Below are 46,902 nucleotides of genomic sequence, written 5' to 3' on the forward strand. Positions count from 1 at the left end.
CCTGAATTGTATAATTAAATCAGACAAATATATAAACAAAAAAAGACACTTATGATATACTTAGTTAACCTACTAAAATCAACAAAAGGAGTACCAAAAATGTCTTTTAATCATATTAACATAAATCAGCTAACAAATCTAGAAGCAAATTACTATTTAGGCGTGAAAGCAAGAGCTTGCGCTCAAAGAATGAAAATTGGAAAAGATAAAGTTTACAGATATTACAAGCTATTTATGCAAGGACTTACTGTTCAAGAAATATATAATCAATACCTAATAAATAAATCTAGATGTGGAAGAAAGCCCATTGTATTAAGCAAAGAAAAATTAGATGATATCAATAATAAGCTAGAAAATGATTGGTCTTTAGATGCTATCGCAGGAAGAGATAAAATAGATGGAAAAGATGAAAAAATATCAACAAAAACATTATACAAATTAGCAAAACAAGGTGTAATAGATATAAATAAGTTGAGACGTAAGGGTAAAAATAACCCGAAGGGTCATAACGAAACAAGAGGTAAAATTAATACATGTAAAACAATTCATGAAAGAGATGAAAAGTATCCTAATGCTAAAACTAGTATAGAATATGGCCATTTTGAGGGAGATACTATTGTAGGAAAAGCTAGAAAATCAGCTATAGTTACTTTAGTAGAAAAGTATTCAAAATATATTGTATTACTTAAAGCAAGTAGAAAGAGTGAGGATGTTAAAGAAGCAATTTGCAAATGGCTATCATCTTTACATAAGTCGTGTATATCTACTATTACATTTGATAGAGGTAAAGAGTTTTCAAAATGGTCAGACATAGAAAAAGATAGTTCAGTTAATATTGAAATCTACTTTGGAGACCCTGGATCACCAGGTCAAAGAGGGCTAAATGAGAATTCAAATGGAATAGTTAGAAAAGATTTACCTAAGTCTACAGATTTATCTGCATATTCTCAAGAAGAATTAAATATGATTGCGTATAAATGGAATTCTATACCTAGAAAATCACTAGACTATAAAACACCAAATGAGGTTATAAAAGAAGCAACTGGATTTGAAAGCTTACTTACATTTGCTTAGTGATTCATAAGTAATTTGTCTGATTTAAATTGACAATTCAGGAGGATAATGTTTTGAAGTTGTATAATATTGAAGATAATAAAAGATTATATAAGGTGTGTGTAGGGTGTTATAAGGAAAGGTCTAATGCTATAAATATTTTGAATGTTGCTAAAAGTAAAGGATTTAGTGATGCTTATATAATATAAAATAGCTTTGTTTTTATTTTTTAATACTTAATGTATATAAAAAATCCAAATTAAATAAATAATGCCAATTTTTAAGCAATGGATGTAACTAAAATAATATATTTTATTAACCATAGGTGATTATTTAGATAGAATATGTTAATATATATAAGACAATATATAATAGTAATTTAAAGGAGATAAAATATGAAGCATTTTAAGAGAGTGGCATTTATATTAATTGGGTTAATAGTAACGATTTGCTTAAGTGGATTTGGATATGTTTATTTTAAATTAAATAAGATGTACGTAAAAGATGAAGCTGTAAAAAATACAGAAGAACAAGGTACTATGGTTGAAGGTATAACAAATATACTGTTAGTTGGAACAGATGGAGAATATATTGAAAAATGGAATAGATCAGATTCCATGATGGTTGTAACTATAGACAGTAAAAATAAAGATATTAGAATAAGCTCAATAGCAAGGGATACTTATGTTGATATACCCGGATATTCAACTGAAAAACTTACTCATGCATATGCATATGAGGGGATAGATCTTTTAAAGGAAGTATTTAAGGTAAACTTTAACCTTAATATAGACAAGTATATAGCTGTTAACTTTGTTTCATTTATGGATATTATGGATGAATTAGGTGGAGTTGAAGTTAATGTTGAAGAAAAGGATATAAAAGAAATTAATAAATATATAGATGCTTGTTATGGGTACTATAAGAATAAAGATGAAAAAGATAAAGAGTATATAACAAAAAGTGGAGTTCAGAGATTAAATGGATACCAAGCTCTTGCTTTTAGTAGAATAAGATATACTGATAGTGCTTTTGCTAGAGATAATAGACATAGAGAAGTTGCAGAAAGTGTATACAAGGAATTTGCACAAAAAGGCGTAGAAACTTATAAAAAATGTGCAGAAATTATTTTAAATAATACCAAAACTAATATAAGCCCTATAGAAATGATGAACTTAGCTTATACAGTTCTTAAGATTAATGATAAGGATATAGAGCAGTTTCAATTTCCTCTAGAAGAATATAGAAATGGTCATATTATAAGTAAACAAAAAGGATGGGTATTAGAATGGGACAAAGAGCCTAACTTAGAGGCTTGGCACAAGTTTATATTTGGAGAAGAGAAATAATCATTTTGAGTGATTAATAATAGCTAGAATATAATTTATATTCTAGCTATTATTTTATATATAGACATATATCTATATATAAAATATGTAAAATTATAAGATAAAGTATCTTACTTATAATAAAAAAGTAAAACTAAACTTTAACTTATATTAATTTTGTTGAATTTGCGGTGGGTGAATTTAAAGGTTTTAACCTTAAAAGATAGAAATTATTTGAAGAAAATTTCTATTTTAAGGAGTATATTATGAATTCACAAGAGAAAAAGATAGTAGTCGGTGGGGTAGTTATAGCAGCTTTATCTTCAGCAGGATTTTCTATGGCACAAGGAGATTTTAATCATATAGATGATGATTACCAAAGTCCGACTATTATTTCTGAAAAAACTTTAGCAAGTAATGAGAGCACTTCTATAAATACACCAAAAACAGATGTGGCTATAGTTGATGAAAACAATGAAGAAGAAGAGATTGAGATTAAGGATGAATCTAATGAAAAAGTTAAGTCAAAAGTTAATACTTTAAAACAAACTTCAAAGCCACAAACAAATACATCAACATTACAAAATAAGCCACAACAAAAGCCAACAGAGCCTGAAGTAGTACCAGAAGTACCAGAGGAAAAGCCAACAGAGCCTGAAGTAGTACCAGAAGTACCAGAGGAAAAGCCAACAGAGCCTGAAGTAGTACCAGAAGTACCAGAGGAAAAGCCAACAGAGCCGGAAGTAGTACCAGAAGTACCAGAGGAAAAGCCGACAGAGCCTGAAGTAGTACCAGAAGTACCAGAGGAAAAGCCAACAGAGCCAGAAGTAGCTCCAGAAATACCAGAGGAAAATCCGACAGAGCCAAAAGTACCGGAACAAAAACCAACAGAACAAGAAGTATTACAAGAAGTACCATCAACAGGTTTAGTAGAACAATCACTATCGAACATAGAAACACCATCTGTAGAATAATAATTTGACATAAATTAATTAAACTATAAAGAAGTATAAAATTAAAACAATGACTAGAAGCTAGTCATTGTTTTTTTGTATTTTTATAAATTCACTGTAGTTTGATTTTAAATCATTAATATTTATACTAGATGCAAGAGATAGAAGTTCACTATAAGACATATTTGTATCTATATGTGGTGAAATTTTATTGTATAAGCTAATATACTGAGGGATTGATAGATTTTTGTAATCTTCAATATCACTTATAACGGGAAGTATTTCTTTGTAGTCAATTTTTATGTATTTATTAGAGTCAGATATATTTTCATTAATTACAAGTTCTTTAGAAGCAGAATCAACTGCTACAAGATATTCATTATCACCAACATCTACTAGTATATTTTCATTACATTCATCATTATTTATATCTACAAAGTTATCAGTAGGTGTAGATTCGTTTTTATTTTCTTTTGATGATGAAGGTTGTGGATTAGTTTTGTCAATTGATGATTCTTGATTTTTATTATGGTTATTAGGTATAGTATTTAATAAAATTTTTCCTATTGGGAAAATGCATACTAATATTACAATAAATGTGATAAATTTTTTCATAGTTATTATCCTTTCATATTTTGATAAATTGATATATCAGTAGTGCGAATCAGGAGATATCGTTGGCGACATGAAGTGTTTCGCCGACACGTCGCTCAAGCGCAGCGAATTTTTTATAATTATTAACAAAAAAAGGATATATAATTCGATATAAATAAATTTTAAATAGTTATAATATGGAATAAGACTATAAAATATGGTAATATAATCATAAATAATTATTAAATTTATATTATTTTAAGGGGAGAGAATATGAAAAAAGAAAATAATATTATATTATGTGGGATAGCTATAGCGGTACTTGCATCTGCAGGATTTGCTATGAGCCAAGGAACTATATCTTCAGCAGATGATAATTATGTAACTCCTAAACATGTAATTGAAGAACCTAAAGAAGATTTAGAGTTAGAAGAGGATGCAATTGAGGATGTTGAAGAAGAAAAGGATGATGATATGGATAATGATGACTCAGATGTAGAAGAAGTTAAAAAAGAAGAAAGTAGTGTAACACAAAAGCCGTCTGCATCGAAAGCGAATAATACAGTTACACAAAAGCCATCTACATCACAAACAAACAATACAGTTACACAAAAGCCATCTACATCACAAACAAATAATACGGTTACACAAAAACCATCTACATCACAAACAAATAATATGGTTACACAAAAGCCATCTACATCACAAACAAATAATACAGTTACACAAAAGCCAGAGACTAACAACCAAGGTAGTACAACAAAGCCAGAAAATATAAAACCTGAAGAATCAACACCGGATGTTAATAAACCTGAGGTAGAAAAAACAGAAACTGAGAAGCCTGAGGATGATAATATAAGTGAATAATTAAAAATTATATGGCCATAAATAGGAATTAACTTTAGATTATGATTTCTACTTATGGCATTTTTTTGAGTAAAGCAAATTTTTATAGAGATATCATTAAGAAACCTTAGTAAAAAATGGAGAATATACAAAAAATATGTTAAAATATAGATAAATTAAAAGTTATTACTAATAGGCAATTTAAATGCAAAGGGGAGTATTTTATGATAAACAAACTTAAAAAGGCTCTTGATAACCAAGAAAGCATAAAATCTACAATTATAATGTACGGAGAAAATGATTTTTTTGAAGAAGAAGTATTTATATTAGGGGATAATCCATTAATATGCATACCTAAAGATGAATTAAAATATTTAAAGCCAATAGACTATATTGGGAAAATAGTAGAGTATATCCCAGTAGAAATAAACGAAGAAAAAAATATGGTAATAGGTAGGATAGATAAAATATTAAATGACTACACATATCCTTTAGAAAATGAAGAGGATGTAATACTAGGTACTAAACTTCAAGGTGCTATAAAGGATTTATTTCCTACAGGATGTTTTATACCTGTATCTCCTGGTAAAGATGTTCTTTGCTATTTTTCACCATCTATAAATAAGAACATAGATGTAGAAGTTGGTTCAAAAGTATTATTTACTATAAATAAAAATTGTGATGGAAAATTTAGAGGTAAAGTTGTAGAAGTTTTAAGATAGTTTTGAATCAACGGATGTATCCGAAGCGTTAGCAAGGATATATCGTTGGCGAAATGAAGTGTTTCCCCGACACGTCGCTTAAGCGAAGGGAATTTTTATAACTTGGGAGGAGAGATATATGTATTTTAATATATCGGACATAAAAACTTATAATATAGATGAAAGCTATAAACAATGTTTTTCAAATATAAAAAACAGTGTAGAATATAGTCTTGCTATTGATTATATGCTAGAAAGGTTTGATAAAAATATAGTTAAGGAAATTTGCTTATTTTTATATAAATTCAAATTTGCTACAAAAAAACAAATAATAAATATAATAGGCAAAAAGTACAATATAAGCATTGATTTTAATTTTCAAGAATTAGTAGATTTTGATTTTTTCAAAGATTTCATTTTAGTAAAAGGGTTTGTAGATGAAGAATATGAAAGAAATGAAGAAAATACTATATACGCTATAGGTCCAAATGGAGTTAATTTACTTATAGAATATTTTAATATAGAAGTTCCTAGATGGGAATTTAGAAATATATCAAGAAGTGCAGAAAAAGTTATAAAAAGCCTTCAAGTAGTTGATATATATATAAATATGATGGAAAGTTTTAAAGATTTTAATATTATAAATGAAAGTGTAGGGCCTAATCAAAGACGAGCATTAGGAGATAAACTTGATATAGATTTTGAGTGGAGTATAGCTGGTAATATAAATAAAAATTTTTTAGTTTTAATTATAAGAGATAAAGATTTAAAAGAAGGATTTAATAGAAAAATATTAAAACTAGAACATTTTCTTTCGGAAAAAGGAAAGTGGAGATATGATTATATAGATATCCCAAAAAGACCTAAAGTTATTTTTGTATGTGAAAATGAAGAAAGTATAAAAATCATATCACGAAAACTTAGAGGTTCATCATTAAATAAACATACTTTATTACTATATACACATGATATATTATTAAAAGAAAATTTACTAACAGATTCTAAAACTTTAAAAAAATATATAAAAGAAACTAAAAATTTAAAAGAAGAACTAATTTTAAGTAACTAAGATATATAAATATGGAGAGTATATATTACTTTAAGATATAAAAAATTTAATTAATATAGATAGGTTTATTTAAACTTTATAAAGGGAGTTATTTTAATGGACATAGCTTTAAATAAAGATTTTGATATTATAAAAAAAGCATCATCTACAGTATTATGTAATGAGTTAAGTAGATGTGTTTACGAGGGATATAAAAAAAGTAGTAAAAGAAATTATAAAGTAACTGATAAGATGATTAGTATATTTAAATTTTTATACAAAGTAAGAATTGCAACTAAAGATCAGATAAATAGATATTTAACTTTAAATGGATATACAAATGTAAGTGAAGAGTTTTTAAATATTCTTAATATGAAATATGGGACATTATCATATATAGATTGTAAAAATGATAAAACAACAAGAGTATATGCTCCAGCAGTTGGTATGCTTTATATATTAGACAAATATACTTCATTAGAAATAAATGAAAATACAGATGAATATGTATTTCAACAAAATATAAATAATAGTTTTATAAATAAAGAACAAAGTGAAATTTTAAAGGGAATTATATTAACAGAGCTATATTTAGATATAATGCAAAATTCAGTTAATGAAGTTTTATATTTAGAAAATAGAGTAACTATTAAGCAATTTATAAAAGATGATATTGATGATGAAGAAGTAAAATTTAAATGTGACTTATTAGTATCATTTAAAATAGAAGATAAAATTCAATCTTACTTTATAAAATACATAGATAAAGATTATGATATAAGAAAATATATGGAACTTATTAAAAAGTTTGATACCTTTGTAAAGGATGAAGAGCTAGTTGACAGATATTGTATTATATCAGATAAAAAGCCTAAGCTTGTATTTATTGCTGATACACAAGAGCTTATGCAAGATTTATTTAATACAATTATAAATTATAATATAGATTTTAATAATATTTGCTTAAGTTGTTTAGATGTTGTATTTAAAGATAAGGAATCTAAAAGATTCAAAGAAGAGGATGCATTTTTAGATATAGCAGCCTATGTTTAAAGAGGGAGACTAATATGGATAAATATATTATGAAAAAGGCATTAATACAGGATATAGTTTTTGATGAATTTAATAAAGTTGACTATATTAATATATTTAATGCAAATGAAAATAAATACCTTAGAGTTTATAGTGAAGAAATGGGATCTATAAATATAAACACTTGCAGAAAACATAGTTTAGTTGATTATGTTGAAATAGATGATATAAAAGCATCTTTTAAAAGAGCAATTCCTATAAAGAGAAAAATGGTTTTACAGGGACTAAAAAATGAAAAAATTAAATCATGTATGGTTACAGATACAAAAGAATGGGGAGCATTTGTAAGTATAATGGGCATTTCTTGTATACTTAGAAATTGTGATTTTTCAAATGATGCAACTGCTGTTAGAGATATTTATAAAAAGGGAGATACAATAGAAGGCATTAGGTTTAGAAAGGTATCTGCTAAGGAAAGAATATCATTAGAAATGAAAGAAAAATACACAAATCCTCATTCATTAAGTGAAAGAAACTTAAAAAAAGGAAATATTATTTTAGGAATGATAAGAAATGTAAAGGAAGATAAAAATAGATGTTTTGTAGGAATTTCTAAAGGATTTGATTTATTAGCTAGTATACCAAATGGAGAAAAAATTTCTGAGGGTCAAAAGGTTGTTTGTATGATAACTGGAGTCAACCTTGAAGGTTATGGTGTTAGAGGTAGGATATTAAACATTTTATAAAGTATTAAAAATAACTCATATCAAATGATATGAGTTATTTTATTGTAGATATATAGACTATATTATCAAAAAATGATAATATATAAAAGCATTAAATTGTGGGTGGGAGAGGGATATAACAACAAAGGAAAGAGGTATGCAAAACACATTAGAGAATCAAAATCAAATCATTAAGACAGAGGTATTAGCAGGATGTACTACATTTGTAGCAAGTGTATACATTATATTGACTAATGCACTGATACTATCAGATGCAGGGATAAGCCAAGATGCTGCAATGATGGCGACAATATTTACCTGTGCATTATCAACTATACTTATGGGTGTATTGTCTAACACTCCATTTATTGTAGTTCCAGGAATGGGAATAAATTCATTATTTACTTATACAATAGTAAATTCTATGGGGCTTAGCTGGCAAGAAGCTTTAGGAGCAGTGTTTGTAAGTGGTATAATATTTACTATAATAGCAAGCACCAATATTACTAAAATACTTTTAAAATCAATCCCAAATACTTTAAAACATTCTATAACAGTAGGAGTAGGATTCTTTATATTATTTATAGGACTTCAAAAGAGTGGATTAGTAGTACCAAGTGATGCTACTATGGTATCTTTAGGTAATATAACTAGTAAAGACGCTTTATTAAGTATAATAACACTTATATTTATACTAGTGCTTCATATTAAAAATGTTAATGGAGGACTTTTAATAAGTATTATAGGTGGTACTATACTATCATTATTTATGGGAGTAACAGACATTTCTAGCATAAGCTTTAGTTCATTTAATATAGGTGCAATTAAGGATGTATTTTTAGCAATGTCACTAAAAAATGTATTGACTATACCATTTATTGTTGCAGTATTTTCAATAACTATAGTTATAGTATTTGAGAATATGGGAATATTATATGGTCAAATGGAGGCTATAGGTAAAGCAGAAGAGTTTGAAGGCCCATTTAAAGTTGCAGGTATATCAAATATAATAGCAGGTGTATTTGGAACAAGTCCTACAATAGTTGCAGCAGAAAACTTCTCGGGAATAAGCCAAGGAGCTAAAAGTAAGGTGGCGGCATTTACATCGGCAATATTATTTTTATTATCAATATTTTTAATACCAGTACTTAAACTTATTCCAAATGGTGTTATAAGTAGTGTGCTTATATTTGTAGGTATACTTATGATACAGACTTTCTTTGATATAGAAAGAGAGGATTCAATAGATTCAATAGCTATGATAATTATAATAGTTATGATACCTTTTACTTACAATATCGTAAATGGTATATCATTAGGATTCATAGCTTACACTGTTTTAAAAGTTTTAACTGGAAAGTACAAAGACGTATCACCTAGTATGTATGTGTTAACAGCACTATTTATACTAAGTTTTATTATGAATATATCAATGGGAATAATACATTAAAATAAAATTTGTTTTATTTTGCTTATACCCATTACTGAAAAAGAGATTATCATAAATAATTTATTGTTTTATGATAATCTCTTTTTACGCTTAAGGATATTATAATACTTTAAAAAATGTGGATAACTTCTGAATGTAAGTAATATCAATCGACTGGTTTTGAGCGTAAAAAAGATTTTGAAATACTTCGCCCACGCAGTGGCTCAAGCAACGGACGAAGTCGTTGGCGACATGAAGTGTTTCGCCGACACGTCGCTCAAGCGAAGCGAATTTTTTATTAAGCGGATGTATCTATAGCGACAGTAAGGATACATCATTGGCGAAATGAAATGTTTAGTCGATACGTCGCTTGAGCGAAGTGAATTTTTTATGTTTAAAAATATTAGAATTTATTAAATAAAATAGATAATCTATTAATACAAGTAATATCAACAATTTTAGAAAATTAAAAAATATATTACCATTTAAAATTAGTAAATATTTTAAGGGGGTAGTGGTTACAACTAGTTACTAAATTGTAATTAATATCCAATAGCTTTTTTCGACAAAAAACACTATAATATAAATATAATAAATCGATAAAAATATTAGGTAGGGAAATAATATGAGAAAGAAAAAAATTAATTTTAGTTCTAAGAGAAAAAGAAACAATTTTAATGTAAAAAGATGTGCTTTAATAGCTATTGCTGCAGTACTTGTAATAGTCGTGGGGTTTAAAGGTGTAACTGCAACTACAGCATTTATTGAAGAAAAAAGACAAGAAAGAATAGAAATGCAAAAAAAGGCTGAAGCTGAAAGATTAGAGGAAGAAAGAAAAAGAAAAGAAGAAGAAGAAGCTAAAAAGAAAATGGTTGGTGTAACTCACGAAGGTAAAAAATACACATATGATGCAAAAAAGATAGAAGAAAAGTTAGCAAAGTATGACTATTCTAACGACGGAAAGAAAATGGTATTTTTAACTTTTGATGATGGATCATCAACAACAGTTACTCCAGAAATTTTAAAAATATTAAAAGAAAATGATGTAAGAGCTACTTTCTTTGTTACAGGAGAAAACATAGAAAGAGGAGGAAAAAAGGCTGAGGATTTAATAAAAGAGTCTTTTGAATATGGAAATGCTATAGCTAATCACTCTTACACACATGATTACAAATATCTATACCCAGGTAGAACTTTAAATTTAGATAACTTCTTAGCAGACTTTAATAAAACAGATGAATTATTAAAGAAAATCTTAGGTCCATACTTCTCAACAAGAGTTATAAGATGTCCAGGTGGACACATGTCTTGGAAGGGAATGGATGAACTTGATAACTATTTGGATGAAAATAATATGGCATCAATAGACTGGAATGCATTAAATGCAGATGCTGAAGGTAGAAAGAAAAATGCTCAAGAATTAGCAGATTACGCTATAAAAACATCTCAAGGAAAAGATATAGTTGTTTTATTAATGCATGATACTTACGGAAAAGAAGAAACAGCTAAAGCTCTTCCAACAATAATAAAATACTTCAAAGACAATGGATATGAATTTAAAACATTATCATAGTATAAAAAAAGCTGTCTAATTTTAGACAGCTTTTTTACGCTTAAGAATATTATTTTATTTTAAAAATGTAGATAATTTCTTAATGTAAGTAATATCAATAAACTGGTTTTGAGCGTAAAAAAGATTTTGAGCAACGGACGAAGTCGTTGGCGACATGAGCGAAGCGAATTTTTTACGTTTAAGGAAACTATATAATAAAATTTCTATTTGAGGACTTTATTATAAATATAAAAAATAAACAATCAAGTTGACAAAATAATTGAAATTGATTATCATATATTTAGTGATAGTAATTATCAAAATCGATAAATTGGGAAGGGAAGAGGTGTAAAAATGAAATTACCAGAAGGTCAAAAAGGTATTATATATACAATAAAATCTATAAATGGGGATGAAGAAATAAATAAATTTTTATTTACTCTAGGATGCTTTGAAGGAGAAACTATAAGTATAGTTAAAAAAATGTACTCAAACTTAATAATTAATATAAAAGGTGGAAGATACGGTATAGACAAAGATCTTGCAGAGGTTATAGAAATATTCTAATAAAAGAGGAGATGAGGGAATGAAGATAGCATTAGCGGGGAACCCAAATAGTGGGAAAACAACACTTTACAATGCCCTTACAGGAAAACAAGAATACGTTGGTAACTGGGCTGGGGTTACAGTGAGTAAAAAAGAAGCAAAATTAAAAGAAAGTTTAGGAAATAATATAGATATTGTAGATTTACCAGGTGCATACTCAATAAGACCATATACAAGTGAAGAAAGTATAACAACAGATTTCATAAAAACTGAAAATCCTGATGTTATAATAAATGTGGTAGATTCTACAAATTTAAATAGAAGTTTATTCTTTACAACACAATTATTAGAACTTAATATACCGGTAGTTGTTGCACTTAATAAAACTGATATATCAAAAAATGTAACGGATATCGATGTTAATAAATTAGAAAAAGAATTAAACTGCAAAGTTGTTGAAATATCAGCAGCTAAAAATGAAGGTCTTAAAAGTTTAATTAAGGTAGCGTCTGAAAGCTCTAAATTAAAAGAACAAAAGAACTTATTTAAAGAATTATCAAATATACATAATGAAGAAAAACAAGATAAAAAAAGATATAGTATAGTTAATAATATAATTTCAAAAGTTGAAAACAGAATAATAAGACATAACGAAGAAACTTTAGAAGATAAAATAGATAAGTTTGTAACTAATCCTATAATAGGAACTGTACTTTTTATTTTAATTATGGCATTTATTTTTGATTTATCTATAAATACATTAGGTCCATTAGTTGCAGATGCATTAGTAGGATTTATAGAAAATTTCCAAAATGCAGTTTCAGGCCAGTTAGCAAGTATGGGGACTAGTGACTTTTTAANGAAAAACTAGGTGAAAGTCTATTTATATAAAAGAATTTGTCCAAAAGTTATGCTATGTTAGTTAACTTTGTGATTTATTATGTATAATATAATCAAAGTTCGCAATTGTTATATAATGCGAAGTAGGTTCCTACCTGATAATATCTATATTAGAATTTTGGGGGAGATTGGAAAGATGGCTAAAAATAGAAAGATTTTACGTGGCTTTATATTAACTGTATTGTTAATTTGTACAGCGTTTTAGTATATTCAATTGTAAAAAATCCGTTTAGGAAACATGATATAATGCTTGCTCTAGCTATTACAGTAGGTTTTATTGCACTAGGAGCTGATAAATTTTAATTTATATAGCAGACTTAATGAACAGTTTTAATATAATGTGAAATTAATAATATACAATAAAAAAAATGATAGTTTATATATCATAAATTATGATATAATATAACTATCAATAAAAAATTAGAGAGTATATTCTAGTCGTGTAGAGTGTATTCTCCTAACTTATATTAATAATATAATATTTTTTGCTATTGATTTCTAAATTAAATTTAGAAGTCTCTAGCTTAAAGCTAAAAGTACTCTTAGTCGTGTTTGAGTGCTTTTTTGCTTTATATAAATCAAGTAAAAATTTTACTATGTAATATATTGTTGCAATTTCCATACTTTCCACCTCCTTTCACTAGAAAGTAGGTGATTGTCTTTTGATAAGTTAAGTATGAATGCACTCAAAGAATATATTCAATTTTTATTTAGAATTTTATTATATCATATATTTATTAATATATTATGAACAATTTATAGCAAATTAGAAAAATAACCATACTTTATAATTCAAATCATTAAAAATACTAGGTATGGTTATTTTATGCCATTATTATCACGAAGTAAGCTAACATAGTCATAATAGAAAATACTTATGTGTAAGAGTTTACACAAGAGGGAATACATGAGATAATGAAAAAGTAATAAATGAAAAATTAGAAGGACTAAATAAGAGTATAAGTATTAAGTTAATAAAGCAAATTTGTATGTTTAGGTAAGTAAAATTTTGCTAAAACACTGCTCAAAAATATAATCCTGAGAAATAGATACATAAACAAAATATAATTAAATTTTATTAATAAGGAATTAATATAGGAGATTATGATGTATTTTACATATATAATAAGATGCAAAGATGATTCACTATATACTGGGTATACAACAGATATAGTTAGAAGAATGAAAGAACATGAAAGTGGTATAAATTGCAAATATAGCAGGGTAAAGGGGTTTAAAAGATTAGAAACTTACTTTATAGCTGATAGTAAAAGCAATGCTATGAAGCTTGAATATTATATAAAAAGACTAAATAGGAACAAGAAGTTATGGATTATTAAAAATCCAAAGGAGTTTTTAGAAACATTGGAAAATAAAGAATGTTATAAACTTCCACATAATGAATAAAAGGAGCATCTATTTTATAAAAAATAATAGATGCTCCTTTTTCTTAATATGATTTTATAATATATTAAAAACTGTTGATAATTTTTCTATCAATAGGTTTTAAAAAATAAAAAATAATATATTTAGCAATAGATATATTCAAAGTAAATTTTAAGTTAATACTAGTTTTTATAGGGTACTTNACTATTAACAGATGGTATAATAGGTGGAGTTGGAGCAGTAGTTGGATTTGTTCCATTAGTTATGGTATTAATGTTTATGTTATCATTAGTAGAAGACAGTGGATTTATGGCTCGTATAGCTTTAATATTTGATCCATTATTTAGAAAAGTTGGATTATCAGGAAAGTCTATAATACCTATGATAGTAGGATATGGATGTTCAATCCCTGGAATTATGGCAACTAGAACTATAAAAGATGAAAAGCAGCGTAGACTTACAGCAATGCTTACACCATTTGTTCCTTGTGGGGCTAAAATACCTATAATAGCATTATTTACAGCAGCATTTTTCCCAGAACAAGGATATATGTTCCCACTTACTTATATTGTAGCTTTTACAGTTATAATATGTGTGGGATTAATATTAAAGAAAGTAACTGGAGCAGATAATATAAAAAATTACTTTATAATAGAATTACCACAGTATCGTATACCTAGCATAAAAAGAGCATTCTTTAAAATGTTAGAAACAGGTAAAGACTTTATAACAAGAGCAGGTACTATTATAATAGTTTGTAATACAGTAGTATTTATAATGTCATCATTTAACTTTAAATTACAATTAGTAGAAGATGCAGTAAATACTTCAATATTAGCTAATGTAGCTACACCATTTGCATTTTTACTTATACCAGTAGGAATAGGTGTATGGCAACTTGCAGCAGCAGCTATAACAGGATTTATAGCTAAAGAAGAAGTTGTTGGAACATTAGCAGTAGTTTATTCAATGGGAGCTGCTATAAATTCAGATTTTGAATTAGTTAATGCTATGACTGTACAAGAAACTATGGGAATAACAGCAGTTTCTGCACTTGCATTTATGTTCTTTAACTTATTTACACCACCTTGTTTTGCAGCAATAGGTGCTATGAAATCAGAAATGAAATCTAACAAGTGGTTGCTAAAATCAGTATTACTTCAATTAAGTGTAGGATATATTGTTGCTATGATAACTTATCAAGTTGGGACTATATTAGTATATAAAGAGTTAGCTCAAGGATTTATACCAGCAGTTATAATATTAGCTTTAGCAGTATTTTATGTAGTATATAAGATAAAATCTAATAAGGTTAGTGAAAGTGAAAAGAAAGTATCAAAAGTACAAGTACAATAATATATTAAAGGAGATTAGTTATGGGAAATTTAATAGTAATTATTGTAGTAGCTTTTATATTATTTTTAGCTATTAGACCTATAATTAAACATAATAAGAATAAGGGAAGTTCTGATTATGGATGTTATAAGTGCTCAGGTTCTTCTAGTTGTAAAGGTTGTAATAAATAGTTTATAAATAAAAGATAGATTTATATAAATAAAATTATAAAAAATATTACTGGAAAATTTAACTTTCAGTAATATTTTTTTATGTACAATGAAATTATGAGATAAAATTTTTATTATAATGCTTAAATATACGTAATAACAATAACTTTATAAAAGTAAAAAATATTTTTTAGCAACGGACGTATCTATAGCTTGAACAAGGATATATAGTTAGTGAAATGAAGTGTTTTAATGACACGTTGATCAACCAAAGCGAATTTTTTGTAAAAATAATGATAAAATGTAATATCATTGATATAATAAAACTATAGCGATTAGAAAGGGGTATAATTTTGGAAAATTCAAAGATAAAAGGTTTAAAGCCATTAGTAGAAACAGATTTCGTAAGTTTATACGATGTAGAATATAAAAATAAAAAAGGTCAGGAAAAGCACTGGATGGTATCATCTAGAAAAAGTAAAGAAGAACTAGAAAAAGTATATTTAGAAAATAATGAAGATAAAATTGATGCAGTAGTAATATGTGCACTTCATAAAGCAGAAAATAAATTAGTACTTATAAATCAATATAGAGTACCTATAAACAAATACATATACGAGTTACCAGCAGGACTTGTTGATAACAATGAAGATATTGAGACTTCTGTAAGAAGAGAATTAAAAGAAGAAACAGGACTTGATTTAATAAGTATAAACAAAATAAACAGTAAAGATAAGTTATATTTATCTCCAGGTATGACAGATGAATCTGTGGCATTTGTATATTGTTTATGTGATGGAGAGATAACTGATAAATATCAAGAAGATGATGAAGATATAAAAGCAATGTTAATATCAAAAGAAGAATCTAAAAATATCTTAGAAAATGAAGATAGTATAGATATAAAAGCATATTTAATGCTTCAAATATTTGAAAAACTAGGTGAAAGTCTATTTATATAAAAGAATTTGTCCAAAAGTTATGCTATGTTAGTTAACTTTGTGATTTATTATGTATAATATAATCAAAGTTCGCAATTGTTATATAATGCGAAGTAGGTTCCTACCTGATAATATCTATATTAGAATTTTGGGGGAGATTGGAAAGATGGCTAAAAATAGAAAGATTTTACGTGGCTTTATATTAACTGTATTGTTAATTTGTACAGCGTTTTAGTATATTCAATTGTAAAAAATCCGTTTAGGAAACATGATATAATGCTTGCTCTAGCTATTACAGTAGGTTTTATTGCACTAGGAGCTGATAAATTTTAATTTATATAGCAGACTTAATGAACAGTTTTAATATAATGTGAAATTAATAATATACAATAAAAAAAATGATAGTTTATATATCATAAATTATGATATAATATAACTATCAATAAAAAATTAGAGAGTATATTCTAGTCGTGTAGAGTGTATTCTCCTAACTTATATTAATAATATAATATTTTTTGCTATTGATTTCTAAATTAAATTTAGAAGTCTCTAGCTTAAAGCTAAAAGTACTCTTAGTCGTGTTTGAGTGCTTTTTTGCTTTATATAAATCAAGTAAAAATTTTACTATGTAATATATTGTTGCAATTTCCATACTTTCCACCTCCTTTCACTAGAAAGTAGGTGATTGTCTTTTGATAAGTTAAGTATGAATGCACTCAAAGAATATATTCAATTTTTATTTAGAATTTTATTATATCATATATTTATTAATATATTATGAACAATTTATAGCAAATTAGAAAAATAACCATACTTTATAATTCAAATCATTAAAAATACTAGGTATGGTTATTTTATGCCATTATTATCACGAAGTAAGCTAACATAGTCATAATAGAAAATACTTATGTGTAAGAGTTTACACAAGAGGGAATACATGAGATAATGAAAAAGTAATAAATGAAAAATTAGAAGGACTAAATAAGAGTATAAGTATTAAGTTAATAAAGCAAATTTGTATGTTTAGGTAAGTAAAATTTTGCTAAAACACTGCTCAAAAATATAATCCTGAGAAATAGATACATAAACAAAATATAATTAAATTTTATTAATAAGGAATTAATATAGGAGATTATGATGTATTTTACATATATAATAAGATGCAAAGATGATTCACTATATACTGGGTATACAACAGATATAGTTAGAAGAATGAAAGAACATGAAAGTGGTATAAATTGCAAATATAGCAGGGTAAAGGGGTTTAAAAGATTAGAAACTTACTTTATAGCTGATAGTAAAAGCAATGCTATGAAGCTTGAATATTATATAAAAAGACTAAATAGGAACAAGAAGTTATGGATTATTAAAAATCCAAAGGAGTTTTTAGAAACATTGGAAAATAAAGAATGTTATAAACTTCCACATAATGAATAAAAGGAGCATCTATTTTATAAAAAATAATAGATGCTCCTTTTTCTTAATATGATTTTATAATATATTAAAAACTGTTGATAATTTTTCTATCAATAGGTTTTAAAAAATAAAAAATAATATATTTAGCAATAGATATATTCAAAGTAAATTTTAAGTTAATACTAGTTTTTATAGGGTACTTTTTTAGGTGGTGTATATTTTTCAGTTTTTCCAGTAGGACCCATAGCACCTTTAGGACCAACAGGACCTTGAGGACCCATAGGACCGACAGCACCGGCAGGACCCTGAGGGCCAGTAGGGCCTTGAGGACCCATAGCACCAGCAGGGCCTTGAGGACCAGTAGGACCAGTAGGGCCTTGAGGACCCATAGGACCGATAGCACCGGCAGGACCTTGAGAACCCATAGCACCTATATCACCAGCAGGACCTTGAGGACCCATATCACCCTTAGCACCTTTAACACCAGCAGGACCTTGAGGACCCATGTCACCCTTAGGACCAGCAGGACCTTGAGGACCCATAGGACCCATATCACCTTTAGGACCTTGAGGGCCAGGAGGGCCTTGGATACCTTGAACTGTACCAACATTACATAATGGATTTACATAAGTTTCTTTTCCTAAATCTACATATTGTATAGAAGATAATTTAACATATATAGGTCCTTTTCCAGAGCAAGTTTTACCCATAACAGCACATTGATTTACTTGTTTTATTTTTAATCTTAGTATACAGTCGCTATCTACTAATTTTAAACCAACAACTCTTCCCATGCATTGACATAATATCTGATATATTTGAACGTCACATAAGTTTATAGGATATACAAACATAGATTCCATATCAGGTTTTACGTTGCAATAATCTTTCTTTTTAGTTTTACATGATGGTTTTGAAGTTTGGCAACCACAAATTTTGTCTTTGCTAATATAGTCTTTATGCATAAACAACACTCCATGATAAATATTTTAGTAGTTCATAACTACATACTATAGATATATGATTAAATTGACAAAAAAGAGACACTCTATAATAGATCAAATTATAATGTTACTAAAATACATATTATATTTAACATAAATTTAATGACAAGTTTAATTAGATATGATATATTACACTTACGTACCTAAAATAGTGCGGTTGAATTTAAGTCACTAAATTTTATGGAGGATTTTATGAAGATAGATTGGAATAAAAAGTACACAACTATATCAGTCTATGCATTTTTAGTAATATGTGCTAGCATAATATTTTTTAGTATAATAGGTGAAATTGATGCATTTACTACTAAATTAGGGTGGGTAGTATCTACATTACAACCATTTATAATAGGATTTGTAATGGCATATTTATTCAACTTTATATTAGTATTTTATGAAGAAAAAGTATTAGTATTTGATTTAGTTAAAAATCTAAAGAAAAAATCTAAGAGAGGAATATCTATAGTACTTACATACTTAACAGTATTTTTTATAATTGCTTTATTTATGCAGTTTGTTCTTCCTCAATTAGTAGATAGTATAGCAGGACTTGTTAATGATGTACCTACATATGTGTCAAATGCAACTAAATTAATAGAAGAACTAACTAGAAATTTAGATGCAAACAATGAATATGTAGGAATGGCTATGGAAAAGTGGAACGAAATAGTAACATATACTATAAACGTAGTAACTAATGTACTTCCGATACTTGGAAACGCACTTAAAGTGGTAGCATCAAGTATATGGAATATAGTTTTAGGATTAATTGTATCAATATACTTATTAATAGATAAAGAAAAGTTCTGTGCTTTAAGTAGAAAGATAACTTGTGCATTATTTAATGAAGAACATTCACAAATAGCAATAGATCTTGCTCATAGAACTAATGATACATTTGGTAAATTTTTAAGTGGTAAAATAATAGATTCAGCTATAATAGGTATACTAACATTTATAATACTTACAATATTTAAAATGCCATATACAATACTTATATCTGTTATAATTGGTATAACTAATATAATACCATTTTTCGGACCGTTCTTTGGTGCTATACCATCATTTGTAATAATAATGTTTGTATCACCAGTTAAGGCACTATGGTTCTTACTTATAATACTTATAATACAACAATTAGATGGTAATGTTATAGGACCTAAGATATTAGGAGATTCTATAGGAATATCAGCATTTTGGATATTATTTGCACTTTTAGTGGCAGGAAAAATATTAGGATTAGTTGGTATGATAATAGGTGTTCCTTTATTTGCTATAATATATTCTATAATAAAAGATATAACAGAGTCTAAATTAAGAAAAAAAGGACTTCCAACTGAAACCAGTGAATATATGAAAAATGCTAGAGATTAATCTCTAGCATTTTTTATATACAATAATTACTAAACAACAAAAATATAATCATTATTTACAGGCGATAAACGATAAAAATTGACACGAGTTAAAAAAATATATAAAATTAAAGTAAGGAATATTGGCAGTTTATATAACAAGGAGAGGAAATTATGCGAAACATTAGAGTAATTACAGATAGTGCTTGTGATTTAAGTACAGAACTAGTTAAAAAGTATGGAATTACAGTAATACCTTTAAATATTCACATTGGAGATGAAACGTTTGTTGATAGGAGTGTGAAAAATAGTGAATTTTACAAGAAAATGTCACTATCCAAAGAACTTCCAAAAACTTCGCATCCATCAACAGAAACCTTTTTAGAAAATTATGAAGGTGATGAAGATTTAGTAGTTATAACAGTATCTTCTCAATTATCATCAACATACTATACAGCAAGTTTGGCACAAAATATGTGTGAGCAAAATGATAAAACAAGAAAGATTGCTGTAATAGATTCAGAAGTAGGTTCTATCGGGCAAGGTCAATTAGCAGTTATAGCAGCTAAATTAATAGAAGAGGATAGAAGTTTTGAAGAAATAGTGGATATTTTAGAAAAAATAAAAAAACGAATAATATTTTATGGTGTTTTAGAGAATTTAGATAATGCTATTAAAAGTGAAAGGATAAGTCCATTGACTGGCAAAATAGTAGGTGCATTAAATTTTAATGTAATTATAAATATCGGAAATAATGTTGTTAAACCTACAGGCACAGCTAAAGGTTATGATACTGCACTTGCATCAATTCAAAAATTGGTATTTGATAGAATGGGTGATGTCAGCAAAAAGTCATTATTTATTGGACACGCTAATAATTTACCAAAGGCTATAATTATGAAAAATATTATGACAAAGTATAATGAGTTTGAAAGTGTACACATAGTTGAAGTAGGTGCTTCAATAGGTACTTATACAGGTGAAGGTGCTATTTTAGTTAGTGTTTTATAATAATATAAATTTAAGCTAATGTTTTTGTATAAAACTACCTAGTAAGTTGCTTTATACAAAAACAATATTTAAAAAAAGATTAGTATTCGTGAAATTTAACCAAATACTAATTTTTTTATTTATATGGATATAAACTATAATAGACTAACAATAAATCAACCATTTTTCCATAACTTTTAACACCTTCAGAAACACCATTAGCTTTAAGGTAAGTATTATTAATTTCATTTGAAATATTATCGATCTTTCCTTCGTATCTTTTCCAAAACTCTCTATTATTTCTTAAATCAAACAAAACATCTTCAGATATATTTTTAGATAAAGCAACATAAGCATTATAATCAGCAGAGTAAAGAGCATTAGCTGTATGATTTAAAGCTAAAATATATCCTGAGTACTTAAAGTCTATATCAGGATGATTTATAGAAGCCAAATAAGCTATAAAATTAGCTTCATCTTCACTAGCATAACCTCTTTGATGAGCCATTTCATGCAATGTTGTAGATGGTATATAAATATCAGGTATTGCTACATTTACATTAGCCTCACCCGTAAATGGAAAATAAATACCAGTTATACCTGTATAACACATAAGTTTAGATGACATAACATATTTTGCATTACTATAATTTCCTGATAGATTAGGTAACAAATCTAATATATTTTCATATCCAAGATAAGCTCTATTTATTATTCCTTTATAATCAGTATTAGCTTTCATAACACCATCACTTGACTTAACAAGTTTTCTAGTTTCGTTAGCATTTTCTATTAAGAATTCATATAAATTTGCCAAGTCTTCTTTAGTTTTATCTATACCAGATATAGATTTATTATATTTAAAATTATAATTTTCTATTAAAGTAGTCTCAAGGGGCATCCTATTATAATTTAATCCCCATAAAATTATAAATAAAAAATAAAATATAGATATTATTGATAAAATATTAAGTAAAGAATTTTTTATAAAAACTTTTAATTTATTTGGACTATTTATAATTATGTAAATTGTATAAATAATAAATAAAGCTATAGATATAACTATTAAATACATTGTAATATCATAAATAGAAAATGGAAAAATTCCACTTATATTACTTAAAATTTCAACTATAAATTTATTTATACTAATTGAATAATATTTTTCTATAAAATGAGGATATCTTGATAATACAGTGTTAATAAAAATAGATAATGGAAAAAGTAATAATGATAATAGTTTTAATTTTTTAATCATAAATCACCTCAAAAAAAGTACTATACTTATATTATATAATAATTGCTAAATTATGCTAAATATATTATAGTGATAGAATAAAGTATAAGGGAAAGGAAAAAAATATGAAAGAATTAGTTATAAAACTTACAAGAGATAATTTTAATTTTAGATTTAAACAATATGAGGGAATGTATTTTCATGCTAATATAAATGAAGATAGTGAAGTGATAAAATATAAAATAACAAAGGACAAAGAAGGAATAGAGCTTAAAGAATTTGGTAATACTCATATTAAAGACAATATGCTTTACATTCCACAAATAGAAGCATATATAGACTTAAAAAAAATATAAATTAGTTACCTAAGCAAAGAGGAAATAAAATATATTCATATTGTCTCAGGTAAATTAATTGCTCAAAACTTAAATAATTTATACATCAAAAAAGAGGGTTAAAGCCCTCTCTTATAATACATTAATATATTTTTAGTGTATATCTTATTCTAATTTAATAGTTATATTGAGTAAAGTGAATTTATAACTATCTTATAAATAAAAAACTTATAAATGGTATAGTAATTATAGATAATAAAGCAGAAAGAAATACTAGCTGAGAAGCTAAAGATTCATTAGCCTTATATTTATTAGCCATTATAGCTGCATTAGTGGCAATAGGCATAGAAGTTAAAATAACAGGTATAGATAAAAGTAATTTATCATTTACTATTCCTTTTAAAATAAAGTAAATACAAGCTGGAATAAATAATAATCTAATAAAAACAATTAAATATAATTTTTTATTAAAAAAACATTCCTTTGCAGGAGATTCACAAAGCATAGAACCTATAATTAACATAGAAAGAGGAGTTGTAAGATCTCCTAATAATTCTAAAGTATCATTAATAAATACAGGAAGCTTTATTCTAAATATAAACAATATAAATCCTATTAAAATAGATACTATAACTGGATTTACAAAGGATTTAATAGAAAAATCATAATTTTTATTTCCTCTACATAAAAGGTAAACACCTAAAGTCATAATAAGAAGATTAAAAGGTAAATTAAAAATAGAAGCATAAAATAGAGCATCACTTCCGAATATAGATTGAACAACTGGATACCCCATAAACCCAACATTAGAAAACATAACAGCATATTGATATACACCTATGTCTTTATCAGATTTGAATATAAATTTTAAAGAGTATGCAATAAGATAAGATATTAAGTAAGTTATAAAGGATAGTAAAATTATAATAATTATTTTATTTATAATACTAGGTTCAAAATTTATTTGCATAGAATTTATTATTAATGCTGGTAAAAATATTGAGAGAACAAGATTTGAAAGCTTAGAAGTAAAGCTTTTATCAATTAAATTTCTATATCTGATAAAATATCCAATCGATATTAATATAAATAAAATTAAAACTTGTGTAAAAGTTTTAATAAAGTTCATAGCAATTCCCCCTAGAAAGTTATATATTAAAATATTAATAAATGTAAAAAATGATACCAACATGAATATAAATATATAGTTATTACTAAAATATAGATACTAATATAAATATGTTATATAATTATATGTATAATTAAGTAAAAAAATGTAAAAATAGGGAGTGCAATATGAGTGATATAAAATCTTCTTTAGATAAAATAAAAAATATACCTAAAGATCCTATGATATATCATACAAAAGGAACTTTTTTTGAAAAAATAGGTAAAATAGATAACGCAATAAAAGAATACAAGACAGCAGCAGAATATGATTATGCTAAGTCTCAATATGCTTTAGCTAATATATATTATGATAAAAAGAAATATAGTGAAGCAGAAGAATGGTATTCTAGAGCATATAAAAATGGAATAATAGATGCGGCATTTGATATAGGTAATATGTACTTTAATGTAGAAGCATATGAACACTGTCTTTATTGGTATGAAAAGGCAGCAAAAGAAGGACATTTAAAAGCACAAAATAATATGGGAGTATCTTATTTCAAATTAAGAGAATATAAAAAAGCTGAAAAATGGTTAGTAGAAGCATCAGATTCGAACTTACCTATAGCATGTTTTAATTTAGGTGTACTATACACAGTGTTAAGAGATGAGGAAAGTGCATGCAGATACTATAAAAAAGGATCTACAATGTTAGAGGAAAATTGTAAGTACAACTTAGCAATTATAAATCAAAATAATAAAAATGAAAAAGAGGCAATATCTCTTTATAAATATCTACACAAAATTGGCAATGATAAAGGATGTTTTAATATAGGTCTTATAATGGAGAAAAATAATAACCTAGAAGAAGCAGAAAGATACTATAAAAAAAGTGCAGATCAAGGTCATACAAAATCGCAATATAGATTAGCTTATGTTTATGATAGACAGGAAGAATATGAAGAGGCTATAGAATACTATAAAAAAGCTTGTGATAAAGATCATATGTACTCAAAATTTAGATTAGCAAATTTATACAATAAAGAAAATGAAATTGAAAAAGCTAAAGAATACTATACAATGTGTGTAGAAAGTGGAATGGTTGAAGCTAAAAATAACTTGGCAGGTCTATATTTTGAAGATGAAAATTATGAACAAGCGAAAAATTATTATATGCAAGCTATAGAAAATGGATGTAGAGAATCATTTGAAAACTTAGGCGATTTATATTATAAAACTAATGAGAAAGAAAAAGCATTATCTTTTTATTTAAGAAGAAGTGATAGTGTTAGTTGTCAAATTAAAATTGGTAACATATATGAAGAGTTTGAAAACTATGATGAAGCAATAATATGGTATAAAAAAGCTAGTGAAAGTGGAGATTCAAATTCAAGCTATAAAATAGCTCAGATTTATATGGATTTAGGAGATAACGAAGAAGCAAAGAAATATTTTGAAATAGCAACAAGTAAAAATAATATAAATGCCTATATTTACTTAGGTAAATTATACTTTGATGAAGGTAAGTATGAAGAAGCAAAAAGATATTTTGAAATACCTGCAAATGATGCAAATACATATTCAGAGCATATGTTAGGATTGATATATGATATTCATTATAAAGAATATGACGATGCTAAGTACTGGTATGAAAAATCTAGAAGTAAAAAATGTATAGAATCTATATATAACTTAGGATTATTAAATTTAAGATTAAAAGAATACAACGAAGCTGAAAAATATTTTAAAGAAGGTCTTAGATCTGATGACTCAAGATGTGAGTATATGTTAGCATGGCTATATTACAAAAAGAGCTTAGATATGTATACATCATTAGGAAATAAAGATTATGAAGATAGCAAAGATATATTAAGTAAAATGCCAAATTTAAATATAGATTTACACAAGTCATTAATAGCAAAATTTGAATTAGAAGAAAAAGCAGAAGAAGATGATGAATATGTTCCTATATATATACTACAAATAAATGAGGATATAGATAGCATGTTTGAAGAATGTATAACGGATATGATAATAGATAAATAAAAAAGAAAGCAAAAGCTTTCTTTTTTTATTTACAAGGAAATCATATTATAAATAATGAAGTGTTTAGCTGACACATTTATCAAGCAAAGTAAATTTTTATTTAAGATTTAGATATAAAAAATTGTATATAAATGATATAAGTGAAAACCAGAATAAGGCTTTCATGTTTAGTAATATAATTTTCCCTTTTGATGAATATAAAGGCTAAAATAGTAGCAATAATTGTAAATATACTATCGAAAATTAATTTACTATCTATATCTATAGGATTTATTAATGCTGGAATAGCAATTACAAATAATATATTAAATATATTAGACCCAATTATACTTCCAAGAGCAATATCACCTTCATTCTTACATGAAGCTATAATAGATGTTATAAGCTCAGGAAGAGATGTTCCAATAGCTACTATAGTAAATCCTATAAGTCTACTACTTATATCTAAGTAATCAACTATATTAAGGCAAGAATCAACAACCATCTTTCCTCCTGTAAATATAGCCAATAAACTAAAAATATTTATTAATATATCATAAAATTTAGTATTATCTTTAAACTTAATAATGTTATTACGAATTAAAGGTATAGATTCTCTATAATTATTAATTGGTGAAAAAGAAAACATATAATAAGTAAAGAGTAGTAATAGTAATATACCATCAAATCTCCCCAAAGAATTATCCATAGATAACAATAATAAAGTTATAGAGCAAAATATTAAAAATAGAAATTCCATTTTTAATATAGAATTATCAACACGTAAAGTTTTTATAAATCCCAAAGCTCCAACTACCATAAGTATATTAAATAAATTAGAACCTATAATATTACCTATACATAGACCATAAGATCCATTTAACGATGATATAAGACTAACTGACAATTCAGGAGAGCTAGTCCCAAATGCAACTATAGTAAGTCCCATAAAAAATGGATTAATATTAAAGGTTTTTGATATATTAGCTGAAGAACTTACAAAAAAGTCGGCACCAATAAAGAGTAATAAAAACCCTGTGATTAAAAATATATAAGTCAATATAAAACCCCCAAGTATATATAAAACCTTCAAGAAATTATTAAATTTCATGAAGGTTTTTTTATTTTTAATTTTACAGTAGCTTGTTTCTAGACATGAAAAATGTTATAACTAAACAAATTAAAGTTGTAATTAACATAACAATCCAAAACCCATTTACATCATTAGCATAAGGTATACCCCCAACGTTCATACCAAAGAACCCTGATACAATAGTTGGTATAGTAGTTATTAATGTTACAGATGTAAGAAATTGCATAACGCCATTTTGGTTGTTGCTTATTATAGCACTAAATGCATCCATGATTCTACTTAGTATATCTCCATAAATTGTTGCCATTTCAACAGCCTGTCTGTTTTCTACTAAAACATCTTCTAGTAAATCTTCATCTTCTGAGTATTTTTTTATACTACTTGTACGAACCATTTTATTTAAAACAAGTTCATTAGCTTTAAGTGAAGTAGAGAAGTATACTAGTGACTTTTCTAATTCAAGAAGCTGTATAAGTTGCTTATTTTTCATAGAATTATATATTTCTTTTTCTATAATAGTTGTCATCTTATTTATTCTTCTTAAGTAGTGCAGATAATAAGTTGCATTTTTATGCAGAATTTGAAGTATGAATCTAGTTTTCTTATAAGTGTAAAACTCTTTAATATGACCTACTATAAAATCATTTAAGATTTTAGTTTGAGCAGTACAAACAGTTAGTAATGCATTTTCAAGAAGAATTATACCTAAAGGAATAGTAGTATAATGAGAAGATTTATCATCACTTTCATCAACTGGTATATCTATAAGTATAAGTGTATGATTATCTTCAACATCTATTCTTGATCGTTCCTCTTCATCTAGTGCAGATTTTATACTATCTATATCTATATTTAGTAAATTAGCAATTTCGTTAATTTCACTTTGGTTAGGTTCAACAAGATTTATCCAACATCCTTCTTCAAAAGAATTTAGTTTTTCCAATTTATTGTCAATAGTTTTATAGTATCTTATCATTTGAAACCATCCTTTATTAAGTTTTATATAAATCTCATCACTTAATATTATCTATTAAATAGTTGATTTATATAAACAAAATAAAAAAATTAACTAAATAAAGACAATAAATAAGTGATGGTTGTTAAGTTCTGTCCTCCCAAAGGACTATGGTCCATTTTCCATCACTCTCCTAAAAATATTCTATTATATTTAATTTAGCATTTTTATAGGATTGTTTCAATATATTTTTAAAATATTATGTATAATTAATATGTATAAAAGATACATTATGTGGAACAATTACAAAATAGTAACTAGAATATAGTTCGAATTAAGACTATAATTAAATTAGTAAAGAGAATAAGTTTAAAAATTTAGAAAATTAAACTAAATTTAATTTCATAGAAAATTCACAGTATATTCACATAAAGTGGCTATAATATAAATAAGAGGAGGGATAAATAGAAATGGGTATAGTAATAATAACATTAGCAGTAGTTGGAGTTATGTATGGACTAACATTTGTATCTTATTTATCAGAGAGCAAAGTACTAGATGAATTAGTTTCTGAAAACTAGTATTTTATATATATAATATTTAACAAAAAAGAGTATCATTATAGTTAATACTATGAAGATACTCTTTTTACGCTTAAGGATATTTTAATACTTTAAAAAATGCGGATAACTTCTGAATGTAAGTAATATAAATAAACTGGTTTTGAGCGTAAAAAAGATTTTTAGCAACGGACGAAGTCGTTGGCGACATGAGCGAAGCGAATTTTTTATTAAATAACATTTTGATTGTATTAATAAATTGAATTTACATAGATATACTACTTTGAATTATTAAATATAAATAGGCAACCTCTAAAATAGAGATTGCCTTTTATATTACTTATTAGCTTGTCTTGACTTGTTGTATCTTAATCTATCGTGTTCATTTAAGAATTTCTTTCTAAGTCTTATAGCATCTGGAGTTATTTCAACTAACTCATCATCTTCTATAAATTCTAAAGCTTCTTCTAAAGTAAATGTTCTAGCAGCTTGTAATTTAACTGCATCATCAGTACCAGAAGCACGAACGTTAGTTAATTTCTTGTTCTTACAAGGGTTAACAGTCATATCTTCTTTTCTTGAGTTCATACCGATTATCATACCTTCGTAAACATCAACAGCAGGATCAACAAACATTTGAGCCCTTTCGCTTAAAGCGTTAAGTGCATAAGCCATAGTTGAACCAGCAACTTGAGATATTAAAACTCCGTTAGTTCTTCCTGGCATTTCACCTTTGTGTTCTTCATATCTTTCAAATGATCTAACTAAAGAACCTTCTCCACGAGTATCATTTATGAATTCACTTCTGTATCCTAATAATCCTCTTGTAGGAGCTATAAATGTTATTTTAACATAATCTCCTTCGATTTCCATAGCTTCCATCATAGCTTTTCTTAAGTTTAATTTGTTTATAACAGTTCCTGAGTAAACTTCTGGACAGTTAACTATAACTCTTTCCATTGGTTCCATTAATTTTCCGTTTTCATCTTTTATAAATAAAACTTCTGGCTTAGATACACCTATTTCGTATCCTTCACGTCTCATGTTTTCAAGAAGTATAGATAAGTGAAGTTCTCCACGTCCAGATACTCTGTATCCATCAGTTGTATCCATTGGCTCAACTTTAAGACCAACGTTAACTTCTAATTCTTTATCTAATCTATCTTTTAAGTGTCTAGTTGTAACGAATTTACCACTCTTTCCTGCAAATGGAGAATCGTTAACTAAGAAGTTCATAGATAAAGTAGGTTCTTCTATGTGTATCATTTCCATTGGTAATGGATTATCAGCATTACATATAGTTTCACCTATAGATATATCAGCCATACCAGCAACAACAACTATATCACCAGCATAAGCTTCACTTTTTTCAACTTGCTTTAATCCTTCATAAACTGTAAGTTTAGTTATTCTACCTTTAGCAACAGAACCATCAGCTTTACAGATAGATACAGTTTCACCGTTTTTTACAGTTCCTTTGTAAACTCTACCTATACCAAGTCTTCCTACATAATCATCGTATGCAAGAGCAGATATTTGAAGTTGTAAAGGCTCTTCACTATAATCTGGGTATGCTTCAACATGTTCAACAACAGTTTCGAATAATGGAGCTAAGTTTTCACTTTCATCATCCATTTCTTTTTTAGCTATACCTTGCTTAGCTATACCGTATATTATTGGGAATTCACATTGCTCATCAGTTGCATTTAAGTCAACGAATAAGTCAAATACTTCATCAACAACTTCTTCAGCTCTTTGATCTTGCTTATCTATTTTGTTTATGAAAAGTATTGGTCTAAGTCCAGCTTCTAAAGATTTTTGTAAAACGAATCTTGTTTGAGGCATTGGACCTTCACTAGCATCAACTAGTAATATAACTGTATCAACAGTTTTTATAACACGTTCAACCTCAGAAGAGAAGTCACTATGTCCTGGTGTATCAACTATATTTATTTTGTAATCCTTATAGTTTATTGAACAGTTTTTAGAATATATAGTTATACCTCTTTCGGCTTCAAGATCATTACTATCCATTACACAATCTTTTACTACTTCGTTATCTCTAAATGTTCCAGATTGATGTAAGAATGCGTCAACTAAAGTTGATTTACCAGCATCAACGTGGGCGATAACTGCTATGTTTATTATTTTATTTTTTGACATATATTTTGCTCCTTTCAGCTTAAAATAACTTTTTAAGTATAGCACAAATATAGGGGTGTATACAAGATACTAGTACTTAAAATAAAAGAAAGTTAAAGGAAGAATGTTTATATATTTTATGTAAAAAATAAAATTTTAAAGTCGATTTATATAAAAATACATAATAAAATATAAAATTCTACATAAGGAAAATGTTTTAAATCATTAGTTATATATTTTTGTTAAATATAATATCAATATCTTATAGAGATTAGATAATAATAAATTTAATTAAAATTAATAAATATTTTTATTTTTTTACTAAATAATCTGTTGTGCTAGTTAATCTATACACATATTGAAAATGCTATCCAATATTTTTTAATAATTCATTTTTATATAATCAACCTTAGTAATTTCAATGACTAAATTTAACTAGCACAACGAGTTAAATAGTTTAAAGGTAGAAAATTAAAATATTAAGATAGATATGTAAATAGAACATAATAGTTTATATGAAAAAGAATCTCCAAAACTAAAATGGAGATTCTTTTATTATTAAAATTAAGTTTATATTTCGTTAGCGGCATCATAAGCAGTTTTTATAGCATTTTCTATATCAGAAGCTTTATCTTTACAATCGCCGATTTTAACTACTTTTATATTATTTTCTAATAATTTATCAACATCAAATTTGTTAGGTCTTGCACCTATTGCCATAACAACATAATCACAAGGAATTTTAACTTCATTATTATCATTTTCACAAAGTATAGAATCTTTATATATTTCATTTACCTTATGGTTAGTATATATTTTTACATTGTGTTTAGTAAAATTATCCATTAATGTAGGAAGTATAGTATTACTTTCACCTTTAGCTATACTATTATCCATCTCAATTATAGAAACTTTATTTTTAGGTTCACTACATAAGTATTCGGCAACTTCACAGCCTACCATACCTCCGCCGATAACAGCTATATTACCAAATACTTGTTGTTCTCCACTTAATATTTTCCATGAATCGCATACTATCGGATTGTTATATCCATTTATATTTGGTATAACATTACTTGCTCCTACAGCAACTAATACAACATCTGGATTTAAAGTTAATAAATCTTCTTGAGTTACTTTTTTACCAAGTCTTAAATCTACATTTTGAGAACATACTGAATGAGTTAAAAACTTAATAGCTCTTTTAATTTCATTTTTTCTAGGAGGTATGCATGCTAAGTTTAACTGACCTCCTAGAGATGTATTTTCATCAAATAAAATAACATCATGACCTTTTAAACTTGAAACACGAGCTGATTCAAGGCCTGCAGGTCCTCCTCCTACAACTACAACCTTTTTCTTAGTTATAGCCTTAGTAATTTTTCTAGTTTCCTCATATCCATTCTCAGCATTTAGTACGCAACTTAAAAATTTACGGTTTTGAATATTATCAGTACAGCCTTTGTTACAAGATATACATTGGCGTATATCTTCAATTTTATTATCTTTTGTTTTATTTACCCAATCAGGATCAGCAAGTAAAATTCTACCAAGACCTATTATATCTACTTTATCAGTTTCTAGAATACTTTCGGCCATTTTAGGATTAAATATTCTACCAACAGTACTAACTGGAATAGTTACTGCCTTTTTTATTTGAGATGCAATATCAACAAAAAATCCATATGGTTGAACACCCATAGGGGGAATAGTATCTGCCATATTGCCAGTATGGTTTGCTTGAGCTACATGAAGCATATCAACACCAGCTTCTTCTAACCATTTAGCAAATATAGGAGCTTCGTTTAAATCTATTCCACCTTTACCTCTTTCAGGTGTAACAACTGAAAACTTATAATCAATAGGCATACCAGGAACAGCTTTTTTTAATGATTTTACAAGTTGTAGTGCAAATCTTGTTCGGTTTTCTAATGTAGCTCCAAATTTATCATTTCTTTTATTTAAAATAGTACTACATAATGAACCTACCAATCTATCTCCATGTACTTGGATTATATCAACTCCGGCTTTTTGAGCACGAATTGCACAATTGCACATTTTATTTATAATATCATTTAGAGAATCTTCGCTAACTTCATTAACAAAGTGTTTCATATCATGATGTAACTTTTCTCTAACAGCTTTCATATCTCCACTAGCAAACAGGCTATTTATAGCATCACAGTCATACTCAGGATGGAAGATTTGAACAGCAACCTTTGCACCATGCTTATGTATTGAATCGCATAATTTCTTGAAACCACTTATTTGACTATCGTCATATAATTTTGGAGTAGGAGAGAAGCTATTAATAGGAGCAACATCACCTATTACAATGTATGAAACACCGCCTTTAGCTAATCTTTCATAAAAACTAATACTTTGAGTAGTTATGCTACCATCTCTACCTTCATATCCAGTAGTTAGAGGAGGAAACATAACTCTATTTTTTAGAGTAATATTTCCTACATTAATTGATTCTAAAAGTTTCATATAAATCACCCCACAAATTTATTTATTACTAACTAATCTACAAAACTTAATAATTGCATCTTCACATTTACTTCTAGCCTCTATACTTGAAAAGTTATGATTTCCACCTTCAATTTGTATATATGTTGTTTTTTGATTTTCGTAACAATTTAAGTACGATTGACAAGTGGCATCGTCAACTAAATTATCCTCAGTACCTCTTATAATTAATACATCTTTGTTATATCCCTTAGAATTTGAAAATGGTTCATAATTGTATAAATCATAATTAAAATCAATATTAAACTTTAAACCTTCCATATTAACATACTGTATAGACTGTTTTTTTAATTCATCAGATCGTTCCCTACATCCATCCCACATACCAGCACCAGGGCACATAAGTATTAATCCAATAGGTTGAATTTTGGGTGCAACACATGAAGCTACATATCCACCCATACTATGTCCAGATAAAATAATATGGTTAGGTGAAGTTACTTTAGAACTAATTAACCAATTATAAACATCAATAGTATCTTCTATAAGTCCAGTAAAAGTCATTTCTTCAAATTCTCCATCACTTTCACCACAACCATAAAAATCAAATCTAATACATCCAAATCCATTAGACTCAAGAACTCTTGATAAATGAGTATGTGAATATTTATATCCTGACATACTTCCTCCAAATCCATGAAGATTTAATACAATAAATGGATTTTCAATATTATTAGGAAGATTAAGAATACCTCTTAATGTATTATTTTTTCTATTTTTTATTTCTGTAAATTTAATCATAATTGCACTCCTAGTATTAGTTATATTTTAGATATATTTGAATTTTTTCTTTTTATTGTTAATTCTTTTAACATTTCTTGAGTTTTCTTCTTACTTAAAGGATATATAAAAAGTAATGCTAATACTGCAACCATATATCCTACAGAATAAATTCCTGTATACGCTTTCCAAAGGTTTAAAGAAACTTCTGTAGTTTGAGTAGAAATATGTACGTTATATCCTATAAATGCAAGCATAAAGCTACTTAAACTAGAACTTAAAGCGGAAGCAAGTTTTCTAAAAAATGAATATGTAGAATAAATTATGCTTTCGTTACGAGTTCCAGTTTGTAATTCTTGATAATCTATTGCATCATTTACCATAGCCCAAATAAGAATTTGGAAACCAGAAGCACCTATATAGCAAACTCCATTGATTATTATAAATAAAACAGGATTTTCTATTGGAAATAAAAATAAAACTCCGTAAACAATAGCAGCAAAACCTGCACCATACATACACCATTCTTTTTTTCCGAATTTATTGGCAACAAATTTAGTACCGATAAAAGTAATTATTGAATAAACAGTACTTAACATACCTGATACAGCCATTATTTTTACATTCCCAAAATAATCTTTAAATAAATAAGTATTTAGTCCATTAACAACACTAGCAGCTATCATACCGATTAAACTAGCTATAATAACTCCTAATAAAGCTTTATTTTTAGAAATACTCTTTAAGATTTTAAAATAATTAAATTTTTCTTTTTCTACATGAGGTAATTCCACACGTTCCTTACACCATACTGATGTAACCTGTAGACAGAAAACGCTTACACAAGCGCAGATAATCGCTAATAGTAAAAAGTTTGAAGGTACAGGTACATTGTCTTTGTATAAAAATAGAGGTCCAATAATAACTATAACAGTCATAAAGATAGTACCACCTAAACTTCTATATCTTGATAAGTCTGTACGGTGATTTACATCATCTGTCATAACGCTTGATAATGATCCAAATGGAACATTTACACAAGTATACATAGCTTCATATAAAACATATGTAATTAAAATATATGCAAGTTTTAATCCATAGTCTAAATTTGATACATTCAAAAATCCAATACACATTAATATTGCACATGGAATTGAAAATGTTTTGATCCAAGGTATGAATTTCTTGCCAGGTTTGGACTTACGAGAATCAATAATTGCACCAATTATAGGGTCATTTATAGCGTCCCAAAATTTAGTTATTAGCATTATTGTACCTACATGAATGGGGTTAACTTTGAGAACCAGTGTATAAAACACTGTTAAAAACATAGCTCTAAATTGCTCCGTACAACAACAACCTAAATCTCCTAGAGTATATCCAACTTTATCTTTCATTGAAAAACTTTGCATAATATACCTCCACAATAATATTAAATATAATTATTACAAATAAAGTTGAGAAAATAATAATATTTATTTGTAATTAAATTGTCTCATATTATAAAATAAAATTATATTCAGAAATTGATATAAAATTATCAAAAGTTGATATGTTAAAAAGGTAGGGGTATATTAATGACATACAAAGATAACTATTATGTAAATAAAATTACTTTTTATAATATAAAAAGTAAGCAAATTAAATCAAATGAGTATTACAAAATATTATTTATATTTGAAGGTAATTGTGAAATTAAATGGGGATATAAATCTCAAGAGGGAAATAAAGATAGTATTATTTTAATAAGTCCTAATAATATTATTGAAGTTGCATCGAAATCAAATAATCCACTTACAATTTATGAGTTGGTTATTACCGCTGAGTTACTAAATATATTATCTGATGAAGACGTTAATTTAGCCAAAAGCTTTAATACTGTACCTTTTGAGTGTAGGGTAGTAAATGCAAATATTGAGACAACAATGTTAATTAAAAATATATTAAAAAAATTATTTACCTCAAAAGATAATAAGCATGAGTTTGCAGATAGTATTTATATTAAAAGTATGCTATCGATTGTTGTTGTGCTTATACTTAGATCATGCATATATGCAGAACCAAAACAAAAAATTAAAAGAAATACGCCTTTTCTTATTGATGATATATTTGCATATATAAATAATCATATAACAGAGGAGATTTCACTAGACTGCCTAGAAAGAGAATTTTATGTAAGTAAATTTCATATATCTAGGGAATTTAAAAAATTAACTGGAACAACACTACATCAATATATAGTAAAAGCTAAATTAGATTTATGTAAAAAGCTTATAGAAGAAGGTAAGTCAATTACTGATATAGCACAAATTTGTAATTTAGGTAGTTATAATAATTTATTTCGTGTTTTTAAAAAAGAATTTGGGATTACTCCTAAAGAATACTATAATGAAATAAAAAAATATAAGTAACATGTTTTAATAAGATAAAATATAGAAAAGTTTTTATAAAATAGGAAAAGTCCCTTAAAAATTAAGGGACTTTCAGAACGTAGACAAAGTCTACGTTCTTTTATTTTTGTCAATACTCTTTATGAGGTGATAAATATGTTAACTGTAAGAAAAGAAAATTTTAGAGAAGATGAAATAAATGTTATATTAGATGGATTAGTTCCTGAAAATCATTTAGTGAGAAAAATAGAAAATGCAATAGATTTTAGTTTTATTTATGATAAAGTAAAAGATTTATACTCTCCGTTAGGAGCTCCAAGTATAGATCCAGTTGTTTTAATAAAAATAGTTTTAATTCAATATTTATTTGGCATACCTTCAATGAGGCAAACTATTAGAGAAATAGAAGTAAATGTAGCATATAGATGGTTTTTAGGTTATTCATTAACTGAAAAAATTCCTCATTTCTCAACTTTCAATAAAAACTACGAAAGAAGATTTAAAAATACAGATTTATTTGAATCAATATTTAAAGAAATTCTAGCGAGAGCTACAAAATGTGGATTTGTAGATTCTTCTAATATCTATATAGATTCTACACATATAAAAGCTAGCGCTAATAAAAAGAAATATACTAAAGTACAGGTAGATGTTCAAGCTAAGCATTATCAGGAAAAACTAGAAAAAGAAATAAACGAAGATAGAATAAAACACGGAAAAAGTCCACTATCTGAAGTAAAAGATGAAGAAGTAAAAAAAAAGAAAAAATAGAGAGTAATACAGATAAAGATAGTGGTATGTTCTTCAAAAATGAAAAAGAGAAATGCTTCGCATATTTAGCACATACAGCTTGTGATAACAATAATTTTATATTAGATTTCCATATTACACCTGGAAATATACATGATAGCGTAGCTTTTTCAGATTTATATAAGAAAGTAAGNCCTGAAAACCATTTAGTAAGAAAAATAGAAAATGCAATAGATTTTAGTTTTATTTATGATAAAGTAAAAGATTTATACTCTCCGTTAGGAGCTCCAAGTATAGATCCTGTTGTTTTAATAAAAATAGTTTTAATTCAATATTTATTTGGCATACCTTCAATGAGGCAAACAATTAGAGAAATAGAAGTAAATGTAGCGTATAGATGGTTTTTAGGTTACTCATTAACTGAAAAAATTCCTCATTTCTCAACTTTTAATAAAAACTATGAAAGACGATTTAAAAATACAGATTTATTTGAATCAATATTTAAAGAAATTTTAGCGAGAGCTACAAAATGTGGATTTGTAGATTCTTCTAATATCTATATAGATTCAACACATATAAAAGCTAGTGCTAATAAGAAAAAATATACTAAAGTAGAGGTAGATATTCAAGCTAAGCATTATCAAGAAAAACTAGAAAAAGAGATAAATGAAGATAGATTAAAACATGGAAAAAGTCCATTATGTGAAGTGAAAAATGAAGAGGTAAAAAAAAAGGAAAAAATAGAGAGTAATACAGATAAGGATAGTGGCATGTTCTTCAAAAATGAAAAAGAAAAATGCTTCGCATATCTAGCGCATACAGCTTGTGATAACAATAATTTCATATTAGATTTTCATATTACATCTGGTAACATACATGATAGCGTAGCTTTTTCCGATTTATATCAAAAGATAAAAAATAATAGTAAACAACATACAACAGCGATAGCTATAGATGCTGGATATATAACTCCTTATATTTGTAAAACTATTTTAGATGATGGTATAATTCCTGCTATTCCATATAAAAGACCTATGACTAAAAAAGGATTTTTTAAGAAATATGAATATGTATATGATGAGCATTATGACTGCTATATTTGTCCTAATAATAAAGTTTTAAAATATTTAACTACTAATAGAGATGGTTACAGAGAGTATAAATCTAATCAAAATGATTGTAAATCTTGTGAATACTTAAATACTTGTACTAATAGCAAAAACAAACAAAAACTAGTTACAAGACATATCTGGCAAAATTATTTAGAAGAAGCAAATCATCTTAGACATAAGTCCTATGTAAAAAAAGTTTATAGTAAGCGTAAAGAAACAATTGAACGAGTTTTTGCAGATGCAAAAGAGAAACATGGTATGAGATATACAAAATTGAGAGGTTTGTCGAAAATTAATATGGAGATAAGCCTTATTTTCTCATGCATGAACTTGAAAAAAATGGCCAATTGGCTGTGGAAAGATAGCTCTAATAAATTAAGGCTTACGCCTATTTTTAGTATTTTATCATTAAAAAACTTCATAAAAAAGAAAATAGCCATTTTATATAAATTAAAAATGGCTATTTTGTCTACAATCTGAAAGTCCCTTAAAAATTAAGGGACTTTTTCTATTTTATAAATTTACTTATAATTACATAATAAATTTCTCGACCATATTTTAAAAATTTATTAGCATAGCTACATATTTAAAATATATATCATATTAAATAACAATAAATATCAAATACAAAAAAGCAAATTATAGATACGAAATTACAAATACATATAAAGATGAAATAGATACAATATTAGTGNATATACTAAAGTAGAGGTAGATATTCAAGCTAAGCATTATCAAGAAAAACTAGAAAAAGAGATAAATGAAGATAGATTAAAACATGGAAAAAGTCCATTATGTGAAGTGAAAAATGAAGAGGTAAAAAAAAAGGAAAAAATAGAGAGTAATACAGATAAGGATAGTGGCATGTTCTTCAAAAATGAAAAAGAAAAATGCTTCGCATATCTAGCGCATACAGCTTGTGATAACAATAATTTCATATTAGATTTTCATATTACATCTGGTAACATACATGATAGCGTAGCTTTTTCCGATTTATATCAAAAGATAAAAAATAATAGTAAACAACATACAACAGCGATAGCTATAGATGCTGGATATATAACTCCTTATATTTGTAAAACTATTTTAGATGATGGTATAATTCCTGCTATTCCATATAAAAGACCTATGACTAAAAAAGGATTTTTTAAGAAATATGAATATGTATATGATGAGCATTATGACTGCTATATTTGTCCTAATAATAAAGTTTTAAAATATTTAACTACTAATAGAGATGGTTACAGAGAGTATAAATCTAATCAAAATGATTGTAAATCTTGTGAATACTTAAATACTTGTACTAATAGCAAAAACAAACAAAAACTAGTTACAAGACATATCTGGCAAAATTATTTAGAAGAAGCAAATCATCTTAGACATAAGTCCTATGTAAAAAAAGTTTATAGTAAGCGTAAAGAAACAATTGAACGAGTTTTTGCAGATGCAAAAGAGAAACATGGTATGAGATATACAAAATTGAGAGGTTTGTCGAAAATTAATATGGAGATAAGCCTTATTTTCTCATGCATGAACTTGAAAAAAATGGCCAATTGGCTGTGGAAAGATAGCTCTAATAAATTAAGGCTTACGCCTATTTTTAGTATTTTATCATTAAAAAACTTCATAAAAAAGAAAATAGCCATTTTATATAAATTAAAAATGGCTATTTTGTCTACAATCTGAAAGTCCCTTAAAAATTAAGGGACTTTTTCTATTTTATAAATTTACTTATAATTACATAATAAATTTCTCGACCATATTTTAAAAATTTATTAGCATAGCTACATATTTAAAATATATATCATATTAAATAACAATAAATATCAAATACAAAAAAGCAAATTATAGATACGAAATTACAAATACATATAAAGATGAAATAGATACAATATTAGTGTAATAAATGGAGAGGGAGAGTAAATAATGGAAAAAGTTATAAGTAAATTATTAGGATTAGAAATCTCAAAATTAGAAGATTGTAGTGGTTTAAATACTGCTAAAGAAATGATACAACAACCAGATACTTGGAGAGAATCAGTTAAAAACTTAATAAAAAATAAAATAGAAATAAAATCTTTTATAGATTCTTTCTTATCTAAAAAGGAATTTAGAATAATATTAACAGGAGCAGGAACATCAGCTTTTGCAGGTGAAGTTTGTGAGCCATATTTAACAAGTTTACTAAATAAAAGAGTAGAAGCTATAGCTACAACAGACTTAGTAGCAAGCCCTAAAAGCTATTTTATAAAAGACATACCAACACTTTTAGTATCTTTTGCACGATCAGGTAATTCTCCAGAAAGTGTTCATGCAGTTAATCTTGCTACACAATTAGTAGATGACTTATATCAAGTAGTAATAACTTGTAATGAAAATGGAAAATTAGCAAAAAACACAGTAAATGATGAAAAAAGTTTACTTCTTTTAATGCCACCTCAAACTAATGACTTAGGATTTGCAATGACTAGTAGCTTCACGACTATGGTTTTAAATGCTATGGCAGTATTTAATATAAATAATATAGAAAATTTCTCAAGTGATGTAGATAAATTAAGTAATTCAGTAAATGATTTTATAGAAAATAATATAGAAAAAGTTACAAGCCTTTCTAATGAAGACTTTGAAAGAATAGTTTATTTAGGTTCATCAACTTCTAAGGGGATAGCAAGAGAAAGTGCCCTTAAAGTATTAGAACTTACAGCGGGTAAAGTTAATGCAAGTTATGATACTCCACTTGGGTTTAGACATGGTCCAAAGTCTGTAGTAGATGATGAAACTGTTAGTGTAATTTATATATCTAATGATGAATATACAAGACAATATGACTTAGATTTAGCTAAAGAAATGTTAGCTCATAAGAAAAATGACAAGGTAGTAATAATTGGGGATAACATAGAAGAGGATATACTTAATAAAGCTGACTATGTATTTAATGTTGAGAATATAAATTACACTGTTGAGAATGAAGTATTATTGCCACTTCAACAAATAATATTTGGGCAAATGTTATCATTCTTAAAGTCAGTAAATTTAGGTATAACACCAGATAATCCGTGTCCAACAGGTGAAGTAAACAGAGTAGTTCAAGGGGTAATATTACACGAGTTAGTATAAGTATATAACTTGAAAATAGATAAATATATTGGGAATTTTGATTTTATATAAATAACTCGTTGTGCTAGTTAATTTTTACAATAATAAAACTCCAACAAATATAGCACCCTAAGATTAGTAGCATTAATCTAAAGGAGGGTTACTATAATGTTGGAGCTTAATAATTATTATATCCAAGAAATTGAAAATTTAACTGATTTATTTACTATAATTTATACAATAGTTGATGATGTGTACAACGATATTATTCCTATAAGCATTAGAAATAGACGTAATATTAAGGAGTGTAAGCTTTCAGATAGTGAAATAATCACTATAAGTATAGTTGGAGAACTTCTGACTATTGACTCAGAAAAAGCATTCTTTAGTTTATTGAGCAGAGAATATATAAAACTATTTCCTAAATTAGGAGATAGAACTAGATTTAATAGAACTAAACGAAATCTACATGCTGTAATTAAAGAAATACGAGAATATATTTCAGAATATATTCAAGCGTATTCTAATAATATAAGAATTATAGACAGCATGCCTATTCCTGTATGTGAGTTTGGTAGAGCTCATTTTAGCAAGTGCTTTAAAGGCGAAGCCTCTTATGGTAGATGTCCATCAAAGAAACAAACATATTTTGGATTTAAGTTTCATGCACTTACTACAGTAGACGGTTTCTTAACTGACTATGTTATAACTCCAGCCAACATAGATGATAGAAATACAGTGTGGGATTTATGTGATAAATATAATTCTATTTCTATTATAGGTGATAAAGGATATGTCAATAAAAGGCTAACGCCTGAGTTAAAAGGTGAAAGAGATATAAATTTATTATTCTTAAAAAGAGGTAATAGCAAAGATAACTATCCAAAAGAAATAAGACAACTAATATTTAAAATCAGAAGAAGGATAGAAACCAGCTTTTCTCAATTAACAGAGCAATTAAATTTAAATAAAGTTAAAAGTAAATCAATGCTAGGATTTATAACTAGAACTTCGATAAAAGTTTTAGCTCATAATATTTCATTTTTAATAAATAAACTTATGGGAAATTATGATTCTATAGCTAAAATAAAAAGGTTAGTATTTGGTTAAAATTTACAAATACCAACCTATAATAAGGTATTATTTTTTGCGAAAAGCAATTTACTTTATTTGGAAAAATTTTAACTAGCACAATAGATTAAATAAGTTATTAAAAATAGTTAAATGAATTTTAATAACTAAAGGGGGTAATTTTAATATGAGTTTAATATCAACTAAAGAAATGCTAATAAAAGCACAAGAGGAGGGTTACGCAGTACCTGCCTTTAATATACACAATTTAGAAACAATTCAAGTTGTATTAGATGCTGCACGTGATTTAAAATCACCAGTAATACTTGCAGCAACACCATCAACTGTAAAATATGCAGATGAAAATTACTTACTAGCTATAATAGAAAAAGCTAGCGAGATAAACAATATACCTCTTACATTTCATTTAGACCATCACGAAAATGTAGAAGATATAAAAAGAATAATAAAGCTTGGATGTAAATCGGTTATGATAGATGCATCAAAGTATGAATTTAGAAAAAATGTAGAAATAGTTAAAGACATAGTTGATTATGCACATAAGTATGGAGCAACAGTTGAAGCAGAACTTGGAAAATTAGGAGGAGTAGAAGATGACTTAAAGGTAGATGAAAAAGACTCTTTCTTAACAGATCCTAATGAAGCAGTAGAATTTGTAAAAGCTACAGGAGTAGACTCGTTAGCAGTTGCAATAGGTACAGCACATGGACTTTATAAAAGTGAACCAAAATTAGATTTTGATAGACTTGAAAAAATAAGAAGTATGGTAGATATACCCTTAGTACTTCATGGTGCATCAGGAGTTCCTTATGATGCAGTACAAAGTGCCATAGAAAAAGGTATATGTAAAGTTAATATAGCAACTGAGCTTAAAATACCATTCTCAAATGCAATAAAAGAATATTTTAATGAAAATCCTAAGGCTTCAGATCCAAGACAATATTTAGTACCAGCAAAGAAAGCAATGTATGATGTTGTTGTTGAAAAGATAAAAATGTGTAAAAGTGAGAACAAAGCATATAATTGCAATTATAACCTTTAATCCAGCAATAGATACTTTATATTAAGATTTACGCAGTTTGTCTTTACAATATTAAAGAATTTAAAAATAAGATAGAAAATATACTATTAAAAAAATATGTTGCTTAAAAATTTATTTTTCTTAAAGATAATAGGGTATCTAAAATAAAAATTTGGATACCCTTTACTTTTTAATTATAAATAGATTTAGAGTATTCAGTAGGTGAAATATTAAAATATGATTTAAATTTTTTTGAAAAATAATGAATAGAAGAAAAGCCAAGCATTTCAGATATTTCACTAAGTGTATGGGTAGAGTTTCTTATAAGTTCTTTACTTTTACTTAATTTAAGCTCATTTATATAATTTTTTGCGGTATTGTTCATATTTTTTCTAAATAAGGAATGTAGCATAGAAGTACTTATACAAAAATGATCACATAAAGTACTTACAGAAATTTTTTCGTAAATATTATTATCAATGTATAAAAGTATATCATTTAATAACTCATTTTCATAAGTTTGTTGCATATGAGTAGTAGGCTTAGAATGGAAGTATGAATTATCAAGTCTAAGCATTTGTATAATAAGTTGTTTTAAATAGCAAAGAGATAAATCATTACTGTATAAATTGTCATTAGAAAGTTCTTCTATAAGTTTTGTTACTATAAAATAAGAATCTCTTTTAAGAGAAAAAATTTTATTACAAAGTAAATCAGCATGATTAAAATTCATTTTAAAATTTATGGTTAAATAAGAGCTACTAATTTTTTCAAATGTTGATTGAGTATGAAATTGCATTGGAGCATAAAATATTAAATCACCTTGCTTTAGATGATAAGACACTCCATCAATTGTAGTTAATAATNTTGATAGACTTGAAAAAATAAGAAGTATGGTAGATATACCCTTAGTACTTCATGGTGCATCAGGAGTTCCTTATGATGCAGTACAAAGTGCCATAGAAAAAGGTATATGTAAAGTTAATATAGCAACTGAGCTTAAAATACCATTCTCAAATGCAATAAAAGAATATTTTAATGAAAATCCTAAGGCTTCAGATCCAAGACAATATTTAGTACCAGCAAAGAAAGCAATGTATGATGTTGTTGTTGAAAAGATAAAAATGTGTAAAAGTGAGAACAAAGCATATAATTGCAATTATAACCTTTAATCCAGCAATAGATACTTTATATTAAGATTTACGCAGTTTGTCTTTACAATATTAAAGAATTTAAAAATAAGATAGAAAATATACTATTAAAAAAATATGTTGCTTAAAAATTTATTTTTCTTAAAGATAATAGGGTATCTAAAATAAAAATTTGGATACCCTTTACTTTTTAATTATAAATAGATTTAGAGTATTCAGTAGGTGAAATATTAAAATATGATTTAAATTTTTTTGAAAAATAATGAATAGAAGAAAAGCCAAGCATTTCAGATATTTCACTAAGTGTATGGGTAGAGTTTCTTATAAGTTCTTTACTTTTACTTAATTTAAGCTCATTTATATAATTTTTTGCGGTATTGTTCATATTTTTTCTAAATAAGGAATGTAGCATAGAAGTACTTATACAAAAATGATCACATAAAGTACTTACAGAAATTTTTTCGTAAATATTATTATCAATGTATAAAAGTATATCATTTAATAACTCATTTTCATAAGTTTGTTGCATATGAGTAGTAGGCTTAGAATGGAAGTATGAATTATCAAGTCTAAGCATTTGTATAATAAGTTGTTTTAAATAGCAAAGAGATAAATCATTACTGTATAAATTGTCATTAGAAAGTTCTTCTATAAGTTTTGTTACTATAAAATAAGAATCTCTTTTAAGAGAAAAAATTTTATTACAAAGTAAATCAGCATGATTAAAATTCATTTTAAAATTTATGGTTAAATAAGAGCTACTAATTTTTTCAAATGTTGATTGAGTATGAAATTGCATTGGAGCATAAAATATTAAATCACCTTGCTTTAGATGATAAGACACTCCATCAATTGTAGTTAATAATTCACCTTTATCAACATAAGTAAGTTCCCAATAAGAATGTTTTTCTCCTGAAAAATTATAATTTGTACCTTTTTCTTGATAAAATTTAGTGTATATCTCACTAATATCTAATGATGATGATATATTAGAGTAATTAAAAGGATTATCTAACTTAATAGACTTAAATTCAGTATTTGTTAATACTTCAACACTAGCTTCATCTGAAATTGATATAAGATTAAAATATATTCCTTTTTTTATATGTAAGCTTCGATTTATTATAAAAGATTTTATATTATTACTATCAAAAGATACTAATATCATCACAACGCCTTTTGTAACTTTAATAAAAGTATAATCATTTGTAACTAACTTAAGATTATCAATGGACTTATTATTTAAATTTATTTTATGGCTTGAACTAAAATCCATATCATCATAAATTATATCCCCAAAATCTTTAAAAGCTGGATTACTTGTTTTAATAAACATTATATCCCTCCGTAAATACTTAATTATTAAGTTAACTCGTTGTGCTAGTTAATTTTTTCAATAATAAAACTCCAACAAATATAGCAACCTAAGATTATTAATACTAATTTAAAGGAGGTTTACTATATGATGTTGGAGCTTAATAATTATTATATCCAGGAGTTAGAAAATTTAACAGATTTGTTTACAAATATTTTTGTAATTATAGATGATATATACAATGAAATTATACCTATTGGTATAAGGAATAGACGTAATATTAAGGATAGCAAACTTTCAGATAGTGAGATAATTACTATTAGTATAGTTGGAGAACTTTTAACTATTGACTCAGAGAAATCATTTTTTAGTTTATTAAAAAGAGAATATAAAGAACTATTTCCAAGATTAGGAGATAGAACTAGATTTAATAGAACTAAAAGAAATTTACATTTAGTAATATCTAAAATAAGAGGATATATATCTGAATTTATGCAACTTTACTCTAACAATATAAGAGTTATAGATAGTATGCCTATTCCTGTATGTGAGTTTGGAAGAGCTCGTTTTAGTAAATGTTTCAAAGGCGAAGCCTCCTATGGAAGATGCGCTTCTAAAAAAGAAACTTATTTCAGATTTAAATTTCATGCGCTTACTACTGTAGATGGATTTTTAACTGATTATGTTATAACTCCAGCAAACATAGATGATAGAAATGTGGTATGGGATTTATGCGATAAATATAGATCTATCTCTATAATCGGAGATAAAGGATATATTAACAAAAGGCTAACGACTGAATTAAAAAGTGAAAGAGATATAGATTTACTATTCTTAAAAAGGGAAAATAGTAGAGATAACTATCCAAAAGAAGTAAGACAACTATTATTCAAAGTTAGAAGAAGGATAGAAACTAGTTTTTCTCAATTAACAGAACAATTAAATTTAAATAAGGTTAAAAGTAAATC

Annotated in this window: 43 protein-coding genes and 2 pseudogenes; 31 read left to right on the plus strand and 14 right to left on the minus strand. The window is 26.6% G+C overall.

Features of this window, described 5'->3' with window-relative positions; all coding sequences use genetic code 11:
- The first annotated feature begins 99 nt into the window (after window positions 1-99).
- The 4 genes from BN7997_RS05915 to BN7997_RS15545 all read left to right on the plus strand — a co-directional run bounded on the left by BN7997_RS05915 (window position 100) and on the right by BN7997_RS15545 (window position 3,355).
- Window positions 100-1,074, plus strand: a complete 975-nt coding sequence (locus BN7997_RS05915) for an IS30 family transposase (RefSeq protein ID WP_071119190.1) — start codon at window positions 100-102, stop codon at window positions 1,072-1,074.
- Window positions 1,075-1,127: 53 nt separating this feature from the next.
- Window positions 1,128-1,262 carry a hypothetical protein gene (locus BN7997_RS16185; RefSeq protein ID WP_278335240.1) on the plus strand — a complete coding sequence of 45 codons (135 nt, stop codon included), beginning with the start codon at window positions 1,128-1,130 and terminating at the stop codon, window positions 1,260-1,262.
- 186 nt (window positions 1,263-1,448) lie between these two features.
- Window positions 1,449-2,402, plus strand: a complete 954-nt coding sequence (locus BN7997_RS05920) for an LCP family protein (RefSeq protein WP_071119930.1) — start codon at window positions 1,449-1,451, stop codon at window positions 2,400-2,402.
- A gap of 245 nt (window positions 2,403-2,647) precedes the next feature.
- On the plus strand, window positions 2,648-3,355 hold the full coding sequence (locus BN7997_RS15545) for a hypothetical protein (RefSeq protein ID WP_071119931.1): 708 nt from the start codon (window positions 2,648-2,650) through the stop codon (window positions 3,353-3,355).
- Window positions 3,356-3,415: 60 nt separating this feature from the next.
- Here the strand turns inward: BN7997_RS15545 and BN7997_RS05930 are convergent, their stop codons facing one another.
- On the minus strand, window positions 3,416-3,949 hold the full coding sequence (locus BN7997_RS05930; protein WP_071119932.1) for a hypothetical protein: 534 nt from the start codon (window positions 3,947-3,949) through the stop codon (window positions 3,416-3,418).
- Between the two features lie 252 nt (window positions 3,950-4,201).
- Here BN7997_RS05930 and BN7997_RS05935 point away from each other — a divergent pair, with 252 nt between their 5' ends.
- The 9 genes from BN7997_RS05935 to BN7997_RS05975 all read left to right on the plus strand — a co-directional run bounded on the left by BN7997_RS05935 (window position 4,202) and on the right by BN7997_RS05975 (window position 12,678).
- Window positions 4,202-4,795, plus strand: a complete 594-nt coding sequence (locus BN7997_RS05935; protein WP_071119933.1) for a hypothetical protein — start codon at window positions 4,202-4,204, stop codon at window positions 4,793-4,795.
- 203 nt (window positions 4,796-4,998) lie between these two features.
- Window positions 4,999-5,496 carry a hypothetical protein gene (locus BN7997_RS05940; RefSeq protein WP_071119934.1) on the plus strand — a complete coding sequence of 166 codons (498 nt, stop codon included), beginning with the start codon at window positions 4,999-5,001 and terminating at the stop codon, window positions 5,494-5,496.
- Window positions 5,497-5,614: 118 nt separating this feature from the next.
- Complete coding sequence (locus BN7997_RS05945; protein WP_071119935.1) at window positions 5,615-6,544, plus strand: hypothetical protein; 930 nt, start codon at window positions 5,615-5,617, stop codon at window positions 6,542-6,544.
- A 96-nt stretch (window positions 6,545-6,640) separates the two neighbouring features.
- A complete protein-coding gene (locus BN7997_RS05950) occupies window positions 6,641-7,576 on the plus strand; it encodes a hypothetical protein (protein WP_071119936.1) in 936 nt (311 codons plus the stop codon).
- A 14-nt stretch (window positions 7,577-7,590) separates the two neighbouring features.
- Window positions 7,591-8,301: a hypothetical protein gene (locus tag BN7997_RS05955; protein ID WP_071119937.1), complete on the plus strand. Its 711-nt coding sequence runs from the start codon at window positions 7,591-7,593 to the stop codon at window positions 8,299-8,301.
- Between the two features lie 136 nt (window positions 8,302-8,437).
- A complete protein-coding gene (locus tag BN7997_RS05960) occupies window positions 8,438-9,730 on the plus strand; it encodes an NCS2 family permease (protein ID WP_071119938.1) in 1,293 nt (430 codons plus the stop codon).
- A gap of 604 nt (window positions 9,731-10,334) precedes the next feature.
- Window positions 10,335-11,282 carry a polysaccharide deacetylase family protein gene (locus BN7997_RS05965; protein ID WP_083335018.1) on the plus strand — a complete coding sequence of 316 codons (948 nt, stop codon included), beginning with the start codon at window positions 10,335-10,337 and terminating at the stop codon, window positions 11,280-11,282.
- 333 nt (window positions 11,283-11,615) lie between these two features.
- Window positions 11,616-11,828: a FeoA family protein gene (locus BN7997_RS05970; protein ID WP_071119939.1), complete on the plus strand. Its 213-nt coding sequence runs from the start codon at window positions 11,616-11,618 to the stop codon at window positions 11,826-11,828.
- Window positions 11,829-11,847: 19 nt separating this feature from the next.
- Window positions 11,848-12,678, plus strand: coding sequence for a FeoB small GTPase domain-containing protein (locus BN7997_RS05975; RefSeq protein WP_071119940.1), 831 nt, complete (start codon window positions 11,848-11,850; stop codon window positions 12,676-12,678).
- 486 nt (window positions 12,679-13,164) lie between these two features.
- Here BN7997_RS05975 and BN7997_RS15550 read toward each other — a convergent pair whose 3' ends face one another.
- Window positions 13,165-13,329, minus strand: a complete 165-nt coding sequence (locus BN7997_RS15550) for a hypothetical protein (protein WP_154665236.1) — start codon at window positions 13,327-13,329, stop codon at window positions 13,165-13,167.
- A gap of 485 nt (window positions 13,330-13,814) precedes the next feature.
- Here BN7997_RS15550 and BN7997_RS05980 point away from each other — a divergent pair, with 485 nt between their 5' ends.
- The 4 genes from BN7997_RS05980 to BN7997_RS05990 all read left to right on the plus strand — a co-directional run bounded on the left by BN7997_RS05980 (window position 13,815) and on the right by BN7997_RS05990 (window position 16,560).
- Window positions 13,815-14,114 (plus strand): GIY-YIG nuclease family protein, encoded by a 300-nt coding sequence (locus tag BN7997_RS05980; protein WP_083335019.1) that lies wholly within the window; start codon window positions 13,815-13,817, stop codon window positions 14,112-14,114.
- 201 nt (window positions 14,115-14,315) lie between these two features.
- Window positions 14,316-15,449: a ferrous iron transporter B gene (locus tag BN7997_RS05985; RefSeq protein ID WP_278335262.1), complete on the plus strand. Its 1,134-nt coding sequence runs from the start codon at window positions 14,316-14,318 to the stop codon at window positions 15,447-15,449.
- Between the two features lie 20 nt (window positions 15,450-15,469).
- On the plus strand, window positions 15,470-15,619 hold the full coding sequence (locus BN7997_RS15390) for a FeoB-associated Cys-rich membrane protein (protein WP_143023178.1): 150 nt from the start codon (window positions 15,470-15,472) through the stop codon (window positions 15,617-15,619).
- Between the two features lie 332 nt (window positions 15,620-15,951).
- Complete coding sequence (locus BN7997_RS05990) at window positions 15,952-16,560, plus strand: NUDIX hydrolase (RefSeq protein WP_071119943.1); 609 nt, start codon at window positions 15,952-15,954, stop codon at window positions 16,558-16,560.
- Window positions 16,561-17,026: 466 nt separating this feature from the next.
- Here BN7997_RS05990 and BN7997_RS15555 read toward each other — a convergent pair whose 3' ends face one another.
- Entirely contained in the window at window positions 17,027-17,191 is a 165-nt protein-coding gene (locus BN7997_RS15555; RefSeq protein WP_154665236.1) for a hypothetical protein, read from the minus strand.
- A 485-nt stretch (window positions 17,192-17,676) separates the two neighbouring features.
- Between BN7997_RS15555 and BN7997_RS05995 the strand changes: the two genes are divergently transcribed.
- A complete protein-coding gene (locus BN7997_RS05995) occupies window positions 17,677-17,976 on the plus strand; it encodes a GIY-YIG nuclease family protein (RefSeq protein ID WP_083335019.1) in 300 nt (99 codons plus the stop codon).
- Window positions 17,977-18,137: 161 nt separating this feature from the next.
- Here BN7997_RS05995 and BN7997_RS16290 read toward each other — a convergent pair whose 3' ends face one another.
- Window positions 18,138-18,920 carry a collagen-like domain-containing protein gene (locus BN7997_RS16290; protein ID WP_071119944.1) on the minus strand — a complete coding sequence of 261 codons (783 nt, stop codon included), beginning with the start codon at window positions 18,918-18,920 and terminating at the stop codon, window positions 18,138-18,140.
- Window positions 18,921-19,151: 231 nt separating this feature from the next.
- Here BN7997_RS16290 and BN7997_RS06005 point away from each other — a divergent pair, with 231 nt between their 5' ends.
- Entirely contained in the window at window positions 19,152-20,330 is a 1,179-nt protein-coding gene (locus BN7997_RS06005; RefSeq protein WP_071119945.1) for an AI-2E family transporter, read from the plus strand.
- A gap of 152 nt (window positions 20,331-20,482) precedes the next feature.
- Complete coding sequence (locus BN7997_RS06010) at window positions 20,483-21,319, plus strand: DegV family protein (RefSeq protein ID WP_071119946.1); 837 nt, start codon at window positions 20,483-20,485, stop codon at window positions 21,317-21,319.
- A gap of 115 nt (window positions 21,320-21,434) precedes the next feature.
- Here BN7997_RS06010 and BN7997_RS06015 read toward each other — a convergent pair whose 3' ends face one another.
- Window positions 21,435-22,556 carry a DUF3810 domain-containing protein gene (locus BN7997_RS06015; RefSeq protein WP_083335020.1) on the minus strand — a complete coding sequence of 374 codons (1,122 nt, stop codon included), beginning with the start codon at window positions 22,554-22,556 and terminating at the stop codon, window positions 21,435-21,437.
- A 104-nt stretch (window positions 22,557-22,660) separates the two neighbouring features.
- Between BN7997_RS06015 and BN7997_RS06020 the strand changes: the two genes are divergently transcribed.
- Entirely contained in the window at window positions 22,661-22,891 is a 231-nt protein-coding gene (locus BN7997_RS06020) for a hypothetical protein (RefSeq protein WP_071119947.1), read from the plus strand.
- Window positions 22,892-23,078: 187 nt separating this feature from the next.
- Here BN7997_RS06020 and BN7997_RS06025 read toward each other — a convergent pair whose 3' ends face one another.
- The gene (locus tag BN7997_RS06025; protein ID WP_071119948.1) at window positions 23,079-23,999 is read right to left on the minus strand and encodes an AEC family transporter; all 921 of its coding nucleotides are present in this window, start codon (window positions 23,997-23,999) and stop codon (window positions 23,079-23,081) included.
- Window positions 24,000-24,166: 167 nt separating this feature from the next.
- On the opposite strand from BN7997_RS06025, the gene BN7997_RS06030 reads away from it, so the two are divergent.
- Entirely contained in the window at window positions 24,167-26,026 is a 1,860-nt protein-coding gene (locus tag BN7997_RS06030; RefSeq protein WP_071119949.1) for a tetratricopeptide repeat protein, read from the plus strand.
- Between the two features lie 100 nt (window positions 26,027-26,126).
- On the opposite strand, the gene BN7997_RS06035 is transcribed toward BN7997_RS06030, so the two are convergent.
- From BN7997_RS06035 to BN7997_RS06060, 6 genes are all read right to left on the minus strand, one after another.
- Window positions 26,127-27,065: a calcium/sodium antiporter gene (locus BN7997_RS06035; RefSeq protein WP_071119950.1), complete on the minus strand. Its 939-nt coding sequence runs from the start codon at window positions 27,063-27,065 to the stop codon at window positions 26,127-26,129.
- A 73-nt stretch (window positions 27,066-27,138) separates the two neighbouring features.
- A complete protein-coding gene (locus tag BN7997_RS06040) occupies window positions 27,139-28,074 on the minus strand; it encodes a magnesium transporter CorA family protein (RefSeq protein ID WP_071119951.1) in 936 nt (311 codons plus the stop codon).
- Window positions 28,075-28,949: 875 nt separating this feature from the next.
- The gene (typA, locus tag BN7997_RS06045) at window positions 28,950-30,776 is read right to left on the minus strand and encodes a translational GTPase TypA (protein ID WP_071119952.1); all 1,827 of its coding nucleotides are present in this window, start codon (window positions 30,774-30,776) and stop codon (window positions 28,950-28,952) included.
- 549 nt (window positions 30,777-31,325) lie between these two features.
- Window positions 31,326-33,248, minus strand: a complete 1,923-nt coding sequence (bilR, locus tag BN7997_RS06050; RefSeq protein ID WP_071119953.1) for a bilirubin reductase, long form — start codon at window positions 33,246-33,248, stop codon at window positions 31,326-31,328.
- A gap of 18 nt (window positions 33,249-33,266) precedes the next feature.
- Complete coding sequence (locus BN7997_RS06055) at window positions 33,267-34,028, minus strand: alpha/beta hydrolase (RefSeq protein WP_071119954.1); 762 nt, start codon at window positions 34,026-34,028, stop codon at window positions 33,267-33,269.
- A 20-nt stretch (window positions 34,029-34,048) separates the two neighbouring features.
- The gene (locus BN7997_RS06060) at window positions 34,049-35,419 is read right to left on the minus strand and encodes an MFS transporter (RefSeq protein ID WP_071119955.1); all 1,371 of its coding nucleotides are present in this window, start codon (window positions 35,417-35,419) and stop codon (window positions 34,049-34,051) included.
- Window positions 35,420-35,584: 165 nt separating this feature from the next.
- Between BN7997_RS06060 and BN7997_RS06065 the strand changes: the two genes are divergently transcribed.
- From BN7997_RS06065 to BN7997_RS06095, 7 genes and pseudogenes are all read left to right on the plus strand, one after another.
- Window positions 35,585-36,418, plus strand: a complete 834-nt coding sequence (locus BN7997_RS06065) for a helix-turn-helix domain-containing protein (protein ID WP_071119956.1) — start codon at window positions 35,585-35,587, stop codon at window positions 36,416-36,418.
- 135 nt (window positions 36,419-36,553) lie between these two features.
- Window positions 36,554-37,338, plus strand: a pseudogene (locus tag BN7997_RS06070) (transposase); the annotation flags it as partial.
- Window positions 37,333-38,739: pseudogene (locus tag BN7997_RS06075) on the plus strand (IS1182 family transposase); the annotation flags it as partial. The pseudogenes BN7997_RS06070 and BN7997_RS06075, both read left to right, overlap by 6 nt.
- Before the next feature lie 321 nt (window positions 38,740-39,060).
- Window positions 39,061-39,945, plus strand: coding sequence for a transposase (locus tag BN7997_RS06080; protein ID WP_071119958.1), 885 nt, complete (start codon window positions 39,061-39,063; stop codon window positions 39,943-39,945).
- 240 nt (window positions 39,946-40,185) lie between these two features.
- Window positions 40,186-41,376 carry an SIS domain-containing protein gene (locus BN7997_RS06085; RefSeq protein ID WP_083335022.1) on the plus strand — a complete coding sequence of 397 codons (1,191 nt, stop codon included), beginning with the start codon at window positions 40,186-40,188 and terminating at the stop codon, window positions 41,374-41,376.
- Between the two features lie 147 nt (window positions 41,377-41,523).
- A complete protein-coding gene (locus tag BN7997_RS06090) occupies window positions 41,524-42,465 on the plus strand; it encodes an IS982 family transposase (RefSeq protein WP_071119283.1) in 942 nt (313 codons plus the stop codon).
- A 148-nt stretch (window positions 42,466-42,613) separates the two neighbouring features.
- On the plus strand, window positions 42,614-43,489 hold the full coding sequence (locus BN7997_RS06095; protein ID WP_071119959.1) for a tagatose bisphosphate family class II aldolase: 876 nt from the start codon (window positions 42,614-42,616) through the stop codon (window positions 43,487-43,489).
- A gap of 169 nt (window positions 43,490-43,658) precedes the next feature.
- On the opposite strand, the gene BN7997_RS06100 is transcribed toward BN7997_RS06095, so the two are convergent.
- On the minus strand, window positions 43,659-44,312 hold the full coding sequence (locus BN7997_RS06100; RefSeq protein ID WP_143023179.1) for a helix-turn-helix transcriptional regulator: 654 nt from the start codon (window positions 44,310-44,312) through the stop codon (window positions 43,659-43,661).
- A 7-nt stretch (window positions 44,313-44,319) separates the two neighbouring features.
- Here BN7997_RS06100 and BN7997_RS06105 point away from each other — a divergent pair, with 7 nt between their 5' ends.
- Window positions 44,320-44,640, plus strand: coding sequence for a class II fructose-bisphosphate aldolase (locus tag BN7997_RS06105; RefSeq protein ID WP_330385890.1), 321 nt, complete (start codon window positions 44,320-44,322; stop codon window positions 44,638-44,640).
- A 169-nt stretch (window positions 44,641-44,809) separates the two neighbouring features.
- On the opposite strand, the gene BN7997_RS06110 is transcribed toward BN7997_RS06105, so the two are convergent.
- Entirely contained in the window at window positions 44,810-45,955 is a 1,146-nt protein-coding gene (locus BN7997_RS06110) for an AraC family transcriptional regulator (RefSeq protein ID WP_071119962.1), read from the minus strand.
- A 129-nt stretch (window positions 45,956-46,084) separates the two neighbouring features.
- Here BN7997_RS06110 and BN7997_RS06115 point away from each other — a divergent pair.
- Window positions 46,085-46,902 (plus strand): IS982 family transposase (locus BN7997_RS06115; protein ID WP_195906799.1); only part of this gene is annotated, 818 nt, incomplete at its 3' end.

The organism is Romboutsia timonensis, assembly GCF_900106845.1.
Lineage (GTDB): Bacteria > Bacillota > Clostridia > Peptostreptococcales > Peptostreptococcaceae > Romboutsia > Romboutsia timonensis.

Coding starts and splice junctions, on each gene's coding strand:
- BN7997_RS05935 (WP_071119933.1), top strand. CDS start 4,202: ATGAAAAAAGAAAATAATATTATATTATGTGGGATAGCTATAGCGGTA.
- BN7997_RS06055 (WP_071119954.1), bottom strand. CDS start 34,028: ATGATTAAATTTACAGAAATAAAAAATAGAAAAAATAATACATTAAGA.
- BN7997_RS05960 (WP_071119938.1), top strand. CDS start 8,438: ATGCAAAACACATTAGAGAATCAAAATCAAATCATTAAGACAGAGGTA.
- BN7997_RS15550 (WP_154665236.1), bottom strand. CDS start 13,329: ATGGAAATTGCAACAATATATTACATAGTAAAATTTTTACTTGATTTA.
- BN7997_RS06005 (WP_071119945.1), top strand. CDS start 19,152: ATGAAGATAGATTGGAATAAAAAGTACACAACTATATCAGTCTATGCA.
- BN7997_RS05995 (WP_083335019.1), top strand. CDS start 17,677: ATGTATTTTACATATATAATAAGATGCAAAGATGATTCACTATATACT.
- BN7997_RS05980 (WP_083335019.1), top strand. CDS start 13,815: ATGTATTTTACATATATAATAAGATGCAAAGATGATTCACTATATACT.
- BN7997_RS05940 (WP_071119934.1), top strand. CDS start 4,999: ATGATAAACAAACTTAAAAAGGCTCTTGATAACCAAGAAAGCATAAAA.
- typA (WP_071119952.1), bottom strand. CDS start 30,776: ATGTCAAAAAATAAAATAATAAACATAGCAGTTATCGCCCACGTTGAT.
- BN7997_RS15555 (WP_154665236.1), bottom strand. CDS start 17,191: ATGGAAATTGCAACAATATATTACATAGTAAAATTTTTACTTGATTTA.
- BN7997_RS06090 (WP_071119283.1), top strand. CDS start 41,524: ATGTTGGAGCTTAATAATTATTATATCCAAGAAATTGAAAATTTAACT.
- BN7997_RS06025 (WP_071119948.1), bottom strand. CDS start 23,999: ATGAACTTTATTAAAACTTTTACACAAGTTTTAATTTTATTTATATTA.
- BN7997_RS06095 (WP_071119959.1), top strand. CDS start 42,614: ATGAGTTTAATATCAACTAAAGAAATGCTAATAAAAGCACAAGAGGAG.
- BN7997_RS05945 (WP_071119935.1), top strand. CDS start 5,615: ATGTATTTTAATATATCGGACATAAAAACTTATAATATAGATGAAAGC.
- BN7997_RS06010 (WP_071119946.1), top strand. CDS start 20,483: ATGCGAAACATTAGAGTAATTACAGATAGTGCTTGTGATTTAAGTACA.
- BN7997_RS15390 (WP_143023178.1), top strand. CDS start 15,470: ATGGGAAATTTAATAGTAATTATTGTAGTAGCTTTTATATTATTTTTA.
- BN7997_RS05950 (WP_071119936.1), top strand. CDS start 6,641: ATGGACATAGCTTTAAATAAAGATTTTGATATTATAAAAAAAGCATCA.
- BN7997_RS05970 (WP_071119939.1), top strand. CDS start 11,616: ATGAAATTACCAGAAGGTCAAAAAGGTATTATATATACAATAAAATCT.
- BN7997_RS06065 (WP_071119956.1), top strand. CDS start 35,585: ATGACATACAAAGATAACTATTATGTAAATAAAATTACTTTTTATAAT.
- bilR (WP_071119953.1), bottom strand. CDS start 33,248: ATGAAACTTTTAGAATCAATTAATGTAGGAAATATTACTCTAAAAAAT.
- BN7997_RS06060 (WP_071119955.1), bottom strand. CDS start 35,419: ATGCAAAGTTTTTCAATGAAAGATAAAGTTGGATATACTCTAGGAGAT.
- BN7997_RS05915 (WP_071119190.1), top strand. CDS start 100: ATGTCTTTTAATCATATTAACATAAATCAGCTAACAAATCTAGAAGCA.
- BN7997_RS05920 (WP_071119930.1), top strand. CDS start 1,449: ATGAAGCATTTTAAGAGAGTGGCATTTATATTAATTGGGTTAATAGTA.
- BN7997_RS16290 (WP_071119944.1), bottom strand. CDS start 18,920: ATGCATAAAGACTATATTAGCAAAGACAAAATTTGTGGTTGCCAAACT.
- BN7997_RS06030 (WP_071119949.1), top strand. CDS start 24,167: ATGAGTGATATAAAATCTTCTTTAGATAAAATAAAAAATATACCTAAA.
- BN7997_RS06110 (WP_071119962.1), bottom strand. CDS start 45,955: ATGTTTATTAAAACAAGTAATCCAGCTTTTAAAGATTTTGGGGATATA.
- BN7997_RS06015 (WP_083335020.1), bottom strand. CDS start 22,556: ATGATTAAAAAATTAAAACTATTATCATTATTACTTTTTCCATTATCT.
- BN7997_RS05930 (WP_071119932.1), bottom strand. CDS start 3,949: ATGAAAAAATTTATCACATTTATTGTAATATTAGTATGCATTTTCCCA.
- BN7997_RS06085 (WP_083335022.1), top strand. CDS start 40,186: ATGGAAAAAGTTATAAGTAAATTATTAGGATTAGAAATCTCAAAATTA.
- BN7997_RS06020 (WP_071119947.1), top strand. CDS start 22,661: ATGAAAGAATTAGTTATAAAACTTACAAGAGATAATTTTAATTTTAGA.
- BN7997_RS05965 (WP_083335018.1), top strand. CDS start 10,335: ATGAGAAAGAAAAAAATTAATTTTAGTTCTAAGAGAAAAAGAAACAAT.
- BN7997_RS05955 (WP_071119937.1), top strand. CDS start 7,591: ATGGATAAATATATTATGAAAAAGGCATTAATACAGGATATAGTTTTT.
- BN7997_RS15545 (WP_071119931.1), top strand. CDS start 2,648: ATGAATTCACAAGAGAAAAAGATAGTAGTCGGTGGGGTAGTTATAGCA.
- BN7997_RS06040 (WP_071119951.1), bottom strand. CDS start 28,074: ATGATAAGATACTATAAAACTATTGACAATAAATTGGAAAAACTAAAT.